45 protein-coding genes, 2 tRNA genes and 6 pseudogenes (1 of these 53 running past the window's edge) are annotated in these 57,671 nt (G+C 70.3%); 23 read left to right on the top strand and 30 right to left on the bottom strand.

Annotated features, from left to right (window positions below):
• A protein-coding gene (locus ABIA32_RS30320) for an MFS transporter (protein WP_370102436.1) crosses the window boundary here: on the bottom strand, positions 1-318 show its 5' end (the start). Its footprint begins 930 nt before the window's first position; only the first 318 of its 1,248 coding nucleotides appear in the window; it begins with the start codon at positions 316-318; its stop codon lies off the left edge, out of view.
• Between the two features lie 402 nt (positions 319-720).
• Here ABIA32_RS30320 and ABIA32_RS30315 point away from each other — a divergent pair, with 402 nt between their 5' ends.
• The 4 genes from ABIA32_RS30315 to ABIA32_RS30300 all read left to right on the top strand — a co-directional run bounded on the left by ABIA32_RS30315 (position 721) and on the right by ABIA32_RS30300 (position 5,691).
• Positions 721-1,515 carry a VOC family protein gene (locus ABIA32_RS30315; protein WP_370102434.1) on the top strand — a complete coding sequence of 265 codons (795 nt, stop codon included), beginning with the start codon at positions 721-723 and terminating at the stop codon, positions 1,513-1,515.
• Positions 1,516-1,606: 91 nt separating this feature from the next.
• A complete protein-coding gene (locus ABIA32_RS30310) occupies positions 1,607-2,032 on the top strand; it encodes an OsmC family protein (protein ID WP_370102431.1) in 426 nt (141 codons plus the stop codon).
• Positions 2,033-2,342: 310 nt separating this feature from the next.
• The gene (locus tag ABIA32_RS30305; protein ID WP_370102488.1) at positions 2,343-4,160 is read left to right on the top strand and encodes a putative bifunctional diguanylate cyclase/phosphodiesterase; all 1,818 of its coding nucleotides are present in this window, start codon (positions 2,343-2,345) and stop codon (positions 4,158-4,160) included.
• A gap of 133 nt (positions 4,161-4,293) precedes the next feature.
• Positions 4,294-5,691 carry a glycoside hydrolase family 26 protein gene (locus tag ABIA32_RS30300; protein WP_370102429.1) on the top strand — a complete coding sequence of 466 codons (1,398 nt, stop codon included), beginning with the start codon at positions 4,294-4,296 and terminating at the stop codon, positions 5,689-5,691.
• 22 nt (positions 5,692-5,713) lie between these two features.
• Here ABIA32_RS30300 and ABIA32_RS30295 read toward each other — a convergent pair whose 3' ends face one another.
• On the bottom strand, positions 5,714-7,291 hold the full coding sequence (locus ABIA32_RS30295; RefSeq protein WP_370102426.1) for an APC family permease: 1,578 nt from the start codon (positions 7,289-7,291) through the stop codon (positions 5,714-5,716).
• 188 nt (positions 7,292-7,479) lie between these two features.
• Between ABIA32_RS30295 and ABIA32_RS30290 the strand changes: the two genes are divergently transcribed.
• From ABIA32_RS30290 to ABIA32_RS30275, 4 genes are all read left to right on the top strand, one after another.
• Complete coding sequence (locus tag ABIA32_RS30290; RefSeq protein ID WP_370102424.1) at positions 7,480-7,611, top strand: hypothetical protein; 132 nt, start codon at positions 7,480-7,482, stop codon at positions 7,609-7,611.
• Positions 7,612-7,759: 148 nt separating this feature from the next.
• Positions 7,760-9,496 carry a cholesterol oxidase substrate-binding domain-containing protein gene (locus ABIA32_RS30285; RefSeq protein ID WP_370102422.1) on the top strand — a complete coding sequence of 579 codons (1,737 nt, stop codon included), beginning with the start codon at positions 7,760-7,762 and terminating at the stop codon, positions 9,494-9,496.
• Positions 9,497-9,532: 36 nt separating this feature from the next.
• A complete protein-coding gene (locus ABIA32_RS30280) occupies positions 9,533-10,288 on the top strand; it encodes a crotonase/enoyl-CoA hydratase family protein (RefSeq protein WP_370102419.1) in 756 nt (251 codons plus the stop codon).
• Between the two features lie 127 nt (positions 10,289-10,415).
• Positions 10,416-12,683: a PQQ-binding-like beta-propeller repeat protein gene (locus tag ABIA32_RS30275; RefSeq protein WP_370102416.1), complete on the top strand. Its 2,268-nt coding sequence runs from the start codon at positions 10,416-10,418 to the stop codon at positions 12,681-12,683.
• A gap of 12 nt (positions 12,684-12,695) precedes the next feature.
• On the opposite strand, the gene ABIA32_RS30270 is transcribed toward ABIA32_RS30275, so the two are convergent.
• The gene (locus ABIA32_RS30270; RefSeq protein WP_370102413.1) at positions 12,696-13,343 is read right to left on the bottom strand and encodes an FMN reductase; all 648 of its coding nucleotides are present in this window, start codon (positions 13,341-13,343) and stop codon (positions 12,696-12,698) included.
• 25 nt (positions 13,344-13,368) lie between these two features.
• A complete protein-coding gene (locus ABIA32_RS30265; RefSeq protein ID WP_370102485.1) occupies positions 13,369-14,472 on the bottom strand; it encodes an LLM class flavin-dependent oxidoreductase in 1,104 nt (367 codons plus the stop codon).
• Between the two features lie 188 nt (positions 14,473-14,660).
• Between ABIA32_RS30265 and ABIA32_RS30260 the strand changes: the two genes are divergently transcribed.
• Positions 14,661-15,473: a MerR family transcriptional regulator gene (locus ABIA32_RS30260; RefSeq protein ID WP_370102409.1), complete on the top strand. Its 813-nt coding sequence runs from the start codon at positions 14,661-14,663 to the stop codon at positions 15,471-15,473.
• Positions 15,474-15,601: 128 nt separating this feature from the next.
• Here the strand turns inward: ABIA32_RS30260 and ABIA32_RS30255 are convergent.
• Both ABIA32_RS30255 and ABIA32_RS30250 read right to left on the bottom strand, forming a co-directional pair.
• Positions 15,602-15,871 (bottom strand): annotated as a pseudogene (locus ABIA32_RS30255) (DUF6508 domain-containing protein); the annotation flags it as partial.
• A 192-nt stretch (positions 15,872-16,063) separates the two neighbouring features.
• Positions 16,064-16,507: pseudogene (locus ABIA32_RS30250) on the bottom strand (HD domain-containing protein); the annotation flags it as partial.
• A 161-nt stretch (positions 16,508-16,668) separates the two neighbouring features.
• Here ABIA32_RS30250 and ABIA32_RS30245 point away from each other — a divergent pair.
• Positions 16,669-17,748, top strand: a complete 1,080-nt coding sequence (locus ABIA32_RS30245) for an MBL fold metallo-hydrolase (protein ID WP_370102406.1) — start codon at positions 16,669-16,671, stop codon at positions 17,746-17,748.
• A 17-nt stretch (positions 17,749-17,765) separates the two neighbouring features.
• Here ABIA32_RS30245 and ABIA32_RS30240 read toward each other — a convergent pair.
• Positions 17,766-18,110 (bottom strand): annotated as a pseudogene (locus ABIA32_RS30240) (ADP-ribosylglycohydrolase family protein); the annotation flags it as partial.
• A 323-nt stretch (positions 18,111-18,433) separates the two neighbouring features.
• Here ABIA32_RS30240 and ABIA32_RS30235 point away from each other — a divergent pair.
• Positions 18,434-20,131, top strand: a complete 1,698-nt coding sequence (locus tag ABIA32_RS30235; protein WP_370102403.1) for a hypothetical protein — start codon at positions 18,434-18,436, stop codon at positions 20,129-20,131.
• Positions 20,132-20,245: 114 nt separating this feature from the next.
• Here ABIA32_RS30235 and ABIA32_RS30230 read toward each other — a convergent pair whose 3' ends face one another.
• The 3 genes from ABIA32_RS30230 to ABIA32_RS30220 are packed head-to-tail and all read right to left on the bottom strand — an operon-like array spanning position 20,246 to position 23,102.
• Positions 20,246-20,893, bottom strand: a complete 648-nt coding sequence (locus ABIA32_RS30230) for a response regulator (RefSeq protein WP_370102400.1) — start codon at positions 20,891-20,893, stop codon at positions 20,246-20,248.
• Complete coding sequence (locus ABIA32_RS30225; protein WP_370102397.1) at positions 20,890-22,164, bottom strand: sensor histidine kinase; 1,275 nt, start codon at positions 22,162-22,164, stop codon at positions 20,890-20,892. Before ABIA32_RS30225 ends, ABIA32_RS30230 begins: the two co-directional genes overlap by 4 nt.
• A gap of 26 nt (positions 22,165-22,190) precedes the next feature.
• Positions 22,191-23,102, bottom strand: coding sequence for a hypothetical protein (locus ABIA32_RS30220; protein WP_370102394.1), 912 nt, complete (start codon positions 23,100-23,102; stop codon positions 22,191-22,193).
• An 86-nt stretch (positions 23,103-23,188) separates the two neighbouring features.
• On the opposite strand from ABIA32_RS30220, the gene ABIA32_RS30215 reads away from it, so the two are divergent.
• A complete protein-coding gene (locus tag ABIA32_RS30215; protein ID WP_370102392.1) occupies positions 23,189-23,548 on the top strand; it encodes a response regulator transcription factor in 360 nt (119 codons plus the stop codon).
• Between the two features lie 34 nt (positions 23,549-23,582).
• Here ABIA32_RS30215 and ABIA32_RS30210 read toward each other — a convergent pair whose 3' ends face one another.
• The 5 genes from ABIA32_RS30210 to ABIA32_RS30190 all read right to left on the bottom strand — a co-directional run bounded on the left by ABIA32_RS30210 (position 23,583) and on the right by ABIA32_RS30190 (position 31,862).
• Positions 23,583-24,584, bottom strand: coding sequence for a glycosyltransferase family 2 protein (locus ABIA32_RS30210; RefSeq protein WP_370102389.1), 1,002 nt, complete (start codon positions 24,582-24,584; stop codon positions 23,583-23,585).
• A 227-nt stretch (positions 24,585-24,811) separates the two neighbouring features.
• The gene (locus ABIA32_RS30205; RefSeq protein WP_370102387.1) at positions 24,812-27,883 is read right to left on the bottom strand and encodes a hypothetical protein; all 3,072 of its coding nucleotides are present in this window, start codon (positions 27,881-27,883) and stop codon (positions 24,812-24,814) included.
• The gene (locus ABIA32_RS30200; protein WP_370102384.1) at positions 27,880-29,772 is read right to left on the bottom strand and encodes an HSP90 family protein; all 1,893 of its coding nucleotides are present in this window, start codon (positions 29,770-29,772) and stop codon (positions 27,880-27,882) included. Before ABIA32_RS30200 ends, ABIA32_RS30205 begins: the two co-directional genes overlap by 4 nt.
• Entirely contained in the window at positions 29,754-30,785 is a 1,032-nt protein-coding gene (locus tag ABIA32_RS30195; RefSeq protein WP_370102381.1) for a hypothetical protein, read from the bottom strand. Before ABIA32_RS30195 ends, ABIA32_RS30200 begins: the two co-directional genes overlap by 19 nt.
• Positions 30,786-31,211: 426 nt before the next feature.
• A complete protein-coding gene (locus tag ABIA32_RS30190) occupies positions 31,212-31,862 on the bottom strand; it encodes a Bax inhibitor-1 family protein (RefSeq protein ID WP_370102378.1) in 651 nt (216 codons plus the stop codon).
• A gap of 336 nt (positions 31,863-32,198) precedes the next feature.
• Between ABIA32_RS30190 and ABIA32_RS30185 the strand changes: the two genes are divergently transcribed.
• Positions 32,199-32,948, top strand: a complete 750-nt coding sequence (locus tag ABIA32_RS30185; RefSeq protein WP_370102375.1) for an aminoglycoside phosphotransferase family protein — start codon at positions 32,199-32,201, stop codon at positions 32,946-32,948.
• Positions 32,949-33,062: 114 nt separating this feature from the next.
• Here ABIA32_RS30185 and ABIA32_RS30180 read toward each other — a convergent pair whose 3' ends face one another.
• Positions 33,063-34,538: a sialidase family protein gene (locus tag ABIA32_RS30180; protein ID WP_370102373.1), complete on the bottom strand. Its 1,476-nt coding sequence runs from the start codon at positions 34,536-34,538 to the stop codon at positions 33,063-33,065.
• A 678-nt stretch (positions 34,539-35,216) separates the two neighbouring features.
• Between ABIA32_RS30180 and ABIA32_RS30175 the strand changes: the two genes are divergently transcribed.
• Positions 35,217-35,828 carry a hypothetical protein gene (locus ABIA32_RS30175; RefSeq protein WP_370102372.1) on the top strand — a complete coding sequence of 204 codons (612 nt, stop codon included), beginning with the start codon at positions 35,217-35,219 and terminating at the stop codon, positions 35,826-35,828.
• A gap of 349 nt (positions 35,829-36,177) precedes the next feature.
• On the opposite strand, the gene ABIA32_RS30170 is transcribed toward ABIA32_RS30175, so the two are convergent.
• The gene (locus ABIA32_RS30170) at positions 36,178-37,395 is read right to left on the bottom strand and encodes a hypothetical protein (RefSeq protein ID WP_370102370.1); all 1,218 of its coding nucleotides are present in this window, start codon (positions 37,393-37,395) and stop codon (positions 36,178-36,180) included.
• Positions 37,392-37,640 carry a hypothetical protein gene (locus ABIA32_RS30165; RefSeq protein ID WP_370102367.1) on the bottom strand — a complete coding sequence of 83 codons (249 nt, stop codon included), beginning with the start codon at positions 37,638-37,640 and terminating at the stop codon, positions 37,392-37,394. Before ABIA32_RS30165 ends, ABIA32_RS30170 begins: the two co-directional genes overlap by 4 nt.
• 103 nt (positions 37,641-37,743) lie before the next feature.
• Here ABIA32_RS30165 and ABIA32_RS30160 point away from each other — a divergent pair, with 103 nt between their 5' ends.
• Positions 37,744-41,523 (top strand): S8 family serine peptidase, encoded by a 3,780-nt coding sequence (locus ABIA32_RS30160; RefSeq protein WP_370102364.1) that lies wholly within the window; start codon positions 37,744-37,746, stop codon positions 41,521-41,523.
• A 93-nt stretch (positions 41,524-41,616) separates the two neighbouring features.
• The gene (locus tag ABIA32_RS30155; protein ID WP_370102361.1) at positions 41,617-42,612 is read left to right on the top strand and encodes a helix-turn-helix domain-containing protein; all 996 of its coding nucleotides are present in this window, start codon (positions 41,617-41,619) and stop codon (positions 42,610-42,612) included.
• Positions 42,613-43,005: 393 nt separating this feature from the next.
• On the opposite strand, the gene ABIA32_RS30150 is transcribed toward ABIA32_RS30155, so the two are convergent.
• The 4 genes from ABIA32_RS30150 to ABIA32_RS30135 form a co-directional block, all read right to left on the bottom strand.
• Positions 43,006-43,087, bottom strand: a tRNA-Thr gene (locus ABIA32_RS30150).
• A 280-nt stretch (positions 43,088-43,367) separates the two neighbouring features.
• Positions 43,368-43,772, bottom strand: a complete 405-nt coding sequence (locus ABIA32_RS30145) for a type II toxin-antitoxin system VapC family toxin (RefSeq protein ID WP_370102359.1) — start codon at positions 43,770-43,772, stop codon at positions 43,368-43,370.
• Entirely contained in the window at positions 43,765-44,043 is a 279-nt protein-coding gene (locus tag ABIA32_RS30140; protein WP_370102356.1) for a type II toxin-antitoxin system Phd/YefM family antitoxin, read from the bottom strand. Before ABIA32_RS30140 ends, ABIA32_RS30145 begins: the two co-directional genes overlap by 8 nt.
• Positions 44,044-44,317: 274 nt before the next feature.
• Complete coding sequence (locus ABIA32_RS30135; protein WP_370102353.1) at positions 44,318-46,183, bottom strand: glycoside hydrolase family 3 protein; 1,866 nt, start codon at positions 46,181-46,183, stop codon at positions 44,318-44,320.
• Between the two features lie 86 nt (positions 46,184-46,269).
• Here ABIA32_RS30135 and ABIA32_RS30130 point away from each other — a divergent pair.
• From ABIA32_RS30130 to ABIA32_RS30120, 3 genes and pseudogenes are all read left to right on the top strand, one after another.
• Positions 46,270-46,470, top strand: a pseudogene (locus ABIA32_RS30130) (hypothetical protein); the annotation flags it as partial.
• A gap of 282 nt (positions 46,471-46,752) precedes the next feature.
• Positions 46,753-47,169 carry a hypothetical protein gene (locus ABIA32_RS30125; RefSeq protein WP_370102350.1) on the top strand — a complete coding sequence of 139 codons (417 nt, stop codon included), beginning with the start codon at positions 46,753-46,755 and terminating at the stop codon, positions 47,167-47,169.
• Between the two features lie 139 nt (positions 47,170-47,308).
• Positions 47,309-48,196, top strand: a complete 888-nt coding sequence (locus ABIA32_RS30120) for an SseB family protein (protein ID WP_370102349.1) — start codon at positions 47,309-47,311, stop codon at positions 48,194-48,196.
• A 125-nt stretch (positions 48,197-48,321) separates the two neighbouring features.
• Here ABIA32_RS30120 and ABIA32_RS30115 read toward each other — a convergent pair.
• A pseudogene (locus ABIA32_RS30115) lies at positions 48,322-48,642 on the bottom strand (hypothetical protein); the annotation flags it as partial.
• Between the two features lie 363 nt (positions 48,643-49,005).
• Between ABIA32_RS30115 and ABIA32_RS30110 the strand changes: the two are divergent.
• Both ABIA32_RS30110 and ABIA32_RS30105 read left to right on the top strand, forming a co-directional pair.
• The gene (locus tag ABIA32_RS30110) at positions 49,006-50,010 is read left to right on the top strand and encodes a hypothetical protein (protein ID WP_370102347.1); all 1,005 of its coding nucleotides are present in this window, start codon (positions 49,006-49,008) and stop codon (positions 50,008-50,010) included.
• Between the two features lie 236 nt (positions 50,011-50,246).
• Positions 50,247-50,951 carry an SMI1/KNR4 family protein gene (locus ABIA32_RS30105; RefSeq protein WP_370102345.1) on the top strand — a complete coding sequence of 235 codons (705 nt, stop codon included), beginning with the start codon at positions 50,247-50,249 and terminating at the stop codon, positions 50,949-50,951.
• 119 nt (positions 50,952-51,070) lie between these two features.
• On the opposite strand, the gene ABIA32_RS30100 is transcribed toward ABIA32_RS30105, so the two are convergent.
• The 3 genes from ABIA32_RS30100 to ABIA32_RS30090 form a co-directional block, all read right to left on the bottom strand.
• Entirely contained in the window at positions 51,071-51,757 is a 687-nt protein-coding gene (locus ABIA32_RS30100) for a hypothetical protein (protein ID WP_370102342.1), read from the bottom strand.
• A 120-nt stretch (positions 51,758-51,877) separates the two neighbouring features.
• On the bottom strand, positions 51,878-52,390 hold the full coding sequence (locus tag ABIA32_RS30095; RefSeq protein WP_370102339.1) for a hypothetical protein: 513 nt from the start codon (positions 52,388-52,390) through the stop codon (positions 51,878-51,880).
• 335 nt (positions 52,391-52,725) lie between these two features.
• A tRNA-Ser gene (locus ABIA32_RS30090) sits at positions 52,726-52,790 on the bottom strand.
• Between the two features lie 310 nt (positions 52,791-53,100).
• On the opposite strand from ABIA32_RS30090, the pseudogene ABIA32_RS30085 reads away from it, so the two are divergent.
• A pseudogene (locus ABIA32_RS30085) lies at positions 53,101-53,889 on the top strand (transposase); the annotation flags it as partial.
• A 235-nt stretch (positions 53,890-54,124) separates the two neighbouring features.
• On the opposite strand, the gene ABIA32_RS30080 reads toward ABIA32_RS30085, so the two are convergent.
• From ABIA32_RS30080 to ABIA32_RS30065, 4 genes are all read right to left on the bottom strand, one after another.
• Complete coding sequence (locus tag ABIA32_RS30080; protein ID WP_370102336.1) at positions 54,125-54,565, bottom strand: hypothetical protein; 441 nt, start codon at positions 54,563-54,565, stop codon at positions 54,125-54,127.
• Between the two features lie 28 nt (positions 54,566-54,593).
• Positions 54,594-54,917: a polymorphic toxin type 24 domain-containing protein gene (locus ABIA32_RS30075; RefSeq protein WP_370102333.1), complete on the bottom strand. Its 324-nt coding sequence runs from the start codon at positions 54,915-54,917 to the stop codon at positions 54,594-54,596.
• 480 nt (positions 54,918-55,397) lie between these two features.
• Positions 55,398-55,640, bottom strand: coding sequence for a hypothetical protein (locus ABIA32_RS30070; protein WP_370102331.1), 243 nt, complete (start codon positions 55,638-55,640; stop codon positions 55,398-55,400).
• A complete protein-coding gene (locus ABIA32_RS30065) occupies positions 55,637-55,810 on the bottom strand; it encodes a hypothetical protein (RefSeq protein ID WP_370102328.1) in 174 nt (57 codons plus the stop codon). The genes ABIA32_RS30070 and ABIA32_RS30065 overlap by 4 nt, the downstream gene beginning before the upstream one ends.
• 107 nt (positions 55,811-55,917) lie before the next feature.
• Between ABIA32_RS30065 and ABIA32_RS30060 the strand changes: the two genes are divergently transcribed.
• Positions 55,918-57,120 (top strand): helix-turn-helix transcriptional regulator, encoded by a 1,203-nt coding sequence (locus ABIA32_RS30060; protein WP_370102325.1) that lies wholly within the window; start codon positions 55,918-55,920, stop codon positions 57,118-57,120.
• Positions 57,121-57,671: the final 551 nt, after the last annotated feature.

Genomic DNA, 57,671 nt, shown 5'->3' with positions numbered 1-57,671 from the left:
GACCGGCGCGCCGACGAGCGCCAGCGCGATCAGGCCGACGACGGAGGCGCCGTGCAGCGCCAGGCAGGGCAGCAGCACCGGGGCCTGGCCGACGCGGTCGGCGAGCCGACCGGTCAGCGGCGCGCCGACGACCTGGGTGATCGAGGCGACTGCGGCGACCGCGCCGGCGGTGGTGTAGGAGTGCGTGGTGTCGAGCACCAGCAGAACCGTGCCGAGCCCGAGCATCGCGTAGGGGAGCCGCGCCACGAAGGCGGGAAGCAGGAAGGTCCATGCGCCGGGGGTGCGCAGCAGCGCACCGTAGCCGAACGAGCGGGCCATGATGGAGAGGTCTCTCTGCTGCCTGGTAGCGCGCAGGGATGCGGGTGGTCCCGGGCGCCGAGGGTCGTCCTCTGGTGCGTCGACCGGGGTAGATACCGCGCACCGCCGCCGGAGTGGGCGGAGGCCGACGGCCGCCGAGCGGTCTAGCCGACTCTGCTTCAGGCAGATGTAGCTGTTCTCGGTAGATCTTTGAACATCTTACCTGTGAACGCTTCCGCCCCGCCCCTTCTTCCGGGGTGAGCCCGCCCACCATTCGGAGGCGAACGGTTACCCTACGGACGCAAGCGGTTGCGCTCTGCGCACGGCAGAGGAATCGTGGCTCTCGGTCCAACCCACGATCCGACCATCCCACGATCCGACCCGCGATCCGCCTTGCGATCCGACCTCACCCCGGAGGGCCGCATGCCCGACGTCAGCTCGTTCCCCGACGGCGCCCCCTGCTGGGCCGACCTGAACGCCCCCGACCTCGAATCCTCCCGCCGCTTCTACGGCGCGGTGCTGGGCTGGGAGTTCCAGGACAACGGCCCCGAGTACGGGCACTACACGATGTGCCTGTGGAAGGGGAAGCCGGTCGCCGCGCTGATGCCGCCGCCGCCCGGCGCGGAGGGGCTGGCCCCGGCGTGGAACGTCTACCTGAAGACCAGCGACGTCGACGCGTCGATCGCCGCGGTCGAGGCGGGCGGCGGCAAGATCGCGATGGGGCCGCACGACGTGCCGGGTGCGGGCCGGCTGGCCTTCGCGTTCGACCCGCAGGGCGCCTCCTTCGGCCTGTGGCAGCCGGGCGGGCACGAGGGCGCGCAGCTCTACGGTGAGCCCGGCGCGATGTGCTGGAACGAGGTCTACACGACGGCGGGCGGGGCCGCGGACGCGTTCTACGCCGGGCTCTTCCCCTACGAGCAGCGCCAGATCGGCGACAGCGAGAACTTCGACTACACGGTCTGGACGCCGCCGGGCGCGGAGCGCGAGGTCTGCGGCAGGCTCCGGGCGACCGATCCAGTGAACGAGCTGGCGGCGGGCGGTGGCTCGCCGTTCTGGTCGGTGTACTTCGCGGTGGCGGACGTCGACGAGACGGCGAAGCAGATCGCCGCGGTCGGCGGCTCCGTGCTGCACGGGCCGTTCGACTCGCCGTACGGGCGGCTCTGCGTGGCGAAGGACCCCTCCGGCGCGTCCTTCGCGGTCATCACGCTGCCGCGTTAGCAATCCGCGCACGTTGGTCGAGGTGGCGACGGTGCGGGGCTCCTACGATGGGTGACGACGTGTCAACGGACCATCGATCGGAGGTGCCCTCGTGGCAACCACCCGCACCGCGCGCACGACCTGGGAAGGCAACCTGACGGAGGGCAAGGGCGTCGTCGCCATGCTCTCGTCCGGGATCGGCGAGTACCCGGTGTCCTGGCCCTCCCGGGCCGAGCAGGCGAACGGCAAGACCAGCCCCGAGGAGCTCATCGCCGCCGCACACAGCAGCTGCTTCTCGATGGCCCTCTCGCACGGGCTGACGGGCGCGGGTACGCCGCCCACCACGCTAACGACGCAGGCCGAGGTGACCTTCCAGCCCGGCACCGGCATCACCGGCATCCACCTCTCCGTGGTGGGCACCGTGCCGGGCCTGGACGAGGCGGGCTTCGTCAAGGCGGCCGAGGACGCGAAGGCCAACTGCCCGGTCAGCCAGGCGCTGACCGGCACGACGATCACGCTCTCCGCGTCCCTCGCGTAATCAGCGCAACGCAAGGCATCGAAACCTCGCGCTCGTCGCAAGAACGGGTGAAAGGGGGCGCACGCGTTGCGCGCGCAACCCCCACCAGGGAGTGAATCGGCCCCGGATCGCTGGCATGCGTCCGGGGCCGACTCCTAAGATCACTACCGTGCGTAGCGGCCCACCCGGTCCCCCAGGTCTTCCCGAGGAGATCAACGCCCTCGACGCCCTCAGTGCCGCGGGCACGGTCGGCGCCCTCGGCGAGCCCAGGGAAGCCTCGGACACGGAACCCTTGGACAGGGCGGTCCTGGCTGAGTCCTTGGCTGAGTCCCTGGGCGGTACCGTCGCCACGACGGATGCGAGCCCGGTCGACCGGCGCAGTCTCGAGGACGCGCTGCGGGCCAGTGAGAACCGCTTTCGGGCGGCCTTCGTCGATGCCGGCATCGGCATGGCCCTGGTCGACCGGGACGATCTGATCATCGAAGCGAATCCGGCGCTGGCCGAGATGCTCGGACACACCGTGCCCGAGCTGATCCGTCGGCACATCCACGAGCTGATGGACGTCGAGGAGCGCCCGCGCCGTGTCTACCGCGAGCTAGTGCGCGGCGAGCGCGACCGGGTCCGGCTGGAGAAACGGCTGCGGCACCGCCAGGGGCACGCGGTGTGGACGAACATCACCGTCTCGCTGATCCGTGACTCCTCCGGCGAGCCGCTCTACACCCTCGCCATGGTCGAGGACGTCTCCGAGGCCCGCCGCCTCGGCGACCGGCTGCACTATCAGGCCATGCACGACCCGCTGACCCAACTGCCGAACCGTTCGCTCTTCTTCGAGCGACTGGCGGGCGCCTTCGCCGAGGCGGACCAGCGGATCGGGCTGTGCTACCTCGATCTGGACGGCTTCCAGGCCGTCAACGACACGCTCGGCCACCACGTCGGCGACGAACTGCTGGTCGCCGTCGCCCGGCGGCTGGAGCAGCGCTTCGCCGCGCGCGGGCACCTGGTCGCGCGGATGGGCGGGGACGAGTTCGCCGTGCTGGTGCCGCGCAGCGCCGGCTCGGAGGAGCTGACGGCGCTCGCGGCCGAGGTCGTCGAGATCCTCGGCGCGCCCTATGACCTGAGCGGCCAGCGGGTCGCGGCGACGGCGAGCGTGGGGGTCGTGGAGCGCCCGGTGCCGGGCACGACGCCGACGGAGCTGGTCAAGGACGCGGATTCCACGCTCTGCTGGGCGAAGACGGACGGCCGCTCGCGCTGGGCGCTCTACGATCCGGAGCGGATCGCCCACCAGATGACGCGCCAGGTGCTGGCGACGACGATGCGGCCCGCACTGGAGCGCGGCGAGTTCCTGCTCGAGTACCAGCCGCTGGTCGATCTCGGCGACGGCACGCTGCGCGGGGTCGAGGCGCTGGTGCGCTGGCGCCACCCGGACTTCGGCCGGCTCGCGCCGGATCGTTTCATCCAGATCGCGGAGGAGACCGGCGCGATCGTCCCGCTGGGGCGCTGGGTGCTGGAGACGGCCTGCGTGCAGGCCCGGAGCTGGCTGGACCGCTTCCCCGACGCACAGCTGTTCGTCAGCGTGAATCTGGCCGCACGTCAGTTCTGGGATTCCGACATGGTCGCGGACGTGGCGGAGATCCTGGGCAGCACACGTCTCCCCGCGCGACTGCTCCAGTTGGAGCTGACGGAGAGCGCGGTGATGGGCCCGGCCGGGCGCCCGGTCGAGGCGCTGCACGCGCTGGCCGCGATGGGCGTGCGGATCGCGATCGACGACTTCGGCACCGGGTACTCCAACCTCGCCTACCTCAGCCGGCTCCCGGTGCACGTGCTCAAGCTGGCGGGCTCGTTCCTGGAGGGCTTCCGCGAGCCCCGGCCGCACGCCGGGCCCCGCCCGGACCCGAGCACGACCGTCGGCGCAGGCACGAGTCCCGGCGCCCACGTCAACGGCTCCGCGCCGCGCGGGGCCGCGGACGAGAAGATCGTGGCGGCCCTGGTCGGGCTCTCCCATGTGCTCGGCCTGACCGTCACCGCGGAGGGCGTCGAGAGCGCCGCCCAGGCGGAGCGGCTCCGCGCGACCGGCTGCGACACCGCCCAGGGCTGGCACTTCGGCCGCGCTGTGTCGGCCGAGGAAATCGACCGGATGCTGCGCGCCTGAGCGGCGAAGGCGCGACGCCCCCATCGGCCGCCGGTCCAGGCCCCACGCCGCATTACCCCCGAAAGAGTGAGGCACCACGACCGTTCAGCGCGCCCTGCATCATGACGGTTCATCAGTCCATAGTCTGAGACGCATGCCACAGCGTCGCCTGCTCGCCGTCCTGGCCTTCGCCATGAGCGCGCTGCTGCTCGTCTTCGCGACCGGGGCGCGGCTGCTCGCGCCCGCGCCCGGGTCACGGCTCGGGCATGCCCACAGCGGCGACGCGATGCTCTCCGCGGTCTCCGCGGTCTCCGGCTCCGACCAGCAGCCCTGGTCGGACCCGACCGTGCTGCCCGCGCACGCGGTGCCCTTCGGCGCGTTCGTGGGCTCCGATTTCGCCGACGACCGGCAGAACCGCCTCTCGGTCTGGCTCCACAACGCCGATCTGCAGGTCGGCCACACCTACCTGCCCGGCGGCACCTGGACGGACATCGAAGGCAGCCCGTCGCTGCTCGGCCCTTGGGCGCAGTGGCGGCTCTCCCGGCCCGACCGGATCTTCGTGCTGGCCGTGCCGATGCAGCAGCAGAACGAGGACGGCATCAGCGACGGCGACGTCGCCTCCATGCTCCAGCAGTCCGCGGCGGGCGCCAACGACGCGCACTTCCTCACCCTGGCCCGGCGCCTGGTCGCCCTCGGCGTCCCCGACACGGTGATCACCTTGGGCTGGGAGATGAACGGCATCACCTACACCAGCCGGTGCGGTCCTGACCCGGAGGACTGGCGCAGCTACTGGCGGCGCATCGTCCACGTCATGCGCAGCGTCCCCGGCCAGGCCTTCCGCTTCGACTTCACGCCGAACCGCGGCCCCGACGCGCACCCGTGGACGGACTGCTACCCGGGCGACGACGTCACCGACGTGATCGGCACGGACAACTACGACCAGGGTCCGGGCGACAACTTCGCCGACTACGTGACCCAGCAGTACGGCATGCTCGACCAGGTCCGCTTCGCCGCCCAGCACCACAAGCCGGTCTCCTACCCGGAGTGGGGCATGTTCCGCCACGGTGACGATCCGACGTTCATGCGGCAGATGATCAACTGGATCGAGACGCACGACACGCTGTATCAGACGATCACCGACTACTGCCCGCACGGCGTGCTGAACTGCGACGCGAACCCGGAGTCGAGCGCGATCTACCAGGCGATGATGTCGCGGCAACCCGCTCCGCTGCCTACTCCGTCGCCGAGCACGAGCCCGAGCGCCAGCCAGAGCCCGACCACGCACCCCAGCGCGAGTCCGACGCCGACCCCGAACCCCTCCACGTCCCCGGGCCCGTCGCCCTCGCTCCCGGCTACACCGTCCACGACGCCCGCGCCCACCCCTGTGCTCGGCTCCCAGAGCCCCGCCCCGGCTCCCGCGTCCTCGCCCACCTGCCACCGCCGCCGGGACGGCAACCCCTGTTCCACCCCCACCCCCACCCCGGGCGTGCCCGCCCCGCACCCGAGCCCGTTCCCCGCCATCACCCGCGCCAAGGTGCCCGGCCGCTCCTGACCCTCACGGGGAAGCGGGCGCGCTACCCCAGACCCTCGTCTGCCGTCGCCGCGCTGACCGGGACGTCGGGGTTGCGGAACCAGGAGCCCTGAACCGCCCACTGGATCGCCATCAGCACCAGGCCGAGCGCCACCGCGCCGACGCCGATCACCGTCACGCCGCCGGTCTCGCCGAAGAACGGCAGGTTGACCGTCGTGTGGCCGTAGGTCGGGGAGGCGTAGACGTCGAAGGCCGCGTAGCAGAAGAAGTAGAGCAGGATCAGCCCGCCCAGGAGCGGCAGGATGCCCTTGAACCACAGGTCCTTCGCACTGCGGGTGAGCACTTTGCGGAAGTACCAGAAGCAGGCGAAGCCGGTCAGCCCGTAGTAGAACGCGATGCCCAGGCCGACCGAGGAGATCGAGTCCGTCAGGACGTTCGTGCTGATCCGGGTCAGCAGCACGTAGAAGGCGATCGAGACCATGCCCATCCCGACCGTCGACCAGGTCGGCGTCATGAAGCGCGGGTGCACCCGGCCGAAGTGGGACGGGATCGCCTTGTGCAGGGCCATGGAGAAGCTGGTGCGCGCCGTCGGCAGGATCGTGGTCTGGGTCGAGGCCGCAGCCGAGGTCAGCACCATGAAGATCAGCAGCTTGGAGAGGAACCAGCCGAATCCGGTGGTGCCGAAGACCGCGTTGCCGAGGCCGGACAGCACGTCACCGGAGTTGTTGGGGTTCGCCAATCCAATCCCGTCGGTCCCGACGCCCGCGAAGCTCTGCGCCGAGGTGGAGACCAAGGTGTAGATCAGCAGCAGCAGGACGGTGGACATCACCGCCGCGCGGCCCGGGGTCCTGGTCTTGTCGGCGGTCTCCTCGTTGACCGAGACGGCCGTGTCCCAGCCCCAGTAGATGAAGACCGCGGAGAGGATGCCCGCCGTCAGCGCGCTCGCGGTCGGCACGTGGAAGGGGTTGAACCAGGCGGCCTGGACGCGGATCGCCGTCGCAGGCGCGTTGCTGCCGTAGGCCTTGACCAGCGCGGTCACCGAGAAGATCGCCAGCATCGCGACCTCGACGCAGAGCAGCACGCGCTGCAGCGCGGCGGAGATCTCGATGCCGATGTAGCAGATGAAGGTCATCACGATGATCCAGACGACCCCGGCGATCGTCGTCCAGGTCGTGTTGCTCGCCAGGCCGGGGTGCCCGATCAGCTGGAAACCGTAGGAGCCGGCGATCTGGGCGAGGTTCGCCATGACGATGATGTCGGCGATGATGATGCCCCAGCCGCCCATCCATCCGGTGCGCGGTCCGAAGGCGCGGGCCGCCCAGGTGAAGGTGGTGCCGCAGTCCGGGTCGACCGCGTTCATCTCCTTGTAGGCGTAGGCGATCAGCAGCATCGGGATGAAGGCGAGGATGGTGATGATCGGCGCCTGCAGTCCCACTCCGGCGACGATCAGGCCGAGGGTCGCCGCCAGGCTGTAGGCGGGGGCGGTGGACGCGAGGCCGATGGCGACGGAGGAGAAGAGGCCGAGCGCGTTGCCCTTGAGCCCCTTCTCGCCGGAACCGGAGCCGGGCGTGAGCGCGGATGCGCCGGGAATCGCGTCGGGCGGCGGTACAGAGGTGCTCATGGGTCCCTCCACGCTGAAGTGGGGCCGAGCCTGCTGATGCGCGGATGTTAGACCTAATCTGCCCCCTTCGCGCACGGACCGCGCGGTGGGTCGGACCGTTCGGGGGCACGGGTGCGAAATCCGTGGTCGCGGCGGCGTGCGGCGGTTGATTCCGCAGCGGCTTGCAAGAGTTACTGTCCAGTACTGCCATGAGGGAGCGCTTTCCGCGCATCTCCATTGACTTCTTCGACGCGCCGCCCGACCCTCTGCTCACCCACCACCACCGGACTGTCCCGCCCAGCACCGCACCCCCGGCAGGCGCACCTCCCGCCGAGGACTGAGCGACGACTCCCCGCGCGGGACCGCACCGCCCGGCGCGCCTTCTGAACCCCTCACCGCCGTCCGTCGGCGTGCCCGCGCCCGGGTGTCCCCTGCGCGCGCCACGTCGCGCACGGCTGCGCTCCCACCTGAGCCGACCGGAGGACAGTCATGGACCAGCACGAACGCGCGCGCCTGTCGCGCCGCGCCTTCCTGGGCGCGACCGCGGCGGGCGCCGCCCTGGGGATCGCCCCCTGGACGCCCGCCTTCAGGGTCACACCGGCCGAAGCGGCCACCGCGGCACCGCCGAACTTCCCGAGCTCCGTCTCCGTCTACCAGCAGGCCTTCCGGAACTGGTCCGGCGAGATCGTGCTCGACCCCACCTGGACCTGCGCCCCCAGCAGCCCGAACGACGTGGTGACCCTGGCCAACTGGGCCCACGCCAACGGGTGGCGGCTGCGCCCGAGGGGGATGGGCCACGGCTGGTCGCCACTGCTGGAGCCCAGCGGCGCGACGGGCAACATCGTGCTCGTCGACACCACGCAGCACCTGACGTCCGTCTCCGTCAACGCGGGCTCTCCCGCGAGCGTCACCGCGCAGTGCGGCATCACCATGCTCAATCTGCTGACCACACTGGAGAGTTCCGGCTACGGCCTGACCAACACCCCGGCCCCCGGCGACCTCACGCTCGGCGGCGTGCTCGCCATCGACGGCCACGGCACCTCGGTGCCGGCGAGCGGCGAGTCGCAGGTCGCCGGGCACACCTTCGGCTCCGTCAGCAACCTGGTCACCTCGCTGACGGCCGTGGTCTGGGACGCGGGCAACAGCGCGTACGTGCTCAAGACCTTCCAGCGCAGCGACCCGGACATCGGCGCCTTCCTGGTCAACCTCGGCCGCGCCTTCGTCACCGAGGCGACGCTGCGCGTCGGCACCAACGTGCACCTGCGCTGCGAGTCGAGCTACACCACCCAGGTCACCGACCTGTTCGCGCCGCCCGCGTCGGCCGGTTCCAGCTCCTTCGCCGCGCTGGTCAACCGGAGCGGACGGGTGGAGACCATCTGGTTCCCCTTCACCACCGTGCCGTGGCTGAAGGTGTGGTCGGTCTCGCCGAACAAGCCGTGGTTGTCGAAGCAGGTCAACAGCCCGTTCAACTACAGCTTCTCGGACTCGGTCAGCAGTCAGGAGTCGCAGTACATCTCCGACATCGTCTCCGGCAACGTCTCGGTGACGCCGACCTTCGAGAACCTGGAGATGAGCATCGTCGGCTCCGGGCTGATCACCACCGGCACCTGGGACATCTGGGGCTGGGCCAAGAACACCCAGCTCTACGTCAAGCCGACCACCCTCCAGGTCACCGCGAACGGCTACGCGATCCTCTGCGCGCGCAGCGACGTCCAGCGTGTGGTGAGCGAGTTCTACACCTACCTGAGCGGGCAGTTGGCGACCTACAAGGCGGCCGGCCAGTACCCGATGAACGGCCCGTGGGAGGTCCGGGTCACCGGCCTGGACCGGGCCGCCGACTGCGGCGTCCCCGGCGCGGTCGAGCCGCTGCTGAGCGCGGTCAGACCGCGACCCGACCAACCGCAGTGGGACACGGCGGTCTGGATGGACCTGCTCACCATCCCCGGCACGCCGCAGTCGCAGAAGTTCTACCGCGAGACCGAGCAGTGGGCTCTGGCCAACTACACCGGCAGCTACGCCACGGTGCGCGCGGAGTGGTCGAAGGGCTGGGCCTACTCCGGCAGCGCGGCCTGGGCCGACCCGGCGGTGCTGGGCAGCACCATCCCGGCCTCGTTCCGGGCCGGCCAGCCGGGCTCCGCCAACTGGGACACGGCGCTGGCGACGCTGAACCGCTACGACCCCGGACGGATCTACTCCAACTCCTTCCTGGATACGCTGCTGCCCTGAGCTCTTCAGGAATGCAGCTCTCCAAGGACGATGGTGGTGGTGCGGGTGACCGGGGTGCGCGTCGACCGCGACGGGCCGGTGTGGACGGTCGTCCTCTCCCGCCCGGAGCGACGCAACGCCGTGGACGGACCGACGGCGGACGCCTTGTTCCGCGCGTTCGCGGAGTTCGACGCGGACCCGACGGCCTCCGTCGCCGTCCTGTGGGGCGAGGGCGGCGCGTTCTGCGCGGGCGCCGACCTGAAGGAGGTCGGCGGCTCGCGCGGCAACGCCCTCAGCCCGGACGGCCCGGGCCCGATGGGCCCGAGCCGGATGCGCCTGGGCAAGCCGGTGATCGCCGCGATCGCCGGCCACGCCGTGGCGGGCGGACTGGAGTTGGCGATCTGGTGCGACCTACGGGTGGCCGCGGAGGACGCGGTCTTCGGTGTCTTCTGCCGACGCTGGGGCGTCCCGCTGATCGACGGCGGAACGGTCCGGCTGCCGCGCCTGATCGGCGCGGCACGCGCGATGGACCTGATCCTCACCGGCCGCGAGGTCCGCGCCGACGAGGCGCTGGCGATCGGCCTGGCCGATCGCCTCGTCCCCACCGGCACGGAACGCGCCGCTGCCGAAACCCTCGCCCACGAGATCGCCGCCCTCCCGCAGACCTGCCTGCGCAACGACCGCCTCTCCGCACTGGAGGCGGAGGGCCTCACCGAGGAGGCCGCGCTGGCGAACGAGTTCACTCGGGGCCTCGCGACCATCGAGGCCGAAGGGCTGCCGGGCGCGGAGGCCTTCCGCAACCGCCGTCCGTGACATCCGTCAGGTTCAGCGGCCTCCGGTCAGGCACAGCCGACCCGCGGCGTCCCCCGATACCGCTGTGGTCCCTCGCAGCCCTAGAATCTGCGCCGTCCGGACGGAACAGGCAAGACGGGGGAACCGCATGCAGCCACTTGAAGCCGATGATCCATCAACGATAGGCCCGTACAGACTCGTTGCCCGCCTCGGCGCCGGTGGGATGGGGCGGGTGTATCTCGCGCGCAGCGCGGGCGGGCGGACGGTCGCCGTCAAGGTCGTGCGTCCCGAGCTCGCGGACGACCCCGACTTCCGCGCCCGGTTCCGGCGGGAGGTCGCCGCCGCACAGTCCGTGGACGCCGCTTACACGGCGCGCGTCGTCGACGCGGACCGGGACTCCGCCACGCCATGGCTTGCGACTTCCTACGTCCTGGGCCCTTCGCTGAACGAGGCTGTGGCGACGTACGGGCCGCTGCCGGAGCACAGCGTGCGGGCGCTCGGCGCAGTGCTCGCGGAGGCACTCGGCGCGATCCACGGCGCGGGGCTGATCCACCGCGACCTCAAGCCCTCCAACGTGCTGCTGGCGGCGGACGGCCCGCGCGTCATCGACTTCGGCATCGCCCGCGCCTTCGACGGAGGTGACCTCACCAGTACGGGTGTCGTCGTCGGGTCCCCGGGCTTCATGTCGCCGGAGCAGGCGTCGGGGCGGGCGGTCGGGCCGGAGGGCGACGTCTTCTCGCTCGGCTCTGTGCTCGCCTTCGCCGCGACCGGGCACGGCCCGTTCGGGCAGGACTCTGTCGCCTCCCTGCTCTACCGCGTGGTCCACGACGCTCCCGACCTCGAGCCGGTCCCCGCGGGGCTGCGCGAGGCGATCGGCGCCTGCCTGGCCAAGGCCCCGGAGGACCGACCCACTCCCGCCCAACTTCTCGGCATGCTCGCACCCGACGGCGCGCAGGCAGTGCTGCGGGGCTCCTGGCTGCCGGCCGACGTCGCCTCGGGCATCGCCCAACACGCTGCCCGCGTCATGGAGTTGGAGACACCGACACCGCACAACCCGGTCGGCGCCGATCCGCGCGGCGCAGCCGTGGGACAGCAGCAGCCAGAGCACGGCACCTTCGTCCTCGGCGGCCAGCCCGGCGCGAACACGCCGCCTGCCTCCTCGGCGCCTGCGCTCGGCGCGGCGCAGCCCTCGCGCCGCAAGCTGCTCTACGGCGCGCTCGGCGTCGCCGCCATCGCCGTGGCCGGCGGGGGCACAGCGCTCGCGCTCGCCGGAGGCGGCAAGCCCAAGCCGACGCCGACGCCGACGCTCGCGGCGTCGCCGTCCGTCACGCCGACCACCTTCCCGACGCGGCCGTCAGGCGTTCCGCCGCAGCCGCTGTGGACCTACACCGCGGACGGCACCGTGGGCAGTGCCCCGGTCGCCACCGACGGCCGGGTCCTGTTCGCGGGCTCCTCGGCGACCGCGCTCGACGCGCGCAGGGGGACGCCGGCCTGGACGGGCCCGCAGGTGAACGACGGCATCCTGATGCCGCCGATCGGCCTCGGGGGCGGGTTCGCCGTGATGCTGACGAACGATCGGAAGCTCGTCGGCCTCAACCCGGCGAACGGGGCGCAGCTCTGGTCGTCCAGTGGCACCAACGACCTGCAGTTCGAATACCTGCTCGGGGTGAGCGACCAGGCGGCCTTCATCCTCGGGAACAAGTATCCGCTGGACGCCAAGGGCATGCCGGTCATCACCATGGGGGCCAACTACAGCGCGGTCATGGCCGTCGACCTGCACACCCGCAAGGTGCTCTGGACCGAGCCGCGCAACGCCAGTGCGAGCAACCAGGTGCTCGGCTTCGCCACGGACAAGTACCTCGTCTACACGAACGACCTCAACAACGTCGTCGTGCGCAGCGCGACCAACGGAACCCAACTCTGGTCCCAGGACTTCGGCGAGCCGAAGTGGTCGACCCAGGCGATGCCGCTGCTGGTGGGCGACACGATCTACCTGCCGGGACCGGAGATCATCGGCTACGGACTCGACCACGGGGACCGCCGCTTCACCTCCAAGCCCGCACCCAAGGGCACCTACCTGGGGCTGACCCATGCCGACGGGTTCCTCTACGCCAGCAATCTCGGAACCGCCCAGGTGATGGCCGTGGACCTGAAGTCCGGCGCCATCGCCTGGGAGGCCGCCGTCCCGCCCGACCTGATGGGAACGCCGCTGGTCGTCGTGGGCGGCACGGTCTTCTGCGTGTCCCTCGTCTCCGGCAGCAGCGAGGGCATCGCCGCCATCGATCGCAGCAACGGCAAGGTGCTGTGGACCTTCCAGGACGGCGTCGACTCCACCGACGACTGGGCACTCTCCACCGACGGCACCCTGCTGTACGGTGCCCACCACTCTCGCGTCTACGCCCTCCCGCCGATCTGAACCACCGGTCCGTCAGCGGAGCTTGAGCGCGGCGAGCTGCTCCGCGAACGGGACGACGTCCAGGGGGTACCCCCGGCCGAAGGCTGGGGGAGGGTCGGCGCGCCGCGCCTGGGCGGGCTGCCGCAGCAGTACCGCGGCCAGCTCGCCCGCCGCGCGGTCGATGTGCTGGCGCAGGCCGTTCTCGTCCGCGCCGCCCCAGTCCTCGGAGGCGGCGTAGACGGCCGTCGGCACCACGGCCGCGCGCAGGTAGGCGAAGAGCGGCCGCAGCGCGTGGTCGAGGGCGAGCGAGTGACGGGCGGTGCCGCCGGTCGCGCCCAGCAGGGCGGGCCGCCCGGTCAGCGCGCCCTGCTCCAGCACGTCGAAGAAGGACTTGAACAGCCCGCTGTAGGAGGCGGAGAAGATCGGCGTCACCGCGATCACCGCGTCGGCGCCGGTGACGGCGTCGATGGCCTGCCGCAGTTGCTCGCCGGGGAAGCCGGTGACGAGGTTGTCGGCGATCGGGTGCGCGAGCTCGCGCAGCTCGACGTGCTCGGCGACGACGTCGCGCCCCGCGTCGGCCAGCTTGGCGCGGACCGCCTCGGTGAGGCGGTCGGCGAGCAGGCGGGTCGAGGACGGCTGGCTCAGCCCGGCCGAGACGACGGCCAGCGTGATGGTCTCCATGTCTGCTTCTTCCCTGCTCTGCTGCTCAGGCGTTGACGGTGTCGGTGCTGGTCGCGGCCTGCGCCGCGGCGAGTAGCGAGGCGTGGTTCGGCGCGTCGGGAACGCCGGCCGGGCGGCGCTTGGCGAACTCCTCGCGCAGCACCGGCACGACCTCCTCGCCGAGCAGGTCGATCTGCTCCAGCACGGTCTTCAGCGGCAGACCCGCGTGGTCGACCAGGAAGAGCTGGCGCTGGTAGTCGCCGGCGTAGTCACGGAAGGAGAGGGTCTTCTCGATGACCTGCTCCGGCGTGCCGACCGTCAGCGGCGTCTGCGCGGTGAAGTCCTCCAGCGACGGGCCGTGGCCGTAGACGGGCGCGTTGTCGAAGTACGGGCGGAACTCGCGCACCGCGTCCTGCGAGTTGTGACGCATGAAGATCTGCCCGCCGAGCCCGACGATCGCCTGCTCGGGCGTGCCGTGGCCGTAGTGGGCGTAGCGCTCGCGGTAGAGCTCGACCATGCGCTGGGTGTGGTCCTTGGGCCAGAAGATGTTGTTGTGGAAGAAGCCGTCGCCGTAGAAGGCGGCCTGCTCGGCGATCTCGGGCGAGCGGATCGAGCCGTGCCAGACGAACGGCGGCACGCCGTCGAGTGGGCGCGGCGTCGAGGTGAAGGACTGCAGCGGGGTGCGGAACTTCCCCTCCCAGTCGACCACGTCCTCGCGCCACAGCCGGTGCAGCAGCGCGTAGTTCTCGACGGCGAGCTGGATGCCCTCGCGGATGTCCTTGCCGAACCAGGGGTAGACCGGTCCGGTGTTGCCGCGGCCCATCATCACGTCCACGCGGCCGTTCGCGATGTGCTGGAGCATCGCGAAGTCCTCGGCGATCTTCACCGGGTCGTTGGTGGTGATCAGGGTGGTGGAGGTGGACAGGATGATCCGCTCGGTGCGGGCGGCGATCCAGCCGAGCATGGTGGTCGGCGAGGAGGGCACGAACGGCGGGTTGTGGTGCTCGCCGGTGGCGAAGACGTCCAGGCCGACCTCCTCCGCCTTCTCCGCGATGGCGAGCATGGCCTTGATGCGCTCGTGCTCGGTCGGGGTGCGGCCGGTGGTGGGGTCGGGGGTGACGTCTCCGACGGTGAAGATCCCGAACTGCATCGTGCTCACCTGTCTTTTCTCGAGGCTTCTCGCCTGCTTGCCGAACGACTCGCGCCGTCGTTGAAGATTCAACCATGATGTTGTTGATATTTCAACTAGTCTGCTGAACGATCGCAGCGCCGGGCGCATTCCCGACCTCCGTGCGAGTGTGACAGCGCTACTGTTGAGCCCAGCGGCTGCCATAGGGCATGCACGGGTCAAGGGGAGGCGCGTTGACGGTCGACGAGTTGGCGGCGCGCGCCGGGATCACCGTCCGCACGCTGCGCTTCTACGCCGCGAAGGGCCTGCTCCCGCCCCCGCAGCTCGGTCCGCGCCGGGTCGGCCGCTACGGGCCCGAGCATCTGGGCCGGCTGGAACTGATCGAGGAGTTGCAGCGACAGGGACTGACCCTGGCGGCGATCGAGCGCTACCTGGCGCAGCTCCCCGACGACGTCGGCTCGCTGGACCTCGCGGTCCACCGGGCGCTGGTCGCCTCCTGGCAGCCGGAGGCGGCGGAGCGGATCAGCCGGGAGCAGCTGGAGCGCCGAGCGGGCCGGGCCCTCAGCGACGCCGACCTGGACCGACTCGCCGCGATGGGCGCGATTATCCCGCAGCCGGGGACGTCGGGCGCGCCGGGCGCGGAGCCGGCCGACGTCCCCGAGTGCTTCTCCGTCGACCCCGGCCTGCTCCCGCTGGGCGTCCGGGTCCTGGACGTGCCGATCCCGCTGGAGACCCTGGTCGCCGCCCGCGCGGTCGTCCGCCTCCACAGCCGCGCGACCGCCCACGACCTGCACCGCCTGTTCCGTGACACGGTCTGGCGCCCCTTCCGCGCCTCCGACCCGAGCCCGGAGGGCCTGGAGCGGATGAAGGAGCTGGCCGCGCGTATCGAGCCGATGGTCGTCCAGGCCCTGGTCACCGCCTTCCAACGCTCCCTGGCGGAGGAACTGGCGGCGCCGCCGCATCCTCAGGGGCGCGAGGAACTGCGCGAGAAACCACCCTGCGCGGATGGCCCAGAACCTTGAGGACCATCCGCATGCGGGTGGCTTGTCGCGCAGTTCCCCGCGCCCCTGAGGAGGTGCAACTGCATGCGGTAGCGCACAGCAGTTCCTAGCACCCCTGTGGTGGTGCAACCACAGGCCGCAGCGCCAGGTCAGCGCGGCTGCCAAGCCGAGAGCGCGCGGACGGTGGCGAAGAGACGGCCGTCCTTCCACGCGCCGCTGATCACGCCGTCCGTGAAGCGCTCGCCGCGAACGAGCGCGGTCGCCGTGCGGACGGCGTCGGCCGGGGTGAGCATGCCCTCAGGGGTGAGCGGCGGGAGGGTGTAGTCGACCCAGTGGAACGCCGGGGTGACCGCGCCGACCGTGGCCAGCGCCGCCGTCACCGCGTTCACCCGCGAGCCGTAGACGGGGTGAGGGCCCTGCCACTCCGCGTCTCCCGGCTGGACGCTCCAGCCGCCCGCGAAGTCACCCAAGCGGGCCCACGCGCCCAACGCCCCGGCGGACTCCCGGTCCAGTCCCGCCAGCAGCGCCTCGTCCGTCGGGTCGCCCTCCGCGCCGCTGCCGGTCGGCGGCCGGAACCGCTGCTCGGGGTGGATCAGCCGGGAGGTGAGCTCGTACTTCGCCGTCAGCCGGGCGCGCAGCGCCGCGTCAGGGAGGAGCGCGAGCCGGTCGGGCGCGGAATTGCTCGCCAGGTCCGCGTCCTTGACGGTCACCGCGCCCGGCGTGGCCAGGACCCGGGCCGCGTAGTCGGCGAGCGGCTCGTCCGCCCGTTTGGTCAGGGCCAGCACGATGTCCTTCGTCCGCTGCGGCAGCGCGGCCGCGTCCAGCCACTCGACGCTCAGCGCATCGTCCTCGACGGCGTCGTGCAGCCAGCCCGCAGCGACCTGCGCCTCGTCCCCGCCGAGCCGCGCGGTCCCCTCCGCCACCGCCGCCAGGTGCACGGCGTACGGGCGGCCGGCCTTGTCGAGCTGTCCGGCGTGCGCGGCGCGCGCGATCGCTTCGACCTCGTCGAGCGTCAGCAGCTGCGCAGGGGAGGCGCCAGGGGAAGTCTCCGCCATCTCGTTCGTCCTCTTCGCTCTTCAGCTCGTCGCATGGGGTGGGTCGGCCGGTTCGCACCAGTGTCGCCTGCGGAGCAGGACATCTTCCGCAGGCGACGCGCGCCGACCTCCCCATGGACGGTGGTCGCATTCGAGATCAGTTCATCAGACAATCAGCGACCATGAGTGCAACGGTCTCCACCCTCGTCTCCGCCGAGCTCCTGCCGATAGCCGACGGCGTCCACGTCTGGCGGCCCCGGCCCGGCGTCGGCTGGGGGCTCGCCAACTGCGGGCTGCTGGCCTCGCAGTCCACCGCCGCGTGGATCGACTCGCCCTACGACCGGACCCTCGCGGACGAGTTCCTGGCCCGCTGCCGACCGCTGCTCGCGGAGGGCACGGAGGTGGACTGGCTCCTCGTCACCCACGGCAACGGCGACCACCTGTGGGGCTGGCAGGCAGTGCCGGACGCGCGGGTGGTCTACACGCAGGCGACCGCCGGTCACATCGCCCACGAGCCGGACCCCTGCGACCTGCACGGTCTCGTCCACAGCGCCGACACGGACACCCTGGTCGGCTGGTACCTGAACCGCCACTTCGGCCGCTACCGCTGGCCGGAGACGGAGCTGCCGCAGCCCGCGCTCACCTTCTCCGGCGAGGTCGAGATCGCCGTCGGCGACATCCCGGTCCAGCTCACCCAGCTCGCCCCCGCGCACACGCGCGGCGACCTGATCGCCTACCTGCCGCGCCAGCAGGTCTGCTTCGCCGGCGACATCGTCTTCGCCGCGAGCCCGGAGGAGCCCGGTGACCATCCGGTGCACTGGGCGGGGCCGCTGGAGAACGTGATCGCGGGCTGCGACCGGGTCCTCGCGACCGGTGCGGCCACGATCGTGCCCGGCCACGGCCCGGTCGTGGACCGCGCAGGCGTCCACGCCCACCGCGACTACCTCTGCTACCTGCGCGACAGCGCCCACCGCCTGCACGCCGCCGGCGTCCCCGCCCCCGACGCCGCCCGCCGCCTCGCCGCGGAGGCCCGCTACCCGCACCTCCACCTGCCCGAGCGCCTGGCCGTCACCGTGGCGCTGCAGTACCGCTACCTGGACGGCGCACCGGAGGCGCCGATGCTTCAGCAGATGTACGCGCTGGCCCAACTCGCCTGGGAGGTCGAGTATCCGGGCGTTCCACTGCCCTCCCCGCGTGCGGTCGCGCAGACCGCTCCGGGCAGCCCGGACATGCACGCGTTCCCCGGCGCCCGGGACGCGTAGAGCCAGGCCTCCGTGGCCAGCCCGCTGTGCCCCTCGCCCTGCGGCGCGTCCAGGTACTGCGTGCGCAGCCAGCGCTGGTAGGCCGCGTGCACCGACCGCAGCACCTCCGCCCGCGTCCCCTCGCCCGCGAGCAGCAGCCCTTCGGCCGTGAAGAGGGTCATCTGCGTGTCGTCCGTGACCTCCGCGAGCCGCCCGTGCGGTCGCCGGAGCGAGGTGACCCCCTGCGGGCCGTGATCGTGGAGGATCCGCTCCAGGTGCTGGAACTCGACCGGCCATCCCAGTGCGTCCCCGATCGCCCCACCGACCAGACACCCCCGCACCCGGTCCCGCCGCTCCAGCTCTGCCGCCGTCTCCGCCGTCATCACCCCTCCGTCCCGGTACGGGCTCGCGCGCCCGCACCGTGCGACGGTAACCAACGACCACCGAAGCCGCTCACCTTTTGCCCAGTGCGGCTCGCGGTCGGAACCATGTTCGACGATCAAAAAGACGTTGCCACACCACAGTTGTGGCATCAGCCGAAGTCCCCGACCGTGCCTCTCCCGACGGCCGGGGCCGGCTGCATTCGGCGGGCAGGGGGCCTTCGGGGCGACGTACCCGCCCCGCCGCAGTGGAGTGGCGAGCCTGTACCCCTATCGTGGACCTCCAACCGCCACCGTCACCGACTCAGCCGGGGAACCCAGCGCTTATGACCACCATCTCCGTACAGACCAGCACCACCATTCCCTCGCCGCTCCTGCCGTCCGATGTCCGGGAAGACCTGTGCCGATATGCGGAGGCGGGCGGCTTCACTCTCAGGGCCGAGACCCACCCGTGGTACGCGGCTCTGGATTCCGTCTCCGATGTGGAGGAGGCGCGCGCCGCCTCGACCGTCCTGGCGGAGCTGCGGGGCCGCGACCTGCCGTTGATCCAGCACGCCGCCGAGCAGTTGGGCACCGTCCACGGCTTCGACGCGCCCGGCACGTTCGCGGAGACCGCGACCCTCGTCTCGCTGATGCTGCGGGTGCGCGCGACGCTCGCGGTGCTGCGGCCGGAGGCCTACGAGATCGAGTTGGACGCGCTCCTCGCGGCCACCGCGACCAATGCGTGGCGTGCGGAGCGCGGAATGAAGCAGTCGTGGCTTCAGCGGTTCGCGCTCGGCCGCCAGGCGCGCCGGCTCACCCTGGCGCGGACCGGACGCGCCGACCTGCACCTCGCGCTGGGGCGCGCGGCAGCGGAGCGCGACGAGTGGGCGGCGCTGACCCGCGAGGGCGGGCCGACGCTGCCGACGGATCAGGAGTTCCTGGACCAGTCCGGCCCGGCGGCGGACGCCGCGATGGCGGGGCTCCCCGAGCTCGCCCGCCTGATCGGAGCCGAAAGCGCCCTGGAGGCCCTCCCTCTGTCGGACCTGGCCGACCTCCTGGACCGCCTCGCGGCCGACGAGGGCACGCTCTACCGCCTCCCTCGCCTCCGGACGCTGCGCGACGGCCTCCTGGCCCAGGGCCAGTCGGACCTGCTCTCCGAGCTGACGGCCCGCCAAGCCGACGCGGCCGAAACGGAAGCTCTCCTCGCCCCGGCCCCGGCCCCGGCGCCGGAGCCGCTAGCCGTCCCTGCGGCGGCGGCCGAGCCGGAAGCCCTTCCTGCAGTGGCCGCCGAAGCGGAGCCGGAGGCCGACCCGACCCCGGCCGCCGAGCCGCAGGCCGAGGCCGTCGCTGCGGCGACCACCGAGCCGGAGGCGGAGGCTACCCTTGTGGTGACCGCCGAGCCGGAGCCGGAAGCCGTCGCGACCCTGGACTCCGAGCCGGAGGACGTCACTGCGGTGACAGCCGAAGCAGAGCCGGAGGCCGACCCGACCCCGGCCGCCGAACCGCAGGCCGAGGCCGTCACCGCGGCGACTACCGAGCCGGAGGCGGAGGCTACCCCTGAGGTAACCGCCGAGCCGGAGGCCGCGCACGTCGAGGACGAGTCGGACACGGCGGACGCGCAGCAGGCCGAGGCCGAGACCGCCCCTGAGCCCGAGCTCGAGGTCGAGCAGGCCTCGGAGCCGGCGGCTGAGGATGAGGCCGCTGCCGAGGTCTCGGAGGCAAGCGCGCCCGAAGCCACAGCCGACACCGACACCCAGGTGGCCGCATCGGACGGCGCGCCCGCGCCCGCGCTGACGCCGGAGACCCCGAAGAAGGCCAGCACCGCCCGCCGTCCCCAGAAGCCGGCCGTCACGCCGGGACAGCCGGTCACCGCGTACTCCGCCGACGAGCTCGAAGCCGTCGTGCACTGGATCGACAGCGATGCCGTCGAGCGCACGAACGAGGAACTGCTCCGGGCCGCCATGAAGGAGCTCGGCTTCTCCCGCCTCGGCCCCCGCATCAAGGAAGCCCTCGGCACCGCGGTCGCCGCCGTCCGCGGCTGACCGGCTCGCGGCTACGGGATGGATCAGGTCGCTGCGCCTCAAGGGCAGTACCTGTGCGCCGCACCCGATCCATCCCGTAGCCGTACGGTCGAGCCGCCCGCGCTCCAGCCTGCCTCACCCCGGGGCGGTGAAGCCCGACTCGTAGGCGATCACCACGGCCTGGGTGCGATCGCGCGCGCCCAGCTTTGCCAGCACCCTGCTGACGTGGGTCTTCACCGTCTCCGCGCCGACGAACAGCCGCTCCGCGATCTCCGCGTTGGACAGCCCCGTCGCCATGAGGCGCAGCACGTCCGCCTCTCGCTCCGTCAGCTGCTGGGACAGCGCGCGTGCGGCGGCGGGTGGTCGGTGACGGAGCGCCAAGTCGCGGATCGCCGCCGGAAACAGCAGTGAGTCGCCCTGGGCGACGAGCCGAACCGTCTGCACCATCTCGGCCGCGCGCGTGCGCTTCAGCAGGAAGGCCGCCGCGCCCTCGCGCAGCGCGTCGTAGACGTACTCGTCGTTCTCGAACGTGGTCACCACCACGATGCGCGGCGGCGGGTCGACGACCTCGAGGATCCGGCGGGTCGCAGCGATGCCGTCCAGGGTGGGCATCCGGACGTCCATGAGGACCACGTCCGGGCGCAGTTCGCGGGTCAGCGACACCGCCTCCGCGCCGCTGGCGGCCTCCCCCACGACGGAGAGATCGGGTTCCAGGTCGAGGATCGCCCGAAGGCCGCTGCGCACCAGGGCCTCGTCGTCGGCGAGCAGGATCCGTACGGTCACGGCCTTCCTCCCAGGGGGAGCCGCAGATGGAGCCGCCAACAGTCCCCCTCGCGTGCCGCGGCGACCGCGCCGCCCAGGACGGCCGCGCGCTCCTGCAGGCCGGTGAGTCCGCGACCGCCACCGGGGCGGCGCGGCTGAGGGGCCGAGAGCGGGTTGGTCATCTCCATCTCCAGTTCGTCGGGGCCGATGCCGATGACGATCCGTACCGGCACCTTTCCGCCGTGGCGGAGCGCGTTGGTGAGCCCCTCCTGCACGATCCGGTACGCCTCGCGCGAGACCGTGGGCGGAAGCAGGGCCGGATCGCCCGCCACCTCCGCGTGGACCTCGGTGCCGGCCGCCCGCGTCGAGGCGAGCAGTTGGTCGAGTTGGCCGAGGTCCGGGACCGGCCGGCGCGGCGGCCGGTCGGTGGCCTCCTCACGCAGGAGCCCGAGTACCTGGTCCAGCTCCTCCAGGGCGCCGCGTGCCGACTCCTCGACCGCCTCGAGTGCGCGCCGGGCGAAGTCGGGGTCGGTCGTCAGCACCCGGCTTGCGGCGCCCGCCTGCAGCGTGACCACGCTGAGCGCGTGCCCGACGGAATCGTGCAGCTCGCGGGCGATCCGATTGCGGTGGGCGAGCCGGGTGGCCCGCTGCTCGCTCTCGGCGAGGCGGTCGGCCAGCGCCTCCGCCGGGGACGGGCCGAGCAGCCGGGGCGCGCAGCGGGCGAGCAACCGTCCGCTGCCGGCGGCGGCGAGCCCCAGGGCCAGCAGCACCGCCAGCCCGAGCGGTGGTCCCCACCAGACCGGGACGTCCCGCACCCACGGGAGCGTTGAGCGTCGTCGCTCCCCGAGGAGCGGATCCGCCAGAACGACGGCGGCGAAGGGCGGCGCCGCCAGGGTGGCGCCGGAGACCAGTCCACCCAGTCCCAGGTGCAGGGTGTACCAGGCGGCGCCGCGGGCCCGGGCGCCGGGCGCGGTGGCCCGCCCGGTCGACATCGACGCGAACGCTCCGCCGAGCAGCGCACGGGCGGCGCTGCCTTCGATCACCCGCACCGCAGGGATCAGCGCGGCGGACGCAGCCGCGAGGGCGAGAGACGCGAAGAAGGCCAGGATTTGGTTCACGAGCCCTGTCTCGCCGGTGGCCTGTGCCCGCAGGCCGATTCCGGCGGCGACGTCGGCCAGCATGAAGTAGGGCATCGCCAGTGCGCCGCCGAGGACGAGGTGCGCCCAGCGCAACAGGGTTTGCCGCCCCAGCACGGGGGCGGCAAGGGCAGTGAGGCGGGTGGGGGCCGACACCTCTGCATCCTCGCACCTGGGACGGATCACTGCCCGGGCCTCGTCCGGATCGCTGACCACCCTTCAAGCAGCAGGAACAGAGCCGCGGTGGCGAGCAGCGCCCCCGCCAGCGACTGGAAGTGGATGGTCAGCAGGCTGAGCGGGGTGACGGTCTGCTGCGCGGCGTTCTGGATCGGACTGAAAGCTTCGCCGATGGCCCCCCACAGGCTCCAGGAGAACATGCATCCGGTGCCGAGCCAGGCCGCCGCCAGCGGCACGGCGAGTCGACCGGTGCTCCTGCGGCGCGCCAGGGTCAGCACTCCGGCGACGCCGACCAGCTCCAGGAGTCCGTGCGCGGCCTCCATGACGCAGCCGGCCAGGGTGCGGCCGGCGACAGCCTGCGGGGGCACTCCGGCGGTGCCGCCGCCGGCCCAGTACAGGTGGACGGCCGCGGTCAGCATGGCCAGGCCGCACACCCCGGTGACCAGAACCTTCACGGTCCCGCCGCTGACCCCGCGAGCGAGCCCGGACACCCGCACGGTGAACAACTCGGGCCAACGGGACCGCAGATGCAGCACGAAGGCGATCGCCAGCCCGACGCCCTGCCCGGTGAAGCCGGCGTAGACGAACCCGTAGACCCACGGATGCACGAGCTCGCTGGAGCCGCCGCTCAGATGTGATCCCGTCAGCGCGGTGGCGAGGAAGGCCGGCGGTGCGCCGAGGGCGATCAGACCGAGGAATCCGGACGCGACCCACATCGGGAAGACCACGAGCCAGGCCGGGACGCGCAACCCCCAGCGGTAGGTCAGCGTGAACGCGGTGAGCAGAGCGACGGCGTCCATGCCGAGGGTGAGGGCGTTGAGGCCGAAGAAGAGGGAGCTCTTGGCCACTTCGGATCCGCCGGTGCCCACCGTGCTGCCGGACAGCCAGGCAATCTTGATGCTGAAGTAGGGGAGCATCGCGGCGACGGTACCCCAACAGGTGATCAACCGGGCTCGGCTGGGTCGGGGTACGGCGGCGGGGGTGGCTTCTGCGTCGTGCACGAGTGTCTCGGACATTAACGTCCACGATCCCGATCGCCGGAGGGCCCTACATCCCCCGCCCCGGTCGAGCCCCTCCCCCGCACGGGGGATCCCTGACGGCCGCTGCCGTCAGGGCCCCGGCGCCGGTCTCACCGCTGTGCCGCGGCCGCGACGTCCACGGCGTCCGCTGCGTCCGCGGCGCCAGTGGGCCACGCTCAGCGGCCCAGGGCCGGGACGGCACGAACGCCGAGATCGCCGCGCAGCTCTTCATCGCCACGGGGACGGTGAAGAACCACGTCGCGAGCATCCAGCGCAAGCTCGGGGTGCGGAACCGGGTCGGCATCGCGGCCTGGGCCTCGGAGCACGGCGTCTGCCGTCCCTGACCGAGGACCAGCCGGCCCGGTCGCCACCGCGGGGCTACGGCCGGGACAGGATGCCTCGTGCCAGGTTGGGAAGCCTCGCGGTCTGGAAAGCCCCGTACACGCCATTGGCGACCAGTTGGAACTTGACGCCTTCACGCCCCTGGGGACGTTCGTAACCGTCCGGCACGAAGCGCTGGTAGTGCTCGCTCGCCCGCTGGAAGAACTGCGGGCGCTCGGCGCGGGAGAGATATCCTGAAAGGCCGAGGAGGAACAGGTAGTGACGGACCATCCGGGAGAAGAGGAACGGTGCGGCGTCCGCGCGGCCGTACTTGTCCAGCAGCCCAAAGCTCTCCTCGTAACGGTCGAAGACGTCGAACTGCGTCGCACCGGGCGATTCCGCGGGGTGCTGGGTGTGCCTGCGGCGGATCTGCACGCAGTCCCACTTCAGCGCGGCGACGCGATCCGCCGCCAGCATGACGTGGTGCACGACGGCGACATCGTCGTGGAGACCGTCGGGGAAGGCGAGCGCGTGCCCGGCCCAGAAGTCCCGCCGGATCAGCCGGTCCCAGATGTAGGCGGGAGCCTCGAAGAGCTCGGGCTCACCGGCCGGGTCGAAGGGCCGGGCGTCCAGTCCGCCGAGCAGGTCGGTCGCACCGCCCGGCCAGGACCGGCCCTTGTGGAGGCGCGTGTGGCCGAGCAGCAGGACGTCCGGTTCGTCGCAGGTCCGCAGGCGGTCGGCCATGGCCTCCAGCGTGCCGCCCCAGAGGACGTGATCGGCGTCGAGGAAGAGCAGGTACCGACCGGTCGCCCGCTCGGCCCCCGCGTTCCGGACCCGGCCGATGCCGGCCACGGAGTCCAGCCGCACGACCGAGACCCGCGCCTCGCTCCGCGCCCACGCATCGACCACCTCGGCGGGGCACTCCGGTGACTGGTCCGCGACCAGGACGACTTCGACGTCCTTGAAAGCCTGACTCAGGATCGACTGCAGGCAGGTCTCCAGGACTCCCCGCGGGTCGTATGCGGCCACTACTACGCTGATCAAGGGTGAGCTGAGCACGACATGGAACATAGGGTGCCGCTTACGCAGCCGACAAGATCGACTGTGGTGCAGCCGTGCATCGTTATGCAACTTTGCGCAAACCTTCACAGGGCTTCCGCACCTCACGCCCTGCGGGCGTCCGCCCCGCTGCGCAGAAGGGCGTCGCACGCCGAAAGGCGGCCCACCCACGAGGGGTGAACCGCCTTGTCAGGCCTGCTATCTGTTGCAGGCTCTCGGAGCAGTCGTCAGCGCAGGCTGTCCCGCAGCCGGCGCAGCGTCCGTGCCGCGTCCGTCAGGCCCGCCGCGTCCGCCTCGGCGGCGGCCTTGTCGAGGCGGTCCTGCGCCGCACGGGACCGGTCCAGGCCCCGGCCCTCCACGAGGGCCGCCAGGCGGATCGCCTCGAACCGCGGCGGGGCGTCCGCGAAGCCGGCGCGGTCGTAGACGGCGATCGACTCTTCGAACGCCGCGAGGGCCTGCTCGGCCTGACCCACCGTCGCGTGCACCTGCCCGCGGGTGAAGCAGCACTGCGCCCGGTCGACCTCCACGCTGCGGAACTGCTCGCGCGCCGCGTCCGGGAACTCCTCGCGCAGCCGGTCGGCCCGGTCCAGGTAGCCGAGGGCCTCCTCGATCGCCTCCGCGCCCCGGGCGTCGATCGCTTCGAAGGCGAGGGTACGCAGCGCGTCGGCCAGGTCCGGGAGGCACGGTGCCTCCGCGTTGGAAGCCAGGGCACGCTCCAGCGCGGCCCGGGCGCCGTCCCATTGGCCTGCCTGCGCCAGCGCGCCCGCCGCAGCCGCGGCGGCCGAGGTCAGCGTCCTCTTGTCCGGCCAGCGGCTGACCGCGTCGGCCAGGTGCAGGAACTCCCTCGCAGCATCAAGCGGCTCCCCCAGCGACAGCAGGGCGTTGGCCAGATCGCCGCGGATCTGCGCCGTCAACTGCTCGGCCGCGGACGGCGCCGCAGCACCCTCCGCGCCCTCAGCGCCCTCCGCGCCCTCCGCGTCCGCGAGTTCCTCGCTCTTCACGCTCTTCGCGGCGGCTGAGGAGACCGAGTCCAGCAACGACTCAAGGACGGCCACCGCATCGCCGATCGCGCCCTGGGCGCGCAGCGCCCGGCTCAACTCCCACCGCGTCTGCCGCGCTTGCTGCGCGCTTCCCTCGCGGTCCAGGCGTGCCGCCGCCTCCGAGAGCGCCCGCACCGCTGTCTGGTGCTGCCTCGCCTGCAGCGCCATGCTGCCGAGCATCCGGTGCAGCGGCGTCAACTCGTACGGCGCGACGTCCGAAGGGGCCTCCGCCAGGCCTCGCTCGAGCTCGGCCACCGCCTCGGCGTGCCGACCCTGCGCGCCGAGCGTCAGCGCGAGCAGCAGGCGGGCGCGAGGCAGTCGCCACGTCCAGTCCCGCTCAGTGAAGATCGCAATCGCCCGACGGGCGGAAGCTTCGCCCTCCACCGGCGCTCCATGCGTGGCCTGGAACTCCGCGAGCACCTCATGGGTCATCGAGACCTGCGGCGCCCGGTCGGCGGCGCTCCCCTCGGCGATCACCGCCTCGGCCTCGGTGGTGAACAGCTCGGCCCAACGGGCGTGCTGCTCCGGCCCGCCGGCCCGCAGCAGCGCATGACGCGCCGTGAAGACCCGGCACTGCCGCACCACGAACTTCCGGTTCAGCGTCTCGCGCTCCCTCTCCGACGCCTCCTCCGCGTCGCCACCGAACCCTGCGGCGAGGAGGGCGTCGACGCGTGCCAGCAGCTCGTCGAGGACGGGCCAGGCCGCCTCCGCTGCGGCAGAGGCGTCCTCGACATCGTCACGGACGGCCTCGCACCAGGCGAGCCGCGCCTCGGTAGCGATCACCCGGGCGGGCCTGTCGATCCGCGCATAGTGCTCCGCGGCCTCGCGCAGGTGGGCCGCGCAGGCATCCCAGTCCTGCTGGTCGGCGTCCTGCTTGTTGGCCGCGCGTTGCGCCAGCTCCGAGGCGATCTCGCCGGGCAGCAGGTCGTCCACGTCGGCGGCGTCCGCACCGCCGACCCGCTCCAGCACCGCGTCCCACAGGACGCGGGCGGCGGGGCCACCGATCAGGTCCAGGCGGCGCAGCTCGGCGACGAGCTCCGTGAAGTCCTGCGGCACCTCGGTGGCCGCCGAGGCCGTCGGGGCCGCCGTGACCGACACCGGTTCGGTCCCGGCGGCGGCCGGCCGGGCCAGCGCCGACGTCTGCACGCCCAAGTTGAGCGGCGCTGTCAGCGGTCGGGCGGTGAGCCGTTCCCGACGGCGCGTGGAGATGTTGTCGTTCCCGTTGCGGGTGTCGAAGCGCGCCGCCAGCTCGTCGGCCTGCCCGGCGACAGCGTCATGGAGCGACGAGACGGTCCACTCCCTCCCGAGCGGCCCGGCGCACGGCAGTTCGCCATAGCCGGTTTCGACCAGCCGGGCCAGCAGCACCTCGACGCCGGTGAGGAAGTCGAGGCGGCTGGACGGAGCGGCGGTGAACCCGAACGACGCGCGGTTCTGTGCCAGCAGTTCGAGACCGCGCGCCTCGTTCCCGGTCAGTGCGCAGAACTCCAGGTGCCGGCCGATCGGGGTGAGCTCCGCCTCCTGCCCGCGCACCTTGCGGTAGGAGGTCAGGTGCGTGGCCCGGGCTTCGTCGAGCTCCCCGAGCCGCAGCAGCGGCAACAGCGCCAGCGCCTGGCTGTTGTGCGGCTCCTCGTCACAGCTGTGCTGACCGTCGAAGGTCGGCTGCAGCTCCGCCAGGCCCAGCCGGTCCTGTCCTCGCCGGAAGTGGTAGGCCGCGCGTGACCGGGCCTCGCAGGCGGCGCAGTCGGTGAGCGGCGTCCGCCCGCGGGTGGCCCACAGTTCGTAGGCCAGCTCCTCACCCTCGCCCAACTGCCGTGCCAGAAAGAACTCCTGGGCGTAGACCGGCTGCAGGTCGTGCCCCTGGGCCTGGTAACGACGCCGCATCTCCGCGATCCAGCCGCGGATCGAGGCGAGCGGCACGTCCGGCGTGACCAGCAAGCCGGAGGTGACCCACTTGAAGTACCAGAACAGCTGGTAGGTCTCGTTCTCGTCGAACGCCTTCGGGTTCTCGTCCCACAGCCGCAGCAGCCGGGCGAACGCGACCGGGTACTTCACCGCCTCGCCGCTGCCGTGATAGGCGCGCATCAGCTCCACCAGGGCCGAGACGGTGACCTCGTCGTCGCCGAACGCCTCCGCGGCCTCGACCAGTTCCTCGGCGATCGCGGCGGTGGCCCGGTCCTTGGGCCGTTCCCGGTTCTCGCCCAGGGCCTGGAAGAACTCGTCCCTGGTGGTGGGCGTGGTGGGCGTAGTGGGTACGGTCATGACTGGGCATCCCCCTGTCCGGTGACGGCCGCCTGCGCCGCGAATTCGAGCAGGCCCAGGAACGAGCGGTTGAGCAGCGCGTGGTCCGACGGCCGCAGCGGCCGGCGGGAGAGCAGCAGCGCCTGGCCGTAGAGGGCTTCGATCGCCGTCTCCGACAGTTGCGGGTCGGCGGTCCCGGCCAGCTCCGCGAGCTTGCGGATCAGCGGGTTGAGGTGGTTGACGATCAGCTGGGCACGTGGCGCGGACGAGCGCAGCGAGCCGAGGATGCCGGCCCACAAGTCGTCCGCTCCCGCGGACAGTTCGCTGCGCCGGCGTTCGTGTCGGGCCTCCCGGTTGTCGACCAGCATCGCGGGCACGCCCACGGGCTGGAAGGAACGCAGCGCCACGTCCGTGTCGAACCGGTCCAGGACCGCGCGGGCGCGCGCCAGGAACGGAGCGGCCGCCAGTTCGGCCGTGGGGTCGACGCTGTCGAGGTGCGCGCTGACGGTCTCGGGGTCCAGGTCCGCGACGGTGACGCCGGGGCGCACCTGAGGGAGCTGGTGCACCAACTCCCGGTCGTAGACGTAGCCGCCGTTGACCACGCCCAGCCCGGCGGCGGCGGCGATCGGCGCGACCTGCCGGAACTCCTCCACCGTCTGCGTGACCAGCACCATCGGGTGCGCGCGGGCGAACTCGTCCAGGCTGACGGTGCCGTCGGTGGTCTCGAAGGGCAGCCACGGCAGCAGCAGCTTGAGCAGCTGGTCGTCGTAGCGGGCCAGCGCCTTCACCGCGAGGTGGTGCACGTCCAGGAAGCGGCGCAGCAGCGCCAGGTCCGAGGCGGCCAGCCCGGTCAGCCACTGGCGCACGCGCTCGCCGATGGCGTCGCGAACGGCGGCCAGCGTCTCGTCCTCGTACAGCGCTTCCCGGGAGGCGGTGGGGCGCAGGCCCGTGGTGTCCACGACGCAGGAGACGAAGAAGGCCCAGTCCGGCACCAGTTCGGTCGCCTGGTCGGACAGCAGCATCCCCTTGAGGTGCACCCGGTTGCCGGACCGCTTGGTCGGGTGCGCGGGCGTCGGCAGCACGAAGGCCACGCCCTTGAGCCCGACCAGCGGGATGTCCAGGTCGATGGTGTCCAGCGGGGTGAAGTCGAAAACGGACTTGCCGTAACCGGCCAGCGCCTCACGGCGGGCGAGGGGCGAGCCGTACGTCCGCTCCCACACCGGCGGGGTGTCGTTGACCCGGATCCTGTCGTCGTGCCGGTCCACCACGTGGACCTGGTACCGGAGCAACGACCCGAAATGCCGGGCCAGATGCACGACGCGGTCCGGCTCCAGCCACTCGCTCCCGTCGGCGCGCGGGGTCAGCGTCACGGTGGTGCCGGGCTGCGGGACCGAGCCGGCCGGCAGGGTGCGAATGCTGTACGTGCCGTCGCTGCGGCCGCGCCACTCGACGGCGGGTGCGCCCGCCTCCCTGGCGCTGCGCGAGACGACGGTGATCTCGTCCGCGACGACGAAGCAAGCGAGCAGGCCGATGCCGAACTGGCCGATGAAGTCGGCGCGCGCGGCGGACAGGTCGAGTCCGCCGTCGGCGTTGCGCTTGGAGGAGCGGCCGATGGTCGCAAGGAAGGTGTGGACGTCCGACTCGGTGAGCCCGATCCCGGAGTCCTCGACGACGATGCCGCCGCCGCTCGCGCCGGTGCGGATGGTGATCTGCGCGGGGGCCGCAGGGTCGAGCAGTCGCCGCGCGGTGATCGCGTCGACGGCGTTCTGCATGAGCTCCCGCAGGTAGACCTTGGGAGAGGAGTAGAGGTGGTGGGAGAGCAGATCGACGAGGCCGCGCAGGTCGACCTGGAAGGTGTGGCCCGGCTGGGGTGTGGTCACTGGAGTGGTTCCTACTTCCTCTTCTTGCATTCCTGCCGTGCCGCGGCGAACACCCGGCCCGCATCGCCGACGTAGGCCCAGGGGAAGCGGGTCGGGTGTTCGCCGATACGCCCGAACAGCTCGTGGGCGGTGCGATGGTCGCCCGCCATCCAGAACGCCATGGCGAAGGCGTTGAGCGCGATGTAGGGCGATTCGGTGGGGGCGAACTCCGGGTGCAGCACCGACGCGGCGGCGGCCCCCTTGAGTTCGGCGAGGACCTCGGTGCGGCGCATGTAGGCGGCGTCCTCGCCCTTGGGGAGATCGAGCCAGCGCTCGATGTGCGCGTACGCGGTCAGCATGCCGATGCCGCTGCCGGGCGGGGCCTGCGCGAGCGACTCGCGCGCGAACGCGTGCATCTGCTCGTGCGAGCCGCTCCACTTCGCGCACACCTGCTGGAGCATCGACGCGTGCAGGGCCACATGATGCGGCGCGCGCCGGACGCCCGCCTCGAACCGCCGCCGGCTCACGTCGTGGCCGTGCTGCAGGCCGCGCGAGGAGGTCGTCAGGGAGCACCAGGGGGTGGCCGACTCCGGATCCAGCTCCACGGCGGCGTAGAGGTGGTCTTCGGCAGTGCGCAGCCGCACATGGAAGATCCGGAACTGTTCCTGCTGGACGTGGGAGGCGGAGGCGCGCCCGCGCGCCTCCCAGGCCCAGGCGACATGCCGGACGCCGGCGACGGTGCGAGCCATCGGGTTGTCGGGGTGCTTCTCGGGGAGCCCGAGCAGGAAGTCGCCGCCCATTTCCTCGACTCCGCTGATCAGCCAGGTCAGCCGGGCGTGGTCGTCACGGTCCCGGCAGGGCAGCAGGATCGCCTCCATCGCGGGCCAGTCCTCGGCCAGCACGGCCCTCCGAAGCGCCGCCAACTCCGGGTCGCCGAAGTTGGGATCGATCGCCACCGGCTTCGGCCCACGGGCGGCGGTAGTGGACTGACTGCGGTTCGCAAGCGCGCGAACGGCCGCGGCGCCCCCGATCAAGGCAGGCACCAGCAGCGGAATGCTTGACACGTCTTCCCCTCCAACGGCCGCCCCGGCGGTTCGCTCAGTCGGCAGCCGCAGGGTAACCGACTCCTCTGACGGCGCGACACCGGGTTCTGCGGGGCTCCACCGCAGTTGACAGCCCGTATGCCCGGGTCTGCTGGCGTCCGTCTGAATCCTCCCCGGCGACCCCTCGTCCGTTCCGGCGCTCACTGCTGTGGCGGTTCGTCCGCCCCCGGGACGAGGACTGGGACATCCCCGGCTTCGACTTCGGTCACCCGGTGAGCGCCGAAGAGATCCACCAGGCGGTGGCCGACTCCGTGGCGGACCCGCAGTGGAGATCTTCGTTCATCTCGTCCTGGCGATTGATCGCCCCCTGGGCGGTCGTGCGCAGGACGGTACCCCAGTCGTCGACCCCGCAAAGGGAGATTGCCGCGGCCTCAGCGCGTTGGGCGCTCAGTCCCGCCTGCCGCCGAAGATGTTCAGGAAGAACAGGAACACGTTGAGGATGTCCAAGAAGATCGAGGCGGCCAGGAGCGGTGCCGAGGCGAGGTTCTGCGACCGCCGCAGCCTTTGGAAGTCGAAGAGGGTGAATCCGGCGAAGATGACCAGCCCGAGCACGCTGTAGATGAGTGAGCTGTGCGGGATCCGGACGAAGATCGCCACGACTCCGAAGACCAACAGCGCCAGCAGCGCCCAGAAGCACACCCGCGCCAGTCCCGACAGGTCACGGCTGGTGGCGTATCCGGCCGAGCCCAACGCCGCGATGAACAGTGCCGTCGCGCCGCCCGCCTGCCACAACGCGCGCGGATCGGCCGTGGCGTAGTAGACGATCGTCGGGGCCGTGGCCAAGCCCATGAGCAGGCCGAACGCGCCGAGTAGCGCCACCGTCGCCTGCTGGGAGCGGGTGGCGGTGAACCGCATCGCGATCAGGCACACGAAGGCGCCGATAAAGGCGATGATGCCCGCGCCGTGGGCGAGGTTGCGGCCGATGTAGGCGCCGAGGGCGAACAGGCCCGCGGTGGCCGCGACGAAGGTCATGGTGCGCGCGAACAGGGTGTTCGTCGAGATCCCGTAGCCCCTGCGGGCCGTTGTCGTGTCGTACATGATCCTCCTCTAGCCACGTGCCGGAGCACCCCGCAGCCGGCGGCTTCGATGACCCGCCCAGCATCGCCGTGTACGGCCCCCACACGGCGGACGACACACCCAGCGCCCTCTGACTTCAGGCCCTTCAAACGCGGCCTGCCGCACTTCGAGGATGCCTTCCGACGGCGCTGCTCGCAGCCCAGCCACGTGCCGACATCGGGGGGGCCGCAGTCGTCTCACAGCCCATCCGGGCGGAGCGGAGCGCGCCCCTGCCCTGCACAGGCCGCCCTCCGAGTTCACGTCGGCAGGGGCAGGGGATCTGGCGACGGCGACGGTCGTCCCGCGATAATCGTCGACGTGGAGGAGATCGAGGTCGTCGTCGCCCATTCCGAGCGCGCGACCCTGCGCGTCGGCGATATGTTCCTGAAGATCGACGCTGATCAGACGCGCACCGACGTCGAGGTCGAGGCGATGGCTCTGGCGCCGGTCCCGACTCCGGAAATCCTGTGGCGCAAGCCGCCCGTGCTCGCGCTCGCCGCCCTCCCAGGGACGGCACTCGGCCGCCTCGGCCAGCCGTCGAGCGCGTCGTCCGCGGCGTGGGCCGCGGCCGGTGCCGCCACGCGCATGCTGCACGACGCGCCGCTGCCGCCATGGCCCGGCCGGAGCCTCGACGAGATCGCGGCGCGCCTCGACGGCGAATGCGAATGGCTCGTCACGAACGGCGTCCTTCCCGCCGACCTGGTCACGCGCAACCGCCGGCTCGCCGAGGCCGCGCTCCGTCCGTGGACAGCGGTGTTCACGCACGGAGACCTGCAGGTCGCCCACGTGTTCGTCGACGGCGACGAGATCACCGGCGTCATCGACTGGTCCGAGGCGGGCCAGGGCGATGCCCTGTACGACCTCGCCATCCTGACGCTCGGACACGAGGAGCACCTCGGCGACGTCGTCGCCGGCTACGGCACCGACGTCGACCTCGACCTCGACCTCGACGTGATCCGCGCGTGGTGGTCGCTGCGAAGCCTGCTGGCGATCCGCTGGCTGGTCGAGCACGGCTTCGACCCGTCCTCGCCAGGCTGCGAGGTCGACGTGCTGAGATCCCGGCTGTGAGGCTGCACGAGCGGCTCGACGGTGGTCGGCAGGGGCAGAGTCGCCGACGCCAGCGCGCGCCCGGGAGGACTCGAGCGCGCGCTTCGTGACATTTCACAGCCGGAGTGGTGTCGGCTAATTCGCGTCGCGGTAGAACTCGGCGTTGCCGTTCGCGGTCTGCGCGGTGTAGACGACGGGCCCTGTCGCCGCCGGGACGGTGCCGGCGGTGACGGCGAGTCCGCCGGACACGGTGTACATGGCCTCGTCGAAGGCCTGACCGTTGATCGGCGTCTTGCCGACCGCGAAGACGGCGACGCCCTTGCCGTTCACGACCGAGCAGGAGATGTAGTCGCCCACCATCGACCCCTGCGTGGTCGAGGCGATCTGGGTGAGCGACATCGGCCCGGCCACGGTCTGCGCGGCGCTCCAGGTGGAACCGCCGTCCGTGGAGGAGACGTAGCCGACCTCCAGCTGGCAGGTCGAGGTCGTGCAATTGGCGTTCGGGTAGAAGTAGTAGTAGAGGCCCACCTTGGCCGTGGCGCCCGACGTGGCGTGGTCGACGCCGATGCCGGGGATGAAGTGGTCCACCCCGCTCGTGGTCGCGTCGATCGGCACCCGGGTGACAGCGGACCAGGTCGAACCGTCGGTCGACGTCGAATAGACGATGTCGTTGGACGTGCAACTGGTCCGGAAGCGACAGTCCTGCCAGGCGACGTAGACCTTGCCGGAGGCGTCGATTTCCGCGCTCGGCAGGCCGCCACCGTCACGCAGGCCCCCGGCGACCGTGTGCGTGCTGATGCTCGACACCAGCTTGGTCGAGTTCCACGAGCCGCCGCCGTTGGTGGAGGTGAAGGCGCGGATCGAGGTCCCGTTGGTGGAGAAGGGCACGACGACGGTGCCGTTCGGCTGCACCAGCGGCTGTCCGCCGAGGCCGTGGTTGCGGCTGCCGGACGGCGACAGCGGGGCGGACCAGGTCGCACCGCCGTCAGTGGAGGTGCTCATCACCACGAGGTTGTTGGAGGAGGTGATGTCCACCTCGACGTAGCAGTTGCCGTAGTGCGGGCTGGTCGGGGAGTCGTCGCAGACGATCCACTCCTTGTCGTACCCCTTGCCGTTGTTGCCCACCGCGAGCACGGGGCTCTGCCAGTTGACGCCGTCGGACGAGCGGCTGACGGTCACCCCGGCACCGTTGACGTTCGCGTCGATCACCAGGCCGGACACCATCCAGGTGCCGTGCTTGGCGTCGTAGGCCACGGCCGGGTCGGAGACCCGGGCCCAACTACCGCCCTGGTAGACGGTGATGCCGGGCAGCATGCCGTGCTGCCAGGTCGTCCCACCGTCGGTGGAGGTGTTCCAGCTGATATCGGAGGCGCCGCCATCGGTGAACCGGCCGACCTGCGAGGAGGTGACGATCGTGTTCCCGTAGGCGAAGGTGTCCGGCTCCAGCTCGGTGGCGTGCTGGCTGGTCGAGTTGGTGAACGGGTCCGTGCTCACCTGGGTCAGGGTGACGGCCGCGTGCGCGGGCGCCGCGCCGGCGAGGAGCAGCCCGCCGAGCGCGGCCGCGGCGGCGGCGAAGGCGGCTAACGGTCGCCGGGAGAGGAACGTTGGCACAGAACATCCTTTCGTCAGCCCGACGTTGCCGCCGGACGGGAGGGTGAAGGACGTTCACGCGAGGTGCGTGCGTGTTCGCAAGTCGGCAGTCTCACTTGCTTCCTGACGCCGCGCAAGAGTCTTGACGCCGCACCGGTTCGGGCTCCGGGGCGCGGGGCGCGCTCGGGCTGGGGCCTGGGCTCGGCTGAGGTTCTGGCCCGCCGGTCGGGGCCGATGCGGCCGAGCGGGTTCCCGGCGGGAAAGGTTTCTCATCGACTCGCTCTCGGCAGCGGTCCCACCCCGCTCGAACTGGCAGATCTCCGGTTGCAGCAGGTCCGCATCATCTCCGTGCGCGTCCGCTTCTACCAACATGCGACCTGACCATGCTGAATGAATGATCGACACCCGCAGAGCTGCGGGAGGAGGCCGACCCTATCCAGGCCCGAGTTCGTCATGGCCGAGCGGAAATGAAATGAGTGGGTCATCGACCGATATCTGGGGCAGTAGCGCCATGACCGCGGGCCGCTTCGTTGATCGCCATTCGGCCACCTGAGGCACATCGTCGGCTCGGGCCGTACTTATGGGGGGCCCACCTCCCCCCGGGCGGAGGGACAACCCCCCGTCCTGGGCAGGTAACCCACGGGTGCCTTCACCTGTAAGGATTCGGTGACCCAGTCGCCTTGACCTTTTGGGATCCAGATGAACCCCTTCGCACAGCCCTCAGCGGATTCGCGACTCCAGACCGCTCGTTCAGAAGCCCCGCTCGGCCGGCTGAAGCTCAAGAAGAAGCTCTCTGCCGTGCTCGCGACCACGCTGCTGGCCGCCGGGGCGGTGACACTGAGCGCCCCGTCGGCACAGGCCGCGTCCTGCGGCTCTGATCGGATCATGGCCAGCGTCCCGACAACCCTCAAGACCACATACGGCGCAACGCTTGGCACGTTGTACCTCGGCTACGTCCCCAGCTGCCGCATGATGTACGCCGAAGTGCACTGGGACGACGCTTCCATCACCAACTCCGGCCCCGGTTCAATTTGGATCGAAGATGCCAATCACAACCAAGGGGGTAAGAAGTACTACTCCAGCAAGTACCAGCAGATCAGCGGCGACTACTGGACCTCCAACTTCGTTCCGATCGACAGCTTCGGCTACAACTACTCGATGCCGCACGTGTATCTGTCCTGGGCGCATGGCGTGTTGCACTTCCCGCCATTCGTCTACCCCAAGTGCCTGACCAACCACGACTTCCATGGCAACTATCACAACTTCTACACCGGTTACAACGACAGCGGCCACACATCCGAAGGCTGCTGACGGCATTGTCGCGGCGGCTATCGAGATTGATCTGCTCATTCACGCCTGAGAACTCGAATGGCCGGCTCGGGACTCTGCGGTGTTGAGACCCTTTGAGCCGTAACAAGAGGCCCCCGACGCCGAGTGCTGGCGTCGGGGGCCTTCGTGTTGATGGCTGCAGTAGGTCAGGCCGCGTCCAGCGTCGCCGCGCCCACCACGCTCCCACCACCCGGTCAGCGCAGCCGCCGAGCCGACGGCAGATACGCCACTCGGCAGCGCCGCAGGAAGGCGCGTAGGTCTCGTCTCGCCGGTTCAGCAGAACAGAGCGGGGCTCGCTGCCCAGAGCACGCGAACGGCTTCGCCGGCGGCTCTATACGGGATAGCCGATCTGAGCGGCGTCTTCAGCGAGGTCCTCGAGCTGCACCGCCGGGTTCAGCGCCGAGACGACCTCCTGCGTCAGCGGCTCGAGGTCGTAGACGTGCTGGACAGCCTCGAGGGCCGGCGCCATCTCGTAGTACTCAGCGGCAAACTCCACATAGGCCTCAGCGGTGCCCTCCAGAAGCAGCCCGAAGAGCCATTCGGCGCCGTCGGCGTCATGCTCGTCCTTGTCCGGGATCTCGACATCGCCGCACCTCCACGCGGAGTCCCTGCGCTCCCTCCACAGACAGACGGTGGCCCGCTGCACGCCGTTGCGGTCGAGGAATGCCGGCTCGCGCTCAAGGTGGCGGAAGGCGTCCGGAAGGGATTCGAAGAGTCCCGGCCAGGGTTCCGGAGGCGACACGCGATAGGAGTTGATCGGCGACTCGTGATAGCACGCCTGGGCGTAGACCCCGGCCCCACCGAAGACGACGGCGTAGTCGTTGCCGCACCCGTCGCGCATGGAGGCGAGTTCCTCGGATGCGCCCCACTTCGTGTCGTACGAGTAGTACCGCCATGGCCATTCGGGGCTGAGGACAGCGTCCAGCATCGCCATCGCCTTCGACCGCGCCCGCACGGCTTCCGGGTCGGGCAGCTGCGCAATCACGCCATGGACAGTCATGGGCTTATGCAAGCAGACACCACCGACAGAGCCGCGGTGTGTCTCCGAACCGGCGATCACGAAGGGTCGTGTCGGGCGTTGTGGCGCCCCATGGACAGCCACAGGCAATCGGGTGTCCCCCGGCGCCGCCCCAGGGCAGAATGATCGCATGGCCACTCTGTCTGGATGTCGGCGCTCCCGGCAAACCCGGATGCCGAGGTCATGAAGGTTGCCGAGGGGCTGCGTTGAGGCAGCCCCTGGGGCGGGCCGCCCGGGGGCGAGATGAACGTCGACCGAGACGGCTAGCGCGGCGGACAGGCGAAGCAGAAGGTCGGACGTGAGCGGGAGCGCGCCTCCGGTCTCGATCGCCGCGACCTCGTCCACGGTGCCGGCGAGGCGTGCGGCGAGATCACGCTCGGTCAGGCCCAGCTCGGTGCGACGGTCGTAGAGCAGCTGTCCGAGAGCCCTGGCCAGCCGGGTCTGCTCTCGCTCCGCAACGATCTCAGGTGGGTCGACCGAGCCGTCGGCGACCTTCTTCTCGCGGGCCAGGTGCCAGCGGGCGTGGTTCACGGGTCCTCCTGGCAGGCGTGGCGACTGCAGGTCTCGTGAGCGGGCGACGAGTGGCTCGCCTCACAGGTCTGCTTGACGGTCCTGGCGCGCTTGACCTCGGCGTCCTCGCGCATACGGGTTCTGCGGAAGACCGTCATCAGCACGAGACGGCGTCCCGGGGCCAACCAGTAGCTGATCCGCAGTGTGCATTCACAGACAGAGGCGTCGAGCCGGTTGGCGCGAGGCGCATCGGCGCCGAGGCGCATCGGCGCCAGGGTTCTGACATTCCGTCGCCGGGGCCGGGCGGGATAGGACCGGGCCATGATTCCTCTCGTACCCCGTCACCAACGCGGCCGAACAGCCGTGGCCATGACGGCCACCGGTGCGGCCACGCTTGCCCTACTGGTGGGGCCGGGCAATCCCGCGGTCGCCGCCGGCCCCCGCACCGGCCTGCCACACTCAACCTCGAGTAGCGCCACCCACACGGTCACCCTCATCACCGGCGACGTCGTGCGCGTCACGGATCTCGGCGACGCCCGCCAGACCGTGGATGTCCAGCGTCCGCGCGGCGCCATCGGCGGGGTCAGGACCGAGACCGTCGGCAAGGACCTCTACGTGCTTCCCGACGAGGCCATGCCCTACCTCGCGGCCGGTGAGGTGGACCGGCGACTCTTCGATGTCACCGCCCTGATCAGCCAGGGCTACGACGATCAGCACAGCGACGCCATCCCAGTGATCGTGGGCTATTCGTCCGCCTCCGCCATGCCGATACCCAGCGCTCAGGCGCAGCCGCCCGGCACCGCCCGCGTCAGGGTGCTGCCCAGTATCCACGGCGCCGCGCTGAAGGCCGCCAAGCGGCAGGCACGACAGGCCTGGACATCGTTGACAGCGAACCACCCGGCAGCCCCATCGGCACTGGCCACCGTCAGTCCGTCCCTCGCCTACGGCGTGACGAAGATCTGGCTCGACGCCCAGGTGCACGCCGATCTGGCGCAGAGCACCGCGCAGATCGGCGCCCCGGCCGCGTGGGCGGCCGGGTACGACGGCAAGGGCGTCAAGGTCGCGGTCCTGGACACCGGCGTCGACCAGAACCACCCTGATCTGGCGGGTCGGATCAGCCAGGCGGTCAGTTTCGTTCCGGGTGAGACCGCGGCCGACGGCAATGGCCACGGTACCCACACGACCTCCACCGTGGGCGGCAGCGGTGCGGCCTCCGGTGGACTCGAAAAGGGAGTCGCACCCGGCGCCGACCTCCTGATGGGCAAGGTGCTGTCCAACTCGGGTACCGGTGACGACTCCTGGGTCATCGCCGGAATGGAGTGGGCGGTCGCACAGCACGCCAGGGTGATCAGCATGAGCCTCAGCGGCTCGGATCCCAGTGACGGGACCGACCCGATGAGTCAGGCCGTGGACAACCTCAGCGCGCAGAGCGGAGCGCTGTTCGTCGTCGCCGCCGGCAACACCGGAGCCGAGGCGATGATGAGCTCCCCCAGCGCGGCCGATGCGGCCCTGACCGTGGCCGCGGTGGACTCAGGTGACCAACTGGCCAACTTCTCCAGCATGGGGCCACGGTTCGGGGACTACGCCCTCAAGCCTGACATCGCCGCTCCAGGCGTCGACATCCTGGCCGCCAAAGCCGGCGGAACCGCCGCGACCGGCTACTACCAGACGATGAGCGGAACGTCGATGGCGACGCCGCACGTCGCCGGCGCGGCGGCGATCCTCGCCCAGGAGCACCCGGACTGGACCGGACAGCAGCTCAAGGACGAGCTGATGAGCACCTCCAAGCCGCTGCCCGCCGACACGGCGTACCAGGTGGGTGCGGGCCGCGTCGACCTCTCCTCCTCCGTCAAGGCCACCGTGTCCGGCACGGGCTCGGCGTACTTCGGCTTCGACGCCTGGCCGCACAACCACGAGTCGCCGGTCAGCCGCACGCTGACGTACAGCAACTCCGGCGGCTCGGCGGTCACGCTGAAACTGTCGGAGACCGCCCAGGTGGCCGGGGGCCCGTACGACGTGGACCCGACCGCCGGCGCGGGTGGGCCCGCACCGGCCGGAATGTTCACGCTCTCCAGCGACTCCGTCACCGTGCCGGCGCACGGAACCGCGACGGTCACCGCAACGGCGCGCCCGGCCATGGGCGCGAACGGCCGTCGCTACCTGGGGCAGGTCCTGGCCACGGACGCCACGACCCAGGCGCAGGTGCGTACCCAGATCGGCCTGTACAAGGAGGACCAGCGCTACACCCTGCACGTCGCGCTCAAGGACCGTTCCGGTACCCCGGTTGCGGGCACCGTCGAGCTGCAGCGGTTCGGCATCCCCGACCCGTCGTTCATCACGGTGGGCGCGACCGGCCTGGCCGATGTCCGGCTGCCGGCCGGCGAGTACAGCGCGGTGAGCTACCTGCCTGTGGCCGGCGGTCATGGCGCCGACTCCGTCGGTCTGGCAGTGCTGGGCAATCCGGAGATCATCCTGAACAGGGACCAGAACCTGGCTCTGGACGCGGCCAAGGCGCACGAGGCGACCGCGCAGGTCCCGCTCAAGACCGAGGACCGCATGCTGTACGCGGACTGGTACCGGTCGGACGGGGCCAACAGCACCATCGCGGAGCAGTACCTGCTGCCGCATGGCTACGACAGTCTGTTCGTGCTGCCGGCCAAGAAGGTGACGACCGGCCGCTTCGAGTACGAAACGCGGTGGCGCAAGGCATACCCGCTGGTGACCGTCACCGATCGCGGCAAGCCGGTCGCCGTGCTGGGCCAGGTCGGATCCGCGCTGTACGACGGCACGGGTCATCTGGCCACCGTCTACGCGGGCGCGGGCGCTCCGGCCGACTACGTGGGCCGCGACGTCAAGGGCCGAGCCGTGATCGTCACCCGGTCGGATGCGCTCACCGGGGCGCAGCGGGCGCAAGCGGCCGCGGACGCGGGAGCGAAGCTGCTGATCGTCGTCAACAACGTTCCCGGCAAGCTGGTCGAGTGGGTGGGCACCGACGCGGGCGGCGCCAGCGGCGTGCCCGTGGTGTCGGTGACGGCTCTGACCGGCGCGCCGCTGGTCACCGAGGCCAAGCGCGGCGGATCACGGATCGGAGTCGAGGGCGTACCGAACTCGCCCTATGTCTACGACCTGGTCGACGCGCACCCCGGTCAGATCCCGAACGACCTGACGTACCGTCCGCGGCCCAGGGACCTGGCGACGGTACGGATGGACTTCTACGGCGACACCCCCTACGCCAGTGGCGAATACCGCTGGGACTACCGGCCCTACCGCACCTACTCCTACGGCTACCCCCTGCAGATCTCGATGCCCGGCACGCGCATCGACTACGTCTCCGCCCAGCCCGGCACGACCTGGGCGGAAGCCGCTGTCACCGGTCCGGCCCTGGCGCTGGAGTCGGTCTCGGGCTTCGTGGCGTACCGGCCCGGCACCGAGGTGACCGACAAGTGGTTCGCGCCCATCGCCCACCCTCGTAACGGCGGCGGATTCTGGTCGTCCGACCGTCAGCAGAGCTTTCTGGAGATCAATGTTCCGCCATGGACCGACAGTGACTCGAACCATGGCGGCGTCATGCAGGACGGCACCGACACGACCTTGATGAAGGTCTACCAGGACGGCACCCTGGTCTCGACCAATGTCTGGCCGTCCGCGACCCTGTACCCGGTGCCGACCGTCACCTCGACGTACACCCTGGACCTTCAGGCCAATCGTGACCCGGCGCTCTACCGGCTCTCACCCAGCACCCACACGGTGTGGAACGTGGTGTCGGCCCCCGTGACGGATCCGTTGGCCATCGACCGGATGGCGGTCATGCAATTGGACTACCAGGTGGCGACGGACCTCGCCGGCAATCGACGGGGCGGACGGCAGACGATCGGGCTGTGCGCCGGCCACCTGCCCGGCGCCGCCGGCGCCGGAACAATCGCGGGGAGCACCTTCGCGGTGTCCTTCGACGACGGAACCACCTGGCAGCCGGTCAAGTTGACGAAGGCCGCCACCGGATGCTGGAAGGCGGAGTTCAACGCACCAGCCCACGGGTTCGTCTCGACGAAGGCGACCGCCTGGGACACCGCGGGCAACAACATCTCCCAGGAGGTGACCCGGGCCTACGGCTTGACCAACCGGATCGACCACGGACCCGTCATCGGGTAACCCGGCGCCGACTCGGTAGCAGCCCCGGCCTCCCCGACCGGGGCTGCTACCTCGTATCCTCCCTGGACCGTCAGTGAACCAGTGAGGAGGCGCATGCTCACCGCGCTCGGGCTCGGACCCGCAGAAGAAGAGATCTACCGCCTCCTGATCGCCCGTCCGAACTGCGGCGCGGAAGAGCTCGCCGACCGGACCGGACACGCGCGACCCGACGTGGACCGGATCCTCGCGACGCTGGTCAACTCCGGCCTCGCATCAGCGAGGGCGACTACGTCCACCGCCGACGCAAGGACCCTCTTCACCGCGGCACCGCCGGCGGTCGCACTCGGCCCGATGCTTCGGCAGCGCCGCGACGACCTCCGTGCGGCCGAGATCGACGTGCTCGCGCTCGTCGAGCAGCACCGCACGACAGGAAACGACTGCGCGTCCGACGGCGTCATCGAGGTGATCACCGACATTGATGCGGTGCGTCAGCGCTTCGCCCAGATCCAGGACTCGGCACGGCATGAGGTCCGCTCGATGATGGTGGCCAACCTGAGCGTGGTACCACACCGCCAGAACCAGGCAGGCTACGACGGCCTGGGCCGCGGGGTGGGCTACCGCGTGATTCTCCAGCGAGAGGCGCTGTCGACCCCCGGCATGGTCGCGGAAGTCATCGCCGCCACAGCACAGGGTCAGCACATACGCATCGCCGACACGGTGCCGGTCAAGATGGTGATCGTCGACCGCGACCTCGCCATGGTGCCACTGCACTCCAACCAGAACACCGCCGCCGCCTCCATCCTCGTACACGCCAGCGGTCTGCTCGACATGCTCGTCGCCTTCTTCGAATCGTCCTGGGAGCGCGCATATCCCATGCCCCCGAGCATGATCGGGGACGATCCGGGAACGAGCCGCCCCAGCGAGCTGGACGAACTCGACGCGCGGGTCCTGGCACTGGTGCTGGCAGGGTTGACCGATCTGGCAGTGGCACGACAGCTGGGCCTCTCACGACGGACGGTACAGCGACGCATCGGCCAGCTCATGGCCAAGGCCGGAGCGACCACGCGCGTCCAACTCGGCTGGCAAGCCGCCCGCAAGGCCTGGATCTGAGCACGTCACCGGCCGTCGAACGGGCGATGAGAGCGGGCGCACTGACCCGTGTCCGGCTCCGTGGGTCGTCGACCGCGGCGGCCAGGTCAGGTGACGTCATTGATGTCGGCCGTTGCGGTGACGGTACTGAGTGGATCAGGTTGCCGAGGTCCATCTGCACGGCTGCTGCACGCTTGGCCACCGGATGGCCACCACCTCAAACCGAACTTACCGAAGCTGCTCCACATCGAGGGAAATAGGGGCAGGTCACGGCCCCCCGGATGACAACTGAAACTGTCGGTCATCCCAGACCTACGCACTACGATGCGTAGACCGCGAGTGTCCGATTAGCCCGAATCCCAAGGTCACGAAACGAAGAAACTCCAGGTCAGAGGCCTGACCGGGGGTTCACCTTGGAGCCGCCTTCAGGATTCGAACCCGAGACCTACGCATTACGACTGCGCAGCCGTATGCCACCGACCGTCAGCAGGCGGGCACTTCCCCACCAAATAAGCGCACAAGTCGAGCGGGACAAGGCGACTCAGGCGCAGTCCAGCAGACGCTCACCCGCACTCACGCGTCTCCGACTTGCCCACTCCCACCACGACGTCCGAGAAGTACAGCCCCACCAGTGATCGTTTGCGCCCACTCCGCGCCCGCGCTCCCACCACCGATGTTCGTAGCCTTGATCCAGGCCCGGCGTCGCTGCTGGGCCGGCCCACGGCGCACATCTCCTAGAATCGACCCGACCCGGTGGCTGGGGCAGGCCGGCCCGTTCAGATCGCGACGACCGTCACCACGCTGTCCAGCCCCTTGAAGTCCTCGCCATTGCGAGTGAACAGCGGCAATCCCCGCACCGAGGCAATGGCGGCGATCATGAGATCCATCCTGCGAGGGCGAGGGTCACGACCCACGGCAACGGTAAGCGACACCAGGGTTCCATACCGAGCCGCAGCATCGCCGTCGAACGGCAGCGGATCGAAGTCGGCGACGGCCGCCCCCAGCTTCTCCATGCGCGTCGCCCGGATCACCGGATCCTTGGCCATGGCCACCCCCTGGTGCAGCTCGGCAAGCGTGATGGCCGTGAGTTCGGGGACGGCCGGCAGGACGGCAGGATCGAGCAGATCGAGGTCGAGATAGGCGCAGGTGTCGAGAACGCCGGACGGGCGACGGTCAGCCACGGCTGCGCCCCCACGGGTCGTCGTCGCCGACACGGTCCTCGGTGCCGAAGAGCTCGTCCGCCTCCTGGCGCATCAGTGCGTAGTCCACACGAGGCAGCTTGCGGTGCCGCGCCACCAACTCCTCCGCGCTAAGACGTCGCCTGCGGTGTATCGGGCGCAACTCGGCGACCTCGGTGCCGTTCCGGGTGATGTAGTACGTCTCACCCGCCTCGACCGCGTCCATGACTGCGGCGGAGTTGTTGCGGAACTCGCGCTGAGTGATGGTCTTCATGCTCGCAGTGTAGCTCGCCGTGTCCCAGGGAGCTACACGCCGTGGGCGGGAATTGCTCGACGGTAACCACTCGATCACCCGCGTCGTCCCCTGACGCTGCACTCGCAGACAATGCGCCGCCAGGTTCAGGCACGGGCCCTCGGCTCCACGGCGGCCCGCTCACCCTGGTCAAGCAGGACGCCATCGCAGCCCGGGTAAGAGAATGGCTCGAAGGCATGCTCCCCATTGTTGTACCGCCGAGTCGCCGCTGCTACGTCCATGCGCGAAGGCAGCCTCAGTAGGGCGCCAGCCCGTACCCCAGGGGGAAGAGCGGCGTCTTGCCGTCGCCGCTGTTGATCGGCTCGTCCGTCACCGCGTTAGGCCAACTGACCGGGAGCTTTCCGGTGAAGCCCGAGCCGAACAGCACGTCCGTGATTCCCTCTCCCTCCGTGCCCGGCAGCCAACCGGCCACGAACGCCTGGGCCTTGGGCAGCTGGTCACTGATCACGACCGGCCGTCCGGAGTAGAGGATCGCGATGCAGGTCTTGACGTGCGAGCAGATGTCGCTCAACTGGCTGGAGTTGTCGCTGCCGAAGGCGAGCGTGGAGGAGTCGCCCTTGCCCTCCGCGTACGGGGTCTCGCCGCCCACCCAGATGCCGACGTCGGCGCTGTAGCGGCCCTTGGTGCGGGTGCCGACGTTCGTCAGGGTGATCCCAGTGCCCGCGGTGGCCTGCTGCAGCGCCTGCCAGAAGGTGGTGCCGGTGGTGTTAGTGCCGCTGGAGCCCTGCCAGGTGATGGACCAGCCGCCACTCTGGTTGCCCAGGTCGTCGGCGGACTTGCCGCCCACCACGATCGAGTAGCTGCCGGTCTTGGACAGCGGCAGGGCGCTGTTGCTGTTCTTGAGCAGCACCAGCGACTCGCTCACCGCCTTGCGGGCGACGGCACGGTGCGCACCCGAGCCGACCTGGGCCGTGTAGGTCCGGTCGGTGTAAGGGTGGCCGAACAGGCCCAGGGCGAACTTGGCGTTCAGGATCCGGGTGACCGCGTCGTCGACCCGGGACTGGGGGATCAGGCCCGAGTTCACGTCGGCGACGATGTCGTTGATGGTCTCGACGTAGTTGTCCGGCACCATGATCATGTCGATGCCGGCGTTGACGGCGTGCGCGACCTGGCCCGCATAGGTGGAGTCGGGCAGCTGCTTGATCCCGGCCCAGTCACTGACCACGATGCCCTTGAAGCCCAGCTCGCCCTTGAGCACATTGGTGATCAGGTACTGGTCGCCGTGCATCTTCTGGCCGTTCCAGCTGCTGTACGACACCATCACCGAGCCGACGCCCGCGCTGACCGCACTCTGGTACGGCGGCAGATGGATCGCGCGCAGGTCGGCCTCACTCAGCCGGGTGTCGCCCTGGTCGATCAGGTAACCGCTGGAGCCGGTGCCGAAGGTGGTCCCGCCGTCGCCGAGGTAGTGCTTGGCGGTGGCCATCACCGAGGTGGGGCCGAGCGCACTGCCCTGGAACCCCTGCACGGCGGCCGCTGCCAGCGGCGACACGATCGACGGGTCCTCGCCGAAACCCTCGTAGGTCCGCCCCCACCGGTCGTCGCGCGGCACGCACACGCAGGGCGCGAAGGCCCACCGGATCCCGGTGCCGAGCACCTCCTGCCGGGTGACGTCCTCCTCGCTCTGCACCAGTGCGGCGTCCCGCGAGGCGCCCATGCCGATGTTGTGCGGGAACAGCACCGCACCCTGCACGTTGTTGTTGCCATGAACGGCGTCCACCCCGTAGAGGATGGGTATCCCGAGCCGGCTCTGCAGCGCGTAGCTCTGGTAGCTGTCCACCATGTCGGCCCACTGCGACGCCGTCCCGCCCGCGCCGCTGGGCCCACCCCCGCCACCGCTGAGCACCGAGCCGAGCCCGTAGGTGGCAACGTCCTGCTTGTTCGAGATGTAGACGTTCGCCGCCTGCGTCATCTGCCCGGCCTTCTCGGCGAGCGTCATCTTCGACAGGCAGTCGGCGGTGGACGTGCAGGCGCCCGCGGCATGCGCCGAGGGCGCCTGCGGGCCCGCTGTGAGCAGCGCGATCGTGAGCGCCAGCAGGCTCGTTCCGATGGCGAGTCGGCCGCGTATGCGGCGGCCGGGGGGCGCGCTTGGAGGTGTCACGTGAGCTGTCTCCGTCCCATTGAGACTGCACGAGTGGCTTGCTGTGACTGCGCTGATACTCCGGCATACCTTTGGAACTCTTAGGGATGTTGTGCCGCAGTGAGCCGGACGCGTCAATAGGTTTGACAGAGCATCAGCACAGCCGTCCCGCGAGACGGATCTTGATAGCGTCAGGGCGGCAGCACGCGGAAGGGACGCCCGCGGGCAACGACGGCTTGGTCATCTTTCTCAACGGCACGTCCAGCTCCGGGAAGTCGAGCATCGCCGCGGAGCTGCTCACCACGCTCGGCTGGAAGCCGAGACAGGGCCGTGGCGCGACAGGGACCTGGCCGGCCTGCACCGGAGCACCAGCCTGCTGAACCGGGTCGGCATCACGGACACGGGAGCCGGCCCCCTCACCGAACTTCAGATCATTGGCACCCACGGCATCGACGTCCACCTCTACCTTGGAACACCCGAGGCAAACGCAGGCCAGGTACTGGCTGCCGCCGTGGACGCCCTCCACAACCGCCGCGCCATGGTCCTGGGCGATCACCTCCCCTACGGCACCCCCGGGCCCCGGACTGTCCGTGACACGCGTCCCCAGCATCGACGGCGAACCCACGCTCCACGTGTCCACCGTGCCGTTCACCGTCAGCGCCCGCCACGACCTGCTCGACCACCCCGACCTGTTCGGCCTGCGCACCGCGGCGGACGCCTCGCGAGGTCACTTTCCCGGCATCAGCACCATGCCCCTGGCTATCCAGCAGGCCGCGCAGGCGATGACGGCGACGTTCGGCGCGCGCGGCTTCCACTCCGCGGCCGTCACAGCCTTCGCCATGATGGGCGGCGGTATCCCGCGCTACCCCTACCGGGCCCGCGAGATCAGCGTCCGCTTCGACCGCCTCTTCGGGTTCCTCGCCCTGCACCGCACCTCCCGACTCGTCCTCAACTCAGGCTGGGTCACCAACCCCGACACTTTCGAAGAACTCTCCGGCGACTGGTGAGCGCCCCCGTCAGACGCCTGGCCGCAAGGAGAAACAGCCGGGCGCGATCTGCGGGGCTGCGGCCACACCCCAGGCACGCGCGGCACGGGCTGTTCGACCCCACTGTCGCCTCGCCATTTTGACCTGCAACCTTGACCCGATGGAGAACGACGAGACCGACAGATCCGCGCCGCCGCTGGACCGAGACGGCCAGGTACTGCGCAACGCCGCTCTGGAAGCGGCCATGCGCGAAGTAGCCCTGCACGACTCGCCGCAGTCACGTGGGCTGCTCTACCAGCTTCTGCTCGACGCACTCGTCATCGTCGCAATTCCAGACGAGCCTGCCATCGCGGGCCCGCGTACCCTCAACGCTGGCGAGTCCCTCACGCTGGTGACCACAAGCGACGACGACGCCACGGTCCTTCCCGTCTTCACCCATGCCGAGGCAGTCCTTGCCTGGCGGCCGGAGCAAGGCGGGATGCTGACCCTGCCCGCGCGGGCGGTACTTGAGCTCGCGGCTGCGAATGCCACGAACAAGATCGCGATCAATCCGGGGTCGGCAACGTGGGGGTTCGTCTCACGCCGCGAGATTCAGGCCCTGGCCCAGGGGCGGGTGCCGTTGCCCGACGGAAGCGAGGTCGTGACCGCAGCTGCCGAAGTACGCGTAGGACGGCCGCAGAGCATGCCACCCGCCGAGGTGATGACTGCGCTCTCCCAGGCCTTGAACGCGGAACCGACGGCCAACGCAGCCTGGATATTCGTGATGCAGCAGGGCACGACACCAGGTGAAATGACCGTCGGCGTCGACTTCGCCGCCGCGCCCGAAGACCCACGCCATCGTGCGGCGATGCGCAAGATCGTCGACGGCACCGGCGCCCACTGCGAGGCCGCCAGAGGCCTGATGTTCGTAACAGCAGACCAGGATTGGAAAGCAATTCTCGAAGATGGCAGCGGCGTAGAGATCTTCCGGCGCCGGCAGGCCAGTCCGCCCGAACCGACCACTTCCGATAAGTCCCGGCAGCGATGGCCCTGGACGCAACGGAGCTGACGGGCGCGCGGGGACGCGAAACCGCTCTCGCAGTTGGCCCCGCAAGCGACGCGCACGGTACCGGGCGCGGCTGACTGGCCGTCCGCTGTGCCTCCAGTCCCAGACTGGGTGTTGCTTGGCGGATATCACCCCAGCGATCTTCGCTGGGACAGTTCAGAACCGGGCATTGAGCGGAATCGGCACCGCTCAGGACTCCGCGCCATCGGCTTCCGACCGAAGGCGCCCTCAAGAACGGCGGGGAGGTCGGCCTCGGGGACTGCGGCGCGAACCTCCGCGAGGACATCGGGAAAGTCGTCATCATCGATCGCGCCCAGGTACTCCTGGCGCAGCCGGTGGATGATCTCGACCAGTTCGGGCCGCAGCCGCATCCAGGCGCGGGATGTCCGGATCTCCTCCTCGACCCGGTCCATGAACCAGCGCATGACCTCGTACGGGATGTCCTGGTGCTGCCCGTCCACAGTCCGGACGCGGGCAGAACAACGGGGAAGCGACGATTCCGTCGCTTCCCCGTGTGCACTGCCCCGCCCGCTGTCCGAGCCGCGGGACGAGACTGGCTGCGCCCCCTGCCCACATAGAGCCTGCCTGGGTGATCGATGGTTTTCTGCAGGACCTCGGCCCGTGATGTCGAGGTTGATGTGATACGGCTTCTTGAGATTCAAGAAGCCTCATCACAGCGTCGCGCTCGGTGGCGGAGCGTCCAGGTCACGCCGTGTACACCCTTGGGGGACGGCCCGTGCAGCTCCTGTGGACAGAGCCCGAGGGCTCGGCAGAGCTGTCGCCGTCAGGGCCGTTGCCGCTAGCCTGCGCGAGTGTCGACGGAGATCACCCAACTCGTCAGTGACCTTGTGGGCCGGATGTCGTCCGGCTCCGCTGCCGCATTCCAGGAGGGCCTGGCACAGCTCGCAGAGGCGGCGCGTGCCGGAGGGCCGGAAACACTGACCGCCGCGGTCGGCGCCTTGGCGCCGATTCTGACCGGGCTCGGGGGCGACTTCACCAAGGCCGCCGTCCTCGCCGGTGCGTGCGTGGAGTGGGGCGGTTCCCCGCTCGCCCTCGTCGGAGTCCTGCCGCTGCCGAAGCCGAGCAGGAAGAACACCGAGCGGCTGGAGCAGGTCTTCGCGCCCCTCGTCCGGCCGGGCGGAGCGCTGACAGCGGGCCACCTCAAACGCATCGCCATGTCCTGGTACGACATGGACGACTGGCTCAAGGGGTTGCTCACCGCCCTCGCCCACGGGGAGTTTCGCGACGCACTCCCGCCTGCCACGAAGGCCGATCAGCCGGTCTGCGAGGAGGATGTGCAGTTGGGCGTTGTCGCCGATGCCACGCATCGTCAAGGCGTAGCCGCGGCGGGTCTCGGGGGTGAGGACCAGCAGTTGCTCGTCGTCGAGCACGGCGGCCAAGTCGGCCACCCACTTGGCTCTTTGAGACCGTCCGGCGACGGCTGCGGCCCCGCCGCCGGGCTACTGCCCGCGCGCCGTCCGGATCCTTCCTGGGTTGCCGCGGCGACCGACGCCGACCCGCACCTCGGACCCGACAACCCCGCCATCCGCGCCTTCCGCCTCTTCGGCGGCCACGGCGCCTACGTCTTCCCGGAGGGGCGGCCCGCCGACATCGAACTCCTGCACGGGGTCCGGGTGTTGCTCGTGCACCCGCCGCACGGCGACTACGGCATGAGCAGCGGCCGCGTCTTCACCGCGATGCGGCCGACACTCGCCCTGGACCGGCAGCTCGACCCCTCGGAGGCCGAGGACTGGTTGGCGCGGGCCACCCCGGCCATCGAGGACGACCTCATGGCACCACTGACGCCTCCGCGCTGACCCCACCCCCACAACCCGGCCGACGACCCCATCACGCTGCTTCGGAAGGACGCAAGGCCACGGCCTCCCCAGGCAACCTGCCACGAAGCGCTGTCCAACGCGCCGAATTGTTCGATTCGCGGCCTCACCGCACCGACACCCAAAGTCGTGAACAACTGCCGTCCAAAGTCGTGAGCTCGGCCACCGGGCCAAGCGTGTGGCTCGGGTCGCGGCGGTGACCAGCTATCTTGCCGGTCATGCAGGCAGTGAACTGGGATGAAGTGCGAGATCGGACCGTCGCTCTCTATGCGCAGCGTGGCGCGAGTGGTGGCAGGCAGGATCTCCCGGACGTGCTGAGCGAGAAGCAGGTGCGCCAGGCAGAGGAACAGTTCGGCGTGGAGTTCCCCGAGGACTACCGCCAGTACCTGCTTCGTGTCAGCTCCGGCGGCCGGGTGCGGAGGCTAGGGTTCAACGGGGCGCGCTGGGACTGGGACGGCGCGCGGTATGGGGACCACGAGAAGCTGCATGTCCCCTTCCCCGACCACGACACCGCCCTGGAGGCGAATGAGGATGCGTGGGACAGCCAGCCGCAGCGGGAGCACTACACCTCCGATGCGGCCTACCAAGCTGACCACGACGCTTGGCAGGAGACCGCGTACGCGATCGAAGCCGCTCGGGCCACCGGTGCCGTCTTTCTCTGCGACGACGGCTGCGGCTTCTACACGCTTCTCGTGGTCAGCGGGCCCATGCGAGGGACCATGTGGTTCGACGGGCGTGCGACGTGCGATCGCCTGAACCCCCTGCTTAACGATGACCGCCAAGCCGCGACGTTCGCGGAATGGTACCTCGACTGGCTCGCCCACGAGGAGTCGCTAGCAACGCCCGAACAGCGCCGTGTGGCTCTCCAGAGCTGGCACGCGGACCTAGGCAGGCCCATCTGGTTCCGCTGGTTCGACTCCTAGCGTCCGAGACCTCCGGTTACAGGCAACCGCGATCTCGCTAGCGGAGGCTGGCGGCGGACATGGGAAAGACCACCGCTGATCATCGGTGCGTGAAGGCGCGCACGGCGCCGGGGCGCGCCTCAGCGCCGCGATGCTTTGCCGCGCGGCGTGAGCTGCAATCCCAGGAAGCCTCCGTCCGCACCGCGGACGGCAAGTAGCGCCGCTCCGCTCGATTTCGTCCGTTCCGGGGCCGATTCGGGTTCTCCTCCTTGGTCGGGGCCGAAGTGGAACACGACGACTGGCGCGGTTCGGTCGCTGCAGGCGTAACTCAGGCTCTTGGGCCGGTCGAGGTCTGGATCGCCGAAGGTGACCGACGGCAACCCGTACGCGTCCAGAACATCGTGAACGGTGCGATCCGTGCTCGCCCAAGCCGCGACCCCGTCGACGAGCCCGGTGTGCTCCGCGGCGCTGAGGGTCCGGTCGAGGCGCAGCCAGCCGCGTCGGTACGCGTCTTCGCCGTACTGGGACGCGGCCACGTGGATGTTCGGATCCGCGAAGCGGTCCAGCACCAAGGTTGCGGTGCTGAGGCGCTGATTCGCGTCCGGGATCCACACCGTGTCCTCGGTCTGCTGGCTAGCCCCTGCTATGAGGTCGAGCAGCAGCGGTAGGACGGGCACTCCGCCGAAGGCCGCCGGTCGGCGGACCGCCTCGTTAAATCTCTCGATCAAGCCCTCACGGGCCAAGCGTCCGGGCCTCGACGCAGCCGTGTCCGCTGCGGCGGCCGGCGCGTGTCGCGTAGCTGCATCCGTTGCGATCTCTACGACCATGAGGTCATTGTGGCCGTCGCCTCCGGACGGCAGCAATGCACCCGCCACCGCGTCCCTGGCGTGATCCAAAGGAGTTGGATGAGGCCCGCCTCTGATCTTTGTTGGCAGCCTGCATGATGATCAGTCATCGGCCGCGACGAGGAGAGTCAACAGCTGCCGCTCGTCGTCGATGGCGATGAACTCGTGGAAGTCGATATGCACTCCACTCCAGTCATGGACAGCGCTGCTCAGATCTCGGAGACGGTAAAGACGGCTGGCTGAGTTCACCACCGCGAACAGCGCCGTGTCGAGTGCATCCTCCAGCGAGTCCGGAAGGGCACCGTGCTGACCCGCCCATTGCCGCAGCACTTGTTCGGTCTCGGTGCGGCTGACCGGCTGGTACCCGTCCGGGCCGACCGCGCGAAGCCAGTACGGACCGTGGCGGGTACCAGCCGGGTCGACGCCACCGCCCGCGCAGTCGTCGCGGAACTGATCATGGGCGACAACGGCTGCCAGCAGGCCCCTGTCCTGATTGCCTCGCGGAAAGCAGAAGGACCTCAGATCGACCCATCGAAAGCCGTGAGCGCTGCCTTCAGGGAACGAATGGTCCCGAAAGTTCACGAAGGTCAGGTCCACGAAGTCGAGCTCGGTCACTGAAGCACGCTACCCCGAGGCCGGCCTGGCAACGGCTTCGGCTTCGCGGAGTCCGGTCAGACCCCTCCAAGGCCCTGGCCGGAGCTCGCTGAACGACTCTGAGATCGTGGGTGGACTTCAGTGGCCGCCCGTGCGGGCCAGCTCGGCGGCGTCAAGCAGTTGCGCGTCTCTGACTTGCCCGCTCCCACCACGGCGCCCGAGAAATACGGGCCCACCAGTGATCATTTGCGCCCACTCCGCGCCCGCGCTCCCACCACGCTCCCACCACAAGATCAAAAACGACCTGCCCCTTCATGATCATTCATGAAGGGGCAGGTCAGAACCGCTTTTGATTGTGCGCCGCCAGGGACTCGAACCCCGGACCCGCTGATTAAGAGTCAGCGGTCCAACTGTTCAGCGCTACATAAACGTTGTCACCCTCGATGGTCTAGTGCCAGTCTATCCAGGAAGACACCGATTCACACTTCAGAGACTACCAACGAGTGCCAGCCGCGTCCAGTGCCGCCGCTCCCACCACGCTCCCACCACCCGGTCAGCGCAGCCGCCAGCCCGCATCAGTGGCCCTCGAATGCCTCTGCGGTCGAGACGCTCGACGAGATCGAGCAGTTCCAGCAAGCGCCGGGCCCTTCCGACCAGGCAGACGCCAGCGGAACCCTCCAGGAGCACCAACATGCGGCCTGAACTGCCCGGATGAATTTTCGGCACCCGCAGAGCCGGTCGCGGGTCTGCTGCGGCCCGCGAACGCGGGCAGCAACACCGCGAGCGACCACATCGCCGTCACCCGGCAGGCCCTGGCCCAGCTCCCGAAGAAGTAGCGGCGCGGACGGCGGACGCTGATCCGCACCGACTCCGTCGGCGGCACCCACGAGTTCCTGAACTGGCTCACCCGGCGCGGGCGGTGGCCGTCCTACCCGGTCGGGATGGTCATCACCGACGCCGTCCACCAGGCCGTCGGGCAGATCCCGGCCTCCGCCTGGACGCCGGCCGTCGAACTGGACGGCGACGTGCGTGACGGCGCCTGGGTCGCCAAACTCGCAGGCGACGCCCTGGGGGCTGGCCGCCGCGCATACGGCTGATCGTCCGCAAGGAACGGCCCCACCCCGGTGCCCAGTTGCGGTTCACCGACGCCGACGGGATGCGGCTGACCTGCTTCGCGACGAACACGACCGGGACCGCGATCGCTGCCCTGGAGCTGCGGCACCGCCAGCGAGCCAGGGCCGAGGACCGCATCCGCGCGGCCCGCGACACCGGCCTGCGGAACCTGCCCCTGCACGACACCGCCCAGAACCAGATCTGGCTGGAGGTCGTCCAGCTCGCCCTGACCGGCGAAGCCTGCAGGTGGGAGCCCAAGCGCCTGCGGCTGCGACTGTTCTCCGCCGCAGCCCGGCTCGTCAACTCCGGCCGCCCACGCTGGCTCCGGGCTCGGCTGGCACTGGCCCTGGACCCCCGTCATCACCACCGCATTCGACCGGCTCCAGGCGCTGCCGAACCCCGACTGACCAGCAACGACGCACCACCCCGACGAGCCGCCCACACCCGGAGCAGTGGAACCCGGCGCCCACCCGACACGACAGCCAGGCCACAACCACGCCTACCAGCAGCCCGAACAGCCGAAACGCCCACCGACAGAACCGACGGACCGTCACGAACAATTGAGGCTAGAGCGCCCGAGACGCTGTGCAGCGCGTGAAAGAACACCCCGTGCGCCGGTCGGCGGCCCCGTTCCAGCCATAATCAATCGAGAGTAAATATTGTCAGCGTGGGGCCATATGAGTCGGGACCCTCAGCCAAAGTGACCCGGAACCTCTTGGCTGGAAAAGCTTCATATGCCGCCGCCTTCCACATCTTGGCAACCTTCGGAGCAATCGCAGCAAGGGCTCGATATTCTGCATCCGATTCCAATCCAAAAACATCCCACAGGTGCAGTTCATTCACCACGCCCTCGATTGCGGCACGGTCGCCGTCAAGGCGATCAATCCATGCGGCAACGGCGTCTTCATCAAAAGCAGACTTCAGAAGAACCATTCCCCGATACTCAATGAAGTCAGGCCAGAAAATCTCAGCCAAAGCGAAAGCATGCGCCACCGGCACATTCGCTGCGCAGAAGGACTTCGGGTCAAAGTCCCCAACGATGCCAACCCAAGCCTCAATCTCTGGAAGCTCCGTCGGGTCCATGCGAATTCCCTCCTTGTCAAAACACTCGCTAGCAGAATGCGACCTGCGGAATATCTCCCTCTCCCGTAGGGATCGCAGTCTTCCCCTGGACGGCATAGATCTTCCCATCAGGGCCCGGATTGTGAGTGAAGGTCTGCAGATGCGGGGTGGGCACCCCCTGATGAGTGGCCCCGACTAGGTCAACCCGGTACAGAATGATGCCCTGACTGTCATAGACCGCATAGTTGGTCATTTCTCCATGGAAGCCCAGTCGGTAGAGAACTCCATCAGCAGGCCCGCCCTGCCCAAAGGCACCGCCGACGGGGAACTTACCTCCTCCGGTCCATTCTTGCGCATTGGCCCACGGGTTCACTGGCGAATCATTGTGCACCAGGACCGGCGTCGTACCGGCAAGGACATAGTACGTGTGGCACGGGGCCGCTCGCTACCTGCATTTTCGCTGGTCAGCGGCTATATGACGGTGCATCGGGGTGCGTCGTTGTGTGCCGACGTGTGTAGTTGTTGCCGTCACTACTGCCGTCAGAGGTCCAGACCATTCGGTACCCGGGGACTCGCGGGTCGGCGTGCGAAGACCGGCGGGAGAGGTCGGTGGGGGCGGGTCGTCCGGGAGCTCCCCTCCCCTGGGGGCCCTGCCAGTCGCCCGCCCGACGGTGGGCTCGGCATTACAGGGCCCGCCCCCGGGTCAGTCCTCTTCCCGTTGGATAGCCCGTTGGGATATCCAACGGGACAACTTGCTGCGCCAGCAGCCCGGTTCCCGTCAGCCCGGCGAGCTGGCCGGTTGCCCGGTCGGCTCGATGTCCAGCAGCGTCTGGCTTGGCCTTCTGGCGTCGGGTCAGTGGAAGTCGCCGGGTTCGGCGGTGGCGTAGTCGGTGGCGGTGCGGCGGTAGCAGTGGTGTCCGGTCTCGGCGGCGTGCTTGGCGATCAGGGCGGTGACGTCGTCGGCGCGGGTGCCTTCGCCGCTTGTCCACCGGCAGTGCTCCTCGTCGGTGACGCAGGCGGCTTCGCGGACCGGGGTCGCGGTCTGGTCTGTGCGGATGTGGTAGTCGCGGAACCGCATCCGCCTGTGCACGCTCATGCCGCCTGTCCGTGCTCGGCCTGGCGGTGGCGGTCCTGCATGACGCGTACGTCGCTGAGGCGTGATCGGTCCCCGCACAGCGAGGCGGCTCGGGCCTGCTCGCGCAGTCGGCCGCACTCCTGGCACACCAGGCCGGGGCGTTCCCGCCACTTTGCCGTCTGCTCGTCCATCTCCCGCTCCTTCGCTCCCGCTCGGCCTTCTTCAGCCAGGGTCTCGTTTGGCTGGAACCTTCCGGAGGAGCCAGCGTGTCTGCCCCTGTGTCTGCCAAGCTGGCCAGGTGCGGGAGACGGTCGGGGAACTGGTGCGGCGGTTGCGCCTGGCGCGCGGGTGGAGTCAGCAGCGGCTCGCCGACGCACTGGCCCAGGCCGCCCCCGGCAGGATTCCACCGACGCGCAACGACGTGTCCCGGTGGGAGATCGGCACCCGGTCCCCGCGCGAGTGGCTGCCTTTCCTCGCCCTGGTGCTGGAGGTCCCGCGCGAGCTGCTGGAGGCGGCCAAGGCCGTCGCAGCGGCCGAGCCCGCCCCGCGCGTGCTGACCGTGGCCGACTTCCTGCCCGAGGGCGACCCGCTGGCCCCGCTGGCTGCCAGGACCGGCCGGCGGATCGGAGCCGGGCAGGTGGTCGACCTGGCCCGGCGGGTGCACGGCCTGCGGCTGGCCGACGACGTGGTCTACGGCAAGGACCTGATCGGCCCGGCCCTGCGGGAACTGCGGGCGGCGGTCACGCTCTACCGCGAGGGCACCCACACCGAGCATGTGGGCCGTGAACTGCTACGGGCCATTGGCGAGCTGGCGCAGATCGCCGGTTGGGTGGCCTCCGATGCGGGCGAGCACGCCGAGGCGGAGCGGATCTACCGGCTCGGGATCAGTGCTGCCCGCGCAGGCGGGGACGGCGTCCTGGTGGGCAACGTCGCGGGCTCGCTGGCCTACCAGTGGAGCAACACCGGACGCCCCCACAACGCGGTCGACCTTGCTACCGCTGCCGTGGCGGAGGCCGGCCCTGATGCTCCGGCGAAGGCCCGCGCGCTGTACCTGGACCGGGTGGCCTGGGCGCACACCCGCGCCGGCCAAGACCGCCCGGCGATGGCCGCGCTCGGGGAAGCCAGCGAGGCCCTGGCCCAGGACTCGGCCGGCACCGAGTCGCCGTCGTACCTGTACTGGATGGACGCGGGGGAACTGCAGGTCATGGAGGCCCGCGTCTACACCGAGCTGCACCGGCCGCTGCGCGCCGTGCCGCTGCTGACGGACGTCCTGGGGCGTTACGACGCCAGTCACGCCAGGGAGTTGGCGCTTTACCTGTCCTGGCTGGCCGTGGCCTACGCCGACGCGAACGAGCCCGAGGCGGCGGCGGGGACGGCTGGCCGGATGCTCGCCCTGGGCCAGAGCGGAAGCGAACGCACCACGGAGCGCACGCGGATCGTGCTGGAGCGGCTGCGGGCGTTCCGCGACGTCCCCGAAGTCGCCGAACTGCTGGCGTCCTGACCGTCCCGATCGCGCGGGGGCGAGTTCGGACTGCTCCTGGTCGGCGTCTCAGCACACAGCACGGCTCGTGCGCAGGCCGGCCGCTCGGCGCGGGGTCGGCGGGGAGCCTATACTCCGGGCCGCAGGCGACGCCAGCCACCGCCCTCGGCGAGCGCGCCGATAGAAGCGAGAGGTCGGCCCCCTGGCCGGGCCCGTGCCTGCGATCCGGCCGTAGGACGGTCGCAGGCGACAACTTGCTCCGCAATGCAGGGGGAGTCCTTACCCCACAACTTGCTCCCACCGGGCAACAGTCGAACCCCCGCCCACGGCCCGGCTGCCCGCTGACCGCCGACACCCGCACGAGCCCCGGGTGCTGGTCCGGTTCAGGACCAGTCGGCGACGTCGGGCCAACCCCCAGCGGGACGGACCCGCCTTGAACCTCGTAGAGAAAATCTGGACGCACACCCACGGCTCCGGTTGTCCTACTTCGGTTGATGCTTGACACTGCGGCTTCAGTTGATGCTTGACACCTGTCAGCTGACATAGCTTCCTGACGATCGGTCAACGATCTC

Source organism: Streptacidiphilus sp. MAP12-20 (genome assembly GCF_041262525.1).
GTDB lineage: Bacteria > Actinomycetota > Actinomycetes > Streptomycetales > Streptomycetaceae > Streptacidiphilus.
This window is presented reverse-complemented; position numbering and strand designations above follow the sequence as displayed.

Excerpts from the sequence above, each read along its gene's own strand:
- ABIA32_RS30315 (WP_370102434.1), top strand. The coding sequence starts at position 721 with ATGCCCGACGTCAGCTCGTTCCCCGACGGCGCCCCCTGCTGGGCCGAC.
- ABIA32_RS30300 (WP_370102429.1), top strand. The coding sequence starts at position 4,294 with ATGCCACAGCGTCGCCTGCTCGCCGTCCTGGCCTTCGCCATGAGCGCG.
- ABIA32_RS30295 (WP_370102426.1), bottom strand. The coding sequence starts at position 7,291 with ATGAGCACCTCTGTACCGCCGCCCGACGCGATTCCCGGCGCATCCGCG.
- ABIA32_RS30290 (WP_370102424.1), top strand. The coding sequence starts at position 7,480 with ATGAGGGAGCGCTTTCCGCGCATCTCCATTGACTTCTTCGACGCGCCG.
- ABIA32_RS30285 (WP_370102422.1), top strand. The coding sequence starts at position 7,760 with ATGGACCAGCACGAACGCGCGCGCCTGTCGCGCCGCGCCTTCCTGGGC.
- ABIA32_RS30275 (WP_370102416.1), top strand. The coding sequence starts at position 10,416 with ATGCAGCCACTTGAAGCCGATGATCCATCAACGATAGGCCCGTACAGA.
- ABIA32_RS30270 (WP_370102413.1), bottom strand. The coding sequence starts at position 13,343 with ATGGAGACCATCACGCTGGCCGTCGTCTCGGCCGGGCTGAGCCAGCCG.
- ABIA32_RS30265 (WP_370102485.1), bottom strand. The coding sequence starts at position 14,472 with ATGCAGTTCGGGATCTTCACCGTCGGAGACGTCACCCCCGACCCCACC.
- ABIA32_RS30260 (WP_370102409.1), top strand. The coding sequence starts at position 14,661 with ATGCACGGGTCAAGGGGAGGCGCGTTGACGGTCGACGAGTTGGCGGCG.
- ABIA32_RS30245 (WP_370102406.1), top strand. The coding sequence starts at position 16,669 with ATGAGTGCAACGGTCTCCACCCTCGTCTCCGCCGAGCTCCTGCCGATA.
- ABIA32_RS30235 (WP_370102403.1), top strand. The coding sequence starts at position 18,434 with ATGACCACCATCTCCGTACAGACCAGCACCACCATTCCCTCGCCGCTC.
- ABIA32_RS30220 (WP_370102394.1), bottom strand. The coding sequence starts at position 23,102 with ATGCTCCCCTACTTCAGCATCAAGATTGCCTGGCTGTCCGGCAGCACG.
- ABIA32_RS30205 (WP_370102387.1), bottom strand. The coding sequence starts at position 27,883 with ATGACCGTACCCACTACGCCCACCACGCCCACCACCAGGGACGAGTTC.
- ABIA32_RS30200 (WP_370102384.1), bottom strand. The coding sequence starts at position 29,772 with ATGCAAGAAGAGGAAGTAGGAACCACTCCAGTGACCACACCCCAGCCG.
- ABIA32_RS30190 (WP_370102378.1), bottom strand. The coding sequence starts at position 31,862 with ATGTACGACACGACAACGGCCCGCAGGGGCTACGGGATCTCGACGAAC.
- ABIA32_RS30175 (WP_370102372.1), top strand. The coding sequence starts at position 35,217 with ATGAACCCCTTCGCACAGCCCTCAGCGGATTCGCGACTCCAGACCGCT.
- ABIA32_RS30165 (WP_370102367.1), bottom strand. The coding sequence starts at position 37,640 with ATGCGCCTCGGCGCCGATGCGCCTCGCGCCAACCGGCTCGACGCCTCT.
- ABIA32_RS30160 (WP_370102364.1), top strand. The coding sequence starts at position 37,744 with ATGACGGCCACCGGTGCGGCCACGCTTGCCCTACTGGTGGGGCCGGGC.
- ABIA32_RS30155 (WP_370102361.1), top strand. The coding sequence starts at position 41,617 with ATGCTCACCGCGCTCGGGCTCGGACCCGCAGAAGAAGAGATCTACCGC.
- ABIA32_RS30140 (WP_370102356.1), bottom strand. The coding sequence starts at position 44,043 with ATGAAGACCATCACTCAGCGCGAGTTCCGCAACAACTCCGCCGCAGTC.
- ABIA32_RS30120 (WP_370102349.1), top strand. The coding sequence starts at position 47,309 with ATGGAGAACGACGAGACCGACAGATCCGCGCCGCCGCTGGACCGAGAC.
- ABIA32_RS30105 (WP_370102345.1), top strand. The coding sequence starts at position 50,247 with ATGCAGGCAGTGAACTGGGATGAAGTGCGAGATCGGACCGTCGCTCTC.
- ABIA32_RS30100 (WP_370102342.1), bottom strand. The coding sequence starts at position 51,757 with ATGGTCGTAGAGATCGCAACGGATGCAGCTACGCGACACGCGCCGGCC.
- ABIA32_RS30080 (WP_370102336.1), bottom strand. The coding sequence starts at position 54,565 with ATGGACCCGACGGAGCTTCCAGAGATTGAGGCTTGGGTTGGCATCGTT.
- ABIA32_RS30070 (WP_370102331.1), bottom strand. The coding sequence starts at position 55,640 with ATGAGCGTGCACAGGCGGATGCGGTTCCGCGACTACCACATCCGCACA.
- ABIA32_RS30065 (WP_370102328.1), bottom strand. The coding sequence starts at position 55,810 with ATGGACGAGCAGACGGCAAAGTGGCGGGAACGCCCCGGCCTGGTGTGC.